This window comes from Nonomuraea sp. NPDC003804, assembly GCF_040610675.1.
GTDB lineage: Bacteria > Actinomycetota > Actinomycetes > Streptosporangiales > Streptosporangiaceae > Nonomuraea.
In genome coordinates this window covers 33,611-77,195 of sequence record NZ_JBEXMT010000042.1, presented here as the reverse complement: position 1 = coordinate 77,195, position 43,585 = coordinate 33,611, and the positions used below count along the sequence as shown (strand labels likewise).

The following is a 43,585-nucleotide window of genomic DNA, read 5'->3' as shown; positions in this document are numbered from 1 at the left end:
TAAAAACACCCCCCCCCCTCCCACATTTTCTGTTCTTTTGTGGTTATTTCTGGCTGGTCCTGCGCCCCGGGGGGGCCCCCCGGGGGCCCGCCCCCCCCGCCTCTCAGGTGGACCAGGGATCGTGATCCCTGGTCTCATGGGCGTCAGCCGTTGCCGATGTTGATGTCACCGCTGTTGTTGCTGCCGCCGTTGCCGCCAGGAGCGGAGCTGTCGTGGGCGCCGTTGGCGTTGCCGCCGTTGCCGTGGCCGAGGTTGCCGCCCTCGTTGTGGACTTCGACCCTCTTGCCGCCGTGATCGCCGTGGTCTCCCCCCATGACGTAGGAGGTGGCCGCGCTGGCGGGCTGGGCGGCCAGGGCCATCGGAACGACGAGTGCGGAAGCGGCGAGCGTGACGCCGGCGACGACCTTCTTGATGTCGACCATGAGATATCTCTTTCTGTTGGCTGCTCTGGAGAGCTGTGGTGGTGGTGGAGTGAAGCTCTGGTGAGCTATGTCCACATTTCTAGGCCCACTGACTTGCATGCCGGTTTCATGTCAATAGATGAGGGTTCGAGTTATATGTCGGAATCGCCGATGTGTCAGGGAAATCGGCGGTTCGTCAAGGTGGCGACGTACTCGGTGGTCGCCGATCGTCGGCGATCAGCGTTCGGGAGACGGGCTGGGCAGGGGATGGCTGTGCCGGCTGGCAGCCCTCAGTGCCAGGAGACGCTGGGCGACACGTGGTTCCACGCACCGAGCCGGTCGGGGGTACGGGTGCCGTGCAGTTCGAGGTCGAGCCGGCCATACAGGTGCGCCGGCGGTCCCAGGGACCCTCGATAATCTTCGGGTGCTGCGATTACTGGTGACGCTCCTGACCGTGACTGCGCTTGCCGGCGGCGACCACCTCCTTTCTCACCGGCTCACATTCGATGACTACGCCGTCCGCGCCGTCTGGACCTGGCGCACCAGCGGCGCGGCGGAGATCTGGCGCAACGGTTTCGTGCCGACGGAGGACCTGAGCCAGATGCGGCAGAACGTGGCGGAGCGGATCTCGAGTGATGAGGAGTACGGCTTCGCCGTGGCCGTCCCGCTCCCCGCGACTCCGAAGGAGGCATGGATCCGCTGGGACGACGGCTCCACCATGCGGGTTCCCGTGATCAGCGCACGCCAGGCACTGATCGAACTGTCGCCCTACGACATGGAGGCCTCCGCTCAGGACGATCGGGCATACAAGATGACGGCAGCTACCTTCACGACCATGCGCCTGCGGACCCTGCGCGGCATGGCCACCGTTCCGGCGTGGCGGTTGTCCTTCTCGAACCTGCCCGGCCCGGTCGACCACGCCGCGGTCGACCGGGCCACGCTCGGCACCGTCGAGGAGGCCGTCGGTGACCACCTGTCCTCCGACATCAGAGGCTTTGAGGTGCTCGACGAGCGCACGCTGCGGGTGAGCTACGACTACGGCGTCTGCCTCGGTGAGAAGACGCCGACTGTCCGCCTACGGGTCGACGAGCGGCCCGATGTCGTGGTCCTCGGAATCGAGGTCCACACGCACATCGGCACCGGGCTGTGTGTGGGCGTCGGCGCGTCCGGCGAGGGAGTCGTCCGGCTCCAGGAGCCGCTGGGCAGCCGGGTAGTGCTGGATGCGATGAGTCGGCTCCCCGTCTGCCTCCATTGGTCGGGCCCCTGCCGCGCCGGGTGATCGAGGGCGCTTCCTGGCGCTTACCGCCGCCATTCGGCACCACGGGGCCACCGCCCACCCGCCACCCGATCACGGTCCTGGCCTCGTGCTCTTCACACCCCAAACGTCCGGCGTTTGGCTCCGCCACGCCGCTCTTGCCCGCGGCGAGGAACAGCCGGCCATCCACCAGGGCCATGTCGATCAGAGACAGTCCGTGGCGACCCATGACGGTGAAGCCCTGGTTCGCCGATCCGCGCAGCACGCGCCCGCCCCGGGACTTGCCGCTGATCAGCACGTCGCCGCCCGGGAGGAACGCGATACCGGTGAGTGTGTCTTCGGTGGTCGCCCCGTCCGGATCCTCGAGCACACGCCACCGCTCTCCGTCGAAGTGCAGGATGGTGCTGCCGTACCCCACCGCGTACACGTCGTCGGCGGCCCGTCCGCGGATGCAGCCGATGGGTTTCCTGAGACCGGGATCGTGCTGGGTCCAGACCTCGCCGTCCCAGTGGTAGAGCACGCCGCCGAAGGTGCCGACATGCACGTCCTGCTCCGAACTCCCCCAGATCGCCATCGGGTTGGGGCGCGAGCCGTTGGATTCCTGCGCCGGCAACTCCCCATGCCGCCAGGGGAGATCGCCGTCAGGCACATCGAACTCGAGGTCGGCGATCTCCTCCCCGTCCGGCCAGACCACCGGCGCCGTGGTCCAGACCAGGCCGGTGGTGCTCGTCAGCCAGGGATTCCCCTGCGGCGAACACCACATCTCGCGCAGCGTGTCGTTCGTGGCCAGAACGTTCTCGGCGGGGCCGTCGCTGCCCGCCGGGCGCCGGAACACGTAACCGGCGGCATGGGCCTCGTGCCCGGGCTTGTGGACGATCAGCAGGAAGTAGACGGTGCCCTGGATCTCGTGGACGTACAGGATGTCTTCCTGTATGTCGTTGTCGTCAGCCATGACCTCTTCTTCTTCCAGGACCTCTTACCTCTTCGGCGGTAGTTCCTCCAGCGGGGTGACGGTGCGCCCACCGCGTACCACCGGCAGCCCCCGCACCAGCCGGTCGATCAAATGCTCGTAGCGCAGGCCCGCGTCGGCGAGGTAGAGGTCCTCCCCGGGGTCGTCGCCGTCGGCGATGAGGACTTCTGGCACCAGAAGATCGGACAGGCCGACGCGCGCCGCCGGATCCTCGACGGCCAGGCCACAGCCGTCGAGGTCGAGATAGTCGGGCACCAGAGCCCGCCCGCGCAGACGTCCGCCGATCTCGGGAAGGAACTCGTCCCACATGATCGCCAGAGTGGCACGCAGGTCGCCGAGCACGTCGACGTGCTGGTCGGTGGAGTTGCCGAGGAAGGTCTCGACGTCGATGTTGCCCTGGACCAGGAGGTGTGAGGTGCCGGTGAGGACCAGGTTGGCAGCTTTCAGGTCGCCGAGCACGATCAGCGACGGGCTGCCGTGGTCCAGGTTGAGGATGTTGCCGTCGACGTGGAGGTCGCCGTCGATGACGTATCCGGAGACCGCGCCGTCGATTCCCTCGTACTCGGGTCGGCCGCCTGCCTTGATCCAGGGATTCTGGTGCCGGTACTGGTGGTCGTCCAGCCAGAGCGAGCCGGGCAACGCCGCAGGCCCCGGGTGCAGGATGTACTCGTCCTCGTCCAGGTTGTCGTAGGACGCCTTCGGGAAGCCGCGACGCTCGAACAGAGCGACCGCCTCCGCCCATGTCTGGTAGATCGTCTCCATGGCCGGCACACTAGGCGCCTGCACTGACATCCCACCAACCCCGGCACACCCTCATCCCGCAAGTACGCAACCCGTTACGTACTTCTACTGACAATCACCAGCCCCGAAGTGGTGGCCGATCGGGCGCACCACGGCTCGACTGTGGGCCCCGGCTTGTCCGCGCGGGTTCTCAGAACCTGCTCGTCCAGGTGGTCCAAGCGGGGTCAGGCGGCAAGGCGGCCCAGATGGAAGTGACCGCCTGAGCGGGCGGGCCACTCTCCGGACAGGCACGAACAGCCGGAGAGCGCGATCGGCTGGGGACACGATCGGCCGGCAGGAACGGCGGGCCGCTCCTCGAGCAGGTGCGAAGGGTCAGAGGGCGCGGTCGGCGGGCCACTCGTCGGACAGGGCGGAGTGGACGATGGAGTCGCGCCACCCGTGCGGCGTGTGGACGTGGTGGCGGATGCGGCCTTCCTCGACCATTCCCGCCACCAGCATCGCGAGCTGGGCCGCGGTGTTGGCCGGAGCGCGGGCGCCCCAGATGCGGTGCAGGCCGAGGTGCTTGAAGCCGAAGGTCAGCACCAGCCGGAACAGGTCGGTGCCGATGCCGCGCCCCCACAGGTCGGGCCTGAGACCGAGGCCGATCTCGGCGCTGTGCGGGTGGTCGGCCTCGATGTGCAGGCGGGCCACGCCGATCACGTCGTGGCCGTCGGCCTCGGTGACGGCCAGCACGTACAGGCGGCGGGGGCTGGCGAGGGCCGCCGCGACCGCCTCGCTGACGATCTCGACGACCTCCGCGCGGGTCCGCGGGTCGAACGGCAGGTGCTGGGTCGCGGCGGGATCGCCGTAGACGGCATGCAGAGCGTCGACGTCCTCGGCCGAAATCTCGCGCAGCCCCAGCCGCTTGCCGGTGACGTGGACGCTGCGCATGCGCAGACGGTAACGCCTAGGGGACGATCTTCACAAGTGTTGTCAAGTCGCCAGTTGACTGCCGTAAGCTCGCGCGACAAGTTCGGCCACCGCGCCGTGCGCGCCGAGAGGGTCGGCGTAGCCCGCCTTGACGCTCGCGGCCGCCGACTCCAGCACAGAAGCGTCGGTCTCGTGGCCGATCAGGCAGGGGGAGATGGCCAGGCGCTCGGCCCCGGCGGCGCGCAGGCGCTCGGCGGCCACGGCCACGCCGGGTTCGCTGTCGAGCGAGGCGGCCACGACGGGCAGCGTCAGGCGGGAGGCCAGCAGGACGGCGGTGGCCTGCGCGGCGTGGACGGCCTGCTCCCCGCCCACGGTGCCGAGGATGACGGCGTCGACGGGGCTGGAGACGCTGAGCAGGCGCATGCGGTCGGCCCTGGCCAGCTCCTTCTCGGCGAGCTTGATGTGCAGGGCCTCGGCCAGCAGCGGGTGCGGGCCGAGTGCGTCGGTGACGGTCGCGTCGCTGCCGGTCGCGGCGATGATCTTGGTGGTCTCCTCGGTGACGCGAGGGTCGGACCAGAGCGTCAGGGGGACCACGATCGCGCCGCGATCCTGGGGGAGCTGGTCTGCCAGGTCATGGAGTGTGGCCAGCCGCACCTCGATGTGCGGGTTGTCGACCCGGACCAGCGCGGCGATCTCGGCGGCCGGCTCGCCGGCCTCGCCAGGATTGACGAGCAGCAGGACGGGGGCGTCCGGTGGCAGGGACGTGGGAACGGGCCGGCGGTGGCGACCGCCGCCGGGCCGGGGGGAACGTTCACGTACAGGCAGGCTCACGGCGCGGAGTTTATGGCTATTTGGAAAGCCGCGTGCCCGAAAACGGCGGCGATTGCATTACAACCTCACCAGTCTCACCGGCCAGTCGGGTGACTGAGGTCGCATCGTGACATCCCTGGAGTAAGGCGAGCGCTTGCTCGGGTCGGGTGGCCCGCCCCCATCACCACATCTCCCGAAATATCCGGTCAAATGTGATGCGGGTCACATCTTTTTGCCGTTTACTTCCATGTAATCGATTACCTAAGGTGATGTAATCGATTTCATGGAGGACGCATGGCACGCATCAAGGACGTGGCCGCACACGCGGGCGTCTCGGTGGCCACGGTGTCCCGCGTGCTGAACGACCACCCGTCGGTCACCCCGGAGACCCGCGACCGCGTCTACGCCGCCATGTCGGCGTTGCGGTACGTGCCGAACGCCGTCGCCCGGTCGCTGCGCACCGAGGCGACCAGGACGCTCGGCCTGATCATCGGCGACATCCTCAACCCGTTCTTCACCGAACTGGCCAGAGGGGTGGAGGACGAGGCCAGGCGCGCGGGCTACACCGTCATCATCGGCAACGCCGACGAGCGGGCCGAGGAGCAGGACCACTACGTGCGCACCCTGGTGGGACAGCGCGTCGACGGCCTGCTCATCTGCCCCACCGCCGAGGTGACCCCGCTGGTGCAGGAGCTCGTTTCCACCGCCAGGCCGCTGGTCTTCCTCGACCGCACGATCAGCGGCCTCGACGTGCCGTTCGTGCGCGCCGACGGAGCGCGCGCCATCGCCGGGCTGGTGGCGCATCTGAAGGAGATGGGTCACCGCAGGATCGCCTTCGCCTCCGGCCCGGCCACCCTGTCCACCGGCCGGGAGCGGACCGACGCGTTCGTCGCGGCGATGACCGGGGCCGGCCTCGAGGTCAGGCCGGACTACCTGGCCGCCGGCGACTTCCGCGAAGGCAGCGGGAGGGCGATCACCGCACGCCTGCTCGACCTGACCGAGCCGCCCGAGGCGATCTTCTTCGGCGACAACCTGATGACGCTGGGCGGGCTCGACGAGATCAGGGCGCGCGGCCTGCGCATCCCCGACGACGTGGCCGTCGCCTCCTTCGACGACGTGACGTGGTTCGTCCACGTCGACCCCCCGATCACCGCGATTGCCCAGCCGACCGCCGAACTCGGCCGCCGGGCCGTACGGCTGCTGCTCGACCGCGTCGCGGGACGGCCGGCGGAGTCGGTGGCGCTGCCCGCCGAGCTGGTCATCCGCAGGTCCTGCGAGAGGAAGGGTGCGTGAGATGAGCCAGGAGATCCTCAGGGTCGAGGGCCTGCGCAAGCGTTTCCCCGGTGTCCTCGCCCTCGACGGGGTCGATCTGGCCCTGCGCACGGGCGAGGTGCACGTGCTGCTCGGCGAGAACGGCGCGGGCAAGAGCACGCTGATCAAGATGCTGTCCGGCGCCTACCACCCGGACGAGGGGCGCATCCTGCTCGACGGGCGGCCGGTCGACATCCGTACGGCGGGCGACGCCCAGCGGCTCGGCATCGCCACCATCTACCAGGAGTTCAACCTGGTGCCCGACCTGACCGTCGGCGAGAACCTCTCGCTCGGCCGCCCGCCGCGCCGGTTCGGTTTCGTTGACGTCAAGGCCATGCACGACAAGGCCAGGGAACTGCTCGACCGGGTCGGCCTGGACGTCGACCCCCGCACCAGGATCGGCGCGCTCGGCATCGCCCGCATGCAGATGGTCGAGATCGCCAAGGCGCTGGCGCTGGACGCGCGCGTCCTCATCATGGACGAGCCGACCGCCGTGCTGACCACGAGCGAGGTCGACAGGCTGTTCGCCATCGTCAGGCAGCTGCGCGACAACGGCGTGGCCGTCGTGTTCATCACCCACCACCTCGAGGAGATCGCCCAGATCGGCGACACGGTGACGGTCCTGCGCGACGGGCGTTCGGTGGCCGAGGTGCCCGCCGACACGCCGCAGGACGAGCTGGTCCGGCTCATGGTCGGCAGGCCCATCGACCAGCAGTACCCGCGCGAGGCCGAGCCGCCCGGGCGGCCGCTGCTCAAGGTGGAGGGGCTGACCAGGCGTGGCGCGTTCGAGGACGTCTCCTTCGAGGTGCGGGCGGGCGAGGTCGTCGGGCTCGCGGGGCTGGTGGGCGCGGGCCGTACCGAGCTCGCCCGGGCGATCTTCGGCGCGGACCGTTACGACGAGGGCGAGGTCACGGTCGGCGACAGGCGGCTGCCGCGCGGCGACATCGACGCGGCCATGGAGGCGGGACTCGGCCTGGTGCCGGAGGACCGCAAGGGCCAGGGGCTGGTGCTCGGCGCCGACATCGCCGAGAACCTCGGCCTGGTCACCCTCGGCAGGGCCAGCCGCGCCGGGTTCGTCGACCGCACGGGCCAGCGCAAGGCGGCGGCCAAGGTCGCCGCGCAGCTCGGCGTCCGGATGAGCGGCCTGGAGCAGGAGGTCCGCACGCTCTCCGGCGGCAACCAGCAGAAGGTCGTCATCGGCAAGTGGCTGCTGGCCGACGTCCGCGTGCTCGTCCTCGACGAACCCACGCGCGGCATCGACGTGGGCGCCAAGGTCGAGATCTACCAACTGATCAACTCACTCACCGCCTCGGGCGACGCCGTCCTCATGATCTCCAGCGATCTCCCCGAGGTGATCGGCATGAGCGACAGGGTGCTGGTCATGGCCCGGGGCAGGCTCGTCGGCGAACTCCCCGCCGACGAGGCGACACAGGACGCGGTGATGGCGCTGGCCGTCACCGAGGTGGAGGGTACTCGTGTCCGATAAAGCGAGAGGCTGGCTCTCGGAGAACGGCGCGCTCGTCGCGCTCGTCGTCCTGGCGGTCGCGTTGTCGCTGCTGTCCAGCGACTTCCTCAGCGTGAGCAACCTGCTCAACGTGGGCGTGCAGGCGGCCGTGACCGCCATCCTCGCCTTCGGCGCCACATTCGTGATCATCACCGGCGGCATCGACCTGTCGGTCGGCTCGGTGGCGGCGCTGTCGGCGATCACGCTGGCCTACCTGTCCACCACCTCGGGCCTGCCGTGGCCGCTGGCCACGCTGCTCGGGCTGGCCGTCGGCGTGGCGTGCGGCCTGGCCAACGCCGCGCTCATCGCGTACGGCAAGCTTCCCCCGTTCATCGCCACCCTGGCCATGCTCGGCATCGCCAGAGGCCTCGCGCTCGTCATCTCCGAGGGCAGCCCGATCGCCATGCCGGACGCGGTCTCCCACGTGGGCGACACCGTCGCCGGCTACCTGCCGGTCCCCGTCCTGGTGATGCTCGTCATGGGCGTCATCGCGGCGGTCATCCTCAACCGCACCTACGCGGGCCGGGCGATGTACGCGATCGGCGGCAACGAGGAGGCCGCCAGGCTGTCCGGCATCAAGGTCAACCGGATGAAGCTCGTCACCTACGCCCTGTCGGGCGGCTTCGCCGCCGTGGCGGGCATCGTCCTGGCCAGCCGGCTGGCCTCCGCCCAGCCGCAGGCCGCGGCCGGGTACGAGCTGGACGCCATCGCCGCCGTCGTCATCGGAGGAGCCAGCCTGTCCGGCGGCAAGGGCCGGGCCTTCGGCACCTTCGTCGGCGCGCTCATCCTCGCCGTCCTGCGCAACGGCCTCAACCTCCTGTCCGTCTCCGCCTTCTGGCAGCAGGTCGTGATCGGCGTGGTGATCGCCCTGGCGGTCCTCGTCGACACCCTGCGCCGCAGATCAGCCAACTGAGGGGAAGCACCATCATGAAACTCGGCATCATCGCGGCAGGCGCCGCGCTCGCGCTCGGTCTCGCCGCCTGCGGTTCCGGCGGTTCCAGCGGTTCCGGCGGTTCCACTCCCGCCGGCGGCTCCGGCGACATCAAGATCGGTATGTCGATCTCCACCCTGAACAACCCCTACTTCGTGCAGCTGCGCGCCGGCGCGGAGGAGGAGGCCAAGAAGCTCGGCGTGGCGCTGACCGTCACCGACGCCCAGAACGACGCCTCCCAGCAGGTGAACCAGGTCCAGAACTTCACCAGCCAGAACATGAAGGCGATCGTCATCAACCCGGTCGACTCCGACGCCGCCGCGCCCGCCGTCAAGGCGGCCGACCGGGTCAGCGTCCCGGTGATCGCCGCCGACCGCGGCGTCAACGGCGCCGAGGTGGCGCAGACCGTCGCCTCCGACAACGTCGCGGGCGGCAAGCTGGCCGCGCAGGAGCTGGCCAAGCAGATGGGCGAGAAGGGCAAGGTCGTGGTGCTGCAGGGCGTGCCCGGCACCTCCGCCTCCCGCGACAGGGGCCAGGGCTTCACCGAGGGCATCAAGGCCTACCCGAACATCCAGGTGGTCGCCCAGCAGCCCGCGGACTTCGACCGCACCAAGGGCCTGGACGTCATGACCAACCTCCTGCAGTCGCACCCCGACATCACCGGCGTGTTCGCGGAGAACGACGAGATGGCACTCGGCGCCATCAAGGCGCTCGGCGCGAAGGCCGGCGCGGAGGTCAAGGTCGTCGGCTTCGACGGCACGCCCGACGGGCTGAAGGCCATCCAGGCCGGCACGCTCGCCGCCAGCATCGCCCAGCAGCCCAAGCTCCTCGGCCAGCAGGCCGTCGGCAACGCGGTCAAGGCGGCCAAGGGCGAGAGCCTGCAGAAGGTGGTCGCCGTTCCGGTGAAGGTCGCGACCAAGGACAACCTCTCCGAGTTCACGAGCTGAGCCATGGACGTGGTGGTCGTGGGGTCGGTCAACGCCGATCTCGTGGTGCGGGTCGACCGGCGGCCCGCACCAGGTGAGACGGTGCTGGGCTCCGACCTCGGCACCTTTCCCGGCGGCAAGGGCGCCAACCAGGCCGTCGCGGCCGCCAGGCTCGGCGCGCACGCGGCCCTGCTGGCCAGGACCGGATCCGACCAGTACGGCACGCGCTTGGCCGCGGGGCTGGCCGCCGAGGGCGTCGACACCGGGCACATCCTGTCCACCGACGGGCCCAGCGGGGTCGCGCTCATCACCGTCGGCGCCGACGGCGACAACAGCATCATCGTCTCGCCGGGCGCCAACGCGCGCCTCACACCGGCGGACGTGGCGGCCGCGGCGCCGCTGCTGGCGGAGGCGCCGGTGGTCTCGCTCGTGCTGGAGATCCCGCTCGGCACCGTGACGGCGGCGGCCCGCGCCGCCCGCCGGGCGGTGCTGAACGCCTCCCCGCCGAGGGAACTGCCCGCCGAGCTGCTGGCACTGGCCGACCCGCTGGTGGTCAACGAGCACGAGGCCGCCTTCCTGCTCGCCGTCGCGCCCGCGGACCCAGGCATGGCGGCCGGCGTTCCCGACGACCCCGTCCGGCCTGTCGCCGTGCCCGCTGCCGTGCCCGCTGCCGTGCCCGCTGCTGTGCCCGCTGGCGTGCCCGCTGCCGGGCGCTCCGCCGGGGCCTCGGCTCCGGCCCGCTCCGGGGACCTCTCCGAGGCCGCCGAGGGGGCCGCCGAGGGGGCCGCCGAGGGGGCCGCCGAGAGGGGCGCGGAGGGGGCCGCGCAGGGGGCCTCGGAGCGGGCCGCTGGGATGGCTCGGGCGCTGCTCGGGCTCGGGGCGCGGTCGGTGGTGGTGACGCTGGGCGCGGCGGGCGCCGTGGTGGCGGAGAAGGAGGGGGCCGCCGTCACCGCCGTGCCGAGCCCTCAGGTGGAGGCGGTCGACACCACCGGGGCGGGCGACGCCTTCACCGGAGCGCTCGCCTGGCGCCTGGCCCGCGGCGACAGCCTGACCGAGGCTGCCGCCTTCGCCGTGCGGGTGGGCGCGGCCGCCGTGCGCCGTGAAGGCGCGCAGAGCTCGTATCCACGGCTGGAGGAGTTGTGAAGCGCTCGGGGATTCTCAACGGCGCCCTGGCCGGGCAGCTCGCCAGGCTCGGCCATACCGACCAGGTGCTGGTCTGCGACAGCGGGATGCCGATCCCGCGTGAGGTCGAGACCGTCGACCTGGCGTTCGTGGCCGGCGTGCCGTCCTTCGCGGCCGTGCTGGACGGATTGCTGGCCGAGCTCGTCGTCGAGGGCGCGGTGGCCGCGGGAGAGGTGGCCGAGGCCAACCCCGCCTGCGCGGCCATGCTCGCCGACCGGCTGCCCGGCCTCGTGCACGTGCCGCACGAGGAGCTCAAACGCATGGCCGGGAAGGTCAGGCTCGCCGTGCGGACGGGTGAGGCGCGGCCGTACGCCAACGTCATCCTGCGCTGCGGCGTCTCCTTCTGACCCCGGCCGCCGCGACCGGCCGTGCCGTGACCTGGCGGCCCGCGGAATCGGGGCGCCGGGCCGCGGCGGGGCGGGGAGGGCTCTGGGCTGAGCCGGGTGCGGCGTAACGCGACCACGGCGGCGATGACGATCAGGGTGATTCTCGCGGGAGCCTCCCTGGTGGGCGGCGGTGGCAGCCGCCGCCCACGTCCCTTTCGCGGCTATCCGATGGTTTCGGGAACGGGCTTGTGCACGTCCTCGCTCCTGGGCGCGATGGCGAGGCCGAAGGCGGTGACGGCCAGGGCGATCACCACGTAGACGGAGACGGCGAGGGTCGTCTGGTAGGTGGCGTGGAGCTTGAGCGCGATGATCGGGGCGAGGGCGCCGCCGACGATGCCGGCCACCTGGTAGCCCATCGACGCGCCGCTGTAGCGCAGGCGGGTGCTGAACAGCTCGGCGATGAAGGCGGCCTGCGGGCCGTACATCGCCGCGTGGGTCACCAGCGCGACCACGGCCGCCAGCACGATGAGCGGGAAGGACCTGGTGTCGAGCAGCTGGAAGAAGACGAACACCCAGACGGCCGCGCCGATCACGCCCGCGAGGTAGACGGTGCGCCTGCCGTACCGGTCGGAGAGCGCGCCGAACAGCGGGATCAGCACGAGCTGGCAGGCCGAGCCGATGAGGACGGCGTTGAGGCCGACCGAGCGGTCCATGCCGAGCACGGTCGTGAGGTAGAGCAGGATGTAGATGGTGAAGGTGTAGAAGGCCACGTCGACGCCGATGCGGGCGGTGAAGGCCGACAGCAGCGCGCGGGGGTGCCTGCGCAGCACCTCGATCAGCGGCATCCTGGCCTTGACGCCCTTCCGCTCCACCTCCTGGAACAGCGGCGACTCGGTGATCTTCACCCGGACCCAGAGGCCGACCAGCACCAGCACGCCCGACAGCAGGAACGGCACCCGCCAGCCCCATGACAGGAAGGCCTGCTCGGACATGGTGGCGTCCAGGATGCCCAGCAGGGCGGTGGCCAGGATGAAGCCCGCGGGGACGCCGACCTGCGGCCAGCTGGCGTTGAAGCCGCGCCGCCGCGGGTCGCCGTGCTCGATGGACATGATGACCGCGCCGCCCCACTCGCCGCCCAGGCCGAGGCCCTGGACGAACCTGAGCGCGCCGAGGAGGACCGGCGCCGCCGCCCCGATGGCGTCGTAGGTCGGCAGCACGCCGATGAGGACGGTCGAGATGCCCATCACCAGCAGCGTGACCACGAGCACCGTCTTGCGGCCGACCTTGTCGCCGAAGTGGCCGAAGACGATGCCGCCGAGCGGGCGGGCCACGAAGGCGACGGCGTTGGTGACCAGGGCCAGCAGGGTCGCGTTGAGCGGGTCGAAGGTCGGGAAGAACAGCTTGCCGAACACCAGCGACGCCGCCGTGCTGTAGAGGAAGAAGTCGTACCACTCCAGCGACGTGCCGATCAGGCTGGCGAGGATCACTCGCCGCGTCTGGTGCATAGTCATCGCTCCTAGAGATGGGGGGTGTTCTTTTGAATCTAAGGATCGTTGAACAATTCGACAAGGGTTTTGTTCGATGATTCCCTGAGGGGTGTGGAGAACGTGGTCGCGGCGCTTGAACACGAACGGGTCCGTCTGGGGCGCAGCAGCACGGCCGAGCGAGTGGCCGACATCCTGCGCGAGCACATCATCGAGGGGCTGTTCGCCCCCGGCCAGCGGCTGTCGGAGGAGGCCATCGGCAACGCGCTCGGCGTCTCCCGCAACACCCTCCGCGAGGCCTTCCGGCTCCTCGGCCACGAGCGGCTGCTCGACCACAAGCTCAACCGCGGCGTCTTCGTCCGCGTGCTGTCGGCCGCCGACGTCGCCGACCTCTACCAGATGCGCCGGGTTCTCGAAGGGGCCGCGGTACGGCGCACCGCCTCGCCCGAGGCGCTGGCCCTGATCAAGGAGACGGTGGAGGAGGCCGAGCGGTCCGCGCTGGCCGACCGCTGGCAGGACGTCGGCACCGCCAACAGCCGCTTCCACCAGGCGCTGGTCGCGCTCCACCGCAGCCCGCGGCTGAACGAGGCGATGCGCCAGCTGCTGGCCGAGCTGCGCCTGGTCTTCCACGTCATGAGCAATCCGCGCGCGCTGCACGAGCCGTTCGTCGAGCGCAACCGGCAGCTGCTGGAGCTGCTGGCGGCGGGGCGGGCCGACGAGGCCGGCACCTTCCTCGAGAGCTACCTCGACGACGCCGAACGGCTGCTGCTGCACGCCTACGAGCCGCTGGACGCGTCCGGCACGCGATGACCGGCTGAGCCGTGTCCCAGCTGTGACCAACCTCTCCGCCTCGCCGGCAGTCCAACCCGGTGAAGGAGGAGAGGCACCATGCGAAGGACACTTCTGGGGGCGGCGGTGGTCGCGGTGGCGGCCGCGGGACTGCCCGCCCTGGCCCACGCCGACAGTGCGGGGACGGCCGGCGCCGCGTGGGTGGGCTCGTGCGTCAGCCCGGACGAGAGCAGCCGCGCCTGCGGGGCCTGGCGGTTACGGCTGCGCTCGGGCAAGCAGGTCACGGTCGCCGACGCGGCCGCCACCTCGGTCGACGCCGCAGGGCGCGCGACCGACGAGACCGGCGCGTTCGCCGTCAGCGCCGACGGCCGGTGGATCGTCTACGAGCGCGGGAGCGACCACCGCCTGGCCGTGCGCAGGGCGGCAGGCGGCCGCGTCACGCTGCTACCCAAGTCGCTGACCAGGCTCGGCACCGACGTCCTGACGGTCCGGCTGTCGCCCTCGGGCGACCGGGTCCTGCTGGAGTACGACGACACCGACGCCAAGGAGCCCGGCAAGATCGTCACGGTGGCCACGGGGAAGATCGTGGAGCTGTCGGCGGGGGACGATCTGGAGGGCTTCAGCGCCGACGGCGACGAGGTGCTCGCCCAGCGCTACAACAACGACAACACCACCACGCTGCTCGCCGTCGGGCTGGACGGCAGCAGGTTCGCGCAGGTCCCGCCGCAGGTGGTGATCAACGCCGCCGCGCGGGCGCTGGCGGCCGACGGCCGCACGGTGGCGGTACTCGCGGGGGAGAGGCCCAGGCTGCGGCTCTACGACCTGAGCACGGACCGGCTGGCCGCGGCGGTCGACGTGCCGCTGCCCAAGGGCAGCGAGGTCTACCACATCCAGTGGAGCGGCGCCGACCGGCTGACGGTCAAGACGCAGTCGGGCGGGGACGACAAGCCGACGGTGGTACGGGTGCTCACCGTCGACACGGCGACGGGCGCGGTCAAGCCCGTGGAGACCTTCACGTTCACCGCCAGGCAGCACGCCTGGATGACGGCGGGAGAGTGACGAGATGAAGCTCAGGATCCTGGCGGCCGTCGCCGTCGCCATGGCGGTGCTCGGCGTGCCGGGCCAGGTCGCGGTCGCCGACCCCGGTCAGGCGACGGGTCACGACCGGGGACATGACCACGCCCAGAGCAGGGGCGACGCCATCCGCTACGCCTCCGCCCAGGGCTGCCCGCAGAAGGACGGCACCGCCGTGCCCTGCGGCACCTGGCGGCTGGTCTCCCACAAGGGCGAGGTCACGCCGCTGAAGGACGCGCAGCTGCGCGCGTTGGGCGCGGACGGCAAGCCCGTCGACTACGCCGTCGCGCCCGTCGCGGTCTCCGGCGACGGCACCCGGGTCGCCTACTTCACCAAGGCCGGCCACCTGGCCGTCCGCACCGTGAAGGGCGGTGTCCGCGTGCTGCCGAAGGACGCGCTGCCACCCAGGACCAGCCAGTACGACGTGACGCTGCAGCTGTCCGACGACGGGGCCAGGCTCGCCGTCGTCGCCGGCAGGGCGCAGGTGTTCGACACCGCGACCGGCGCCAGGCTCGGGACGCTGCCCAGGAACAGCGTCTTCGTCGGCTTCAGCGGCGACGGGGAGAAGGTGCTGGCCACCATGGACGGCGCGGAGTCGGTGCTGGAGATGCACGTCTACGATCCGGCGGGCCGGCGGCTGCTGAGCGACACGCCGCCGCAGCTGGTGTCGGCCAACGGCCCGCACGCGCTGCACGCCGACGGCAGGACGATCGCGGTGCTGGTCGGGGGGACCAAGGTGAAGCTCTACGACCTGGCGGACGGCCAGGTCGTCGGAGGCCACGCGATCAAGCTGCCCAAGGAGGGCACGGTCCACAAGCTCGACTGGACCGGCGACAACCAGGTGACCCTGCACGTCTCCCAGTACCCCACGGGCAAGGCCACCAGGATGACCGTCCTGCAGCACGACGTGACCTCGGGCGCGACCAGGGTCCGCGACAGCTACTCGATGCTCAAGGACACGTTCGTCTTCGCCGCCTGCGGCGGCTGAGCGCGGCCCGCCCGCCGTACCCTCTTTGCCGGGTACGGCGGGCGGTCGGCACAATGCCCGCATGACCGACAGGACCGTGCGGATCTCCAAGTACTTGGCCAGGCACCTGCGCCACGACCCCGCCGCCATCGGGATCACGCTGGACGAGCACGGCTGGGTGCCGATCGACGAGCTGCTGGCGGCCGCGGCCAGGCACGGCTTCCCCATCACCAGGGATGAGCTCGACACGGTGGTGGCCGACAACGACAAGCGGCGCTACGCGATCAACGGCGACCGCATCAGGGCGAGCCAGGGCCACTCCGTGCCCGTCGACCTGGGACTGGCGCCGGTGGAGCCGCCGCACGTCCTCTACCACGGCACCGTCGGGCGCAACCTGGCCGCCATCAGGCGCTCGGGCCTGCTGCCGATGACCAGGAGGCACGTCCATCTGTCGGCCGACAGGCAGACGGCGGTGCGGGTCGGCTCCCGGCGCGGCGTCCCGGTGGTGCTGGTCGTCGACGCGCGGGCGATGCACGCGGCCGGGCACGAGTTCGTGGTCAGCGCCAACGGGGTGTGGCTCACCGACGCCGTGCCGGCTGCTTACCTGCGGTTCCCCGGCTGATCGGTGCAGACGGGGGGATGGACGAGGGTCCTGCGGGTGGCCGGAGGGCACGCGCGCTGAGACGGCGCCGTCGCGGCCTGGGGGAGCGTTCTGCGGGGGGAACGTTCTGCGGGGGGAACAGGGTGGCCGGTCCGAAGGGACCGGCCCGAGCCCGTGGGTGGCCCCCGTCACCGGAGCGGCGCGTGGCCGTCCTGGCGACAGGGCCGGGGGGAATGCGGGGGAAGGGGAAGCGTCAGCCGCCGTAGCTGGGGTAGCCGTAGCCGACGACCTGCGACTTCGGGCGGACTCGCTGCTCGACGGCGCCGTTGCCGGTGTTGCCCTCGATGGTGCTGATCGTGCCGTCGCCGTTGTCCTTCTCGACGAAGCCGACGTGGTCGATGGAGTCGAGGCGCTTGCTGCCGTCCCAGGCGAAGAAGACGACGGCGCCGGGCTTGGGCGCGGTGCCCCAGCGCTTGTTGGCCTTGAACCACTTGGCGTGGGTCACCGTGTAGGCGTCCCAGCCGACCTGCGTGCGGGCGCCGGTCATCTCACCGACCCACGAGACGAACATCGCGCACCACGGGGCGTTGGCGTACGCGCTGACGTCGCCGCCGTCCCTGACGACCGTCTCCCTGGCGCGCTGCGATCCGACGTACCAGTTCTGGAACTTGGTTCCGCCGCCCGCGGAGTTCTCCTTGACGCCGACCTGCTTCTTGGCCTCGGAGAGAACGACGGTGGCGGACGGGATGACCTTGGCCTCCGGCCTGGCGGCGGCGGGCTTGCCGGCCTCCTCCTTGGGCGCCTTGGCGAGGACGGCTACCCGCTGGCTCTCGGACAGCGGGAGCTTCTCGGCCTGGGCGGCGGTGGGAACGAACGAGCCGGCGATGACGACGGCGCCGAGCGCGGCATGCGCGTAGGTGAGCTTCGGGGCACGGCTACGGCTGTGCTTTGCCATGGGAAGGGGAACTCCTTGCTAGCTTCCTGCCGCTTACCGGGTTAGCTGACGGGTTCGGACGCGAAGCTGCCCTACGGCACGGTGTGCCGATTCACCCCAGAGGAAGTGGGTCCCCGGTTCCGCATGGTGCGGATTCAGCGGTCACAGGCGAACCTGTGATGATTGCAATGACAGGCAATGTCCGGAATGCCCGGTTTATGCCTTGAGTGAGCCTAAGGTAATACACGAGGCAAGTAGCTTACAAATTGATAAAGGTCCGGCGATCATTTACGGTCAGGTCATGTCGCCACAGGACCTGTTCAACAGGGGGCTGCGGGAAGACGGACACCGTCCGGACGAAGCCCGGCGATGGTATCTCCTGGCGATCGCATCGGGCCATCCGGCCGCCGTCCAGCGGGCGGCCTTCAACCTCGCGCTGATCGAGGACGAGAGCGGCCACCTCGACGCGGCCCGCCACTGGTACGGCAGGGCCGGCACGCCCAGGGCGATGTTCAACCTCGGCGTCCTGGAGGACTGCTGCGGCAACACCGACGCGGCCCGGCGCTGGTACGCCAGAGCCATCGAAACCGGCCACGAGGAGGCCGCGCCGCGTGCCATGTTCAACCTCGGCCTGCTGGAGGGCAGGGAGGGCCGCCCCGACCGGGCCCGCGCCCACTTCCGGGCGGCCGCGGGCTCCGGCCACGCCGAGGCGGCGGCCCGCGCTACCGAGCGCCTAGCCTGACCCTGGCGTCCTCCAGCATCCGCATCATCGCCAGGCTCTCGTCCAGCGGCATGACCGAGCTCTCCGTCCTGCCCTCGGCCAGCGCGGCGCGCACCTCGCGCACCTCCTCGGCGTAGCCGTTCATGGCGGGGTCCAGGACGAGCTCCTCCGGCTCCACGCCCGGCCCCGACAGCACGATGCGCCGCGGCGCCCAGAACGGCGCGGCGATGTCGGCCCGCAGCCCCGTCCCCACCACGGTCGCGGTGTTGGCCAGCGGGCTGAGCAGCGAGGTTTCGACCAGCGCCCTGGTGCCGCCCGCGTAGGTGAGCAGCGCCGCCACCTCGGCGTCCACGCCCGAGGGGCCGAGCGATCCGGTGAGATGCGTCTCAGCCGGCTCGCCGAGCAGCAGCTGCGCCAGCCCGAACGGGTAGATCCCCAGGTCGAGCAGCACCCCGCCGCCGAGCGCGGGGTTCCAGAGCCGGTGCTCGGCCGTGTAAGGCTGGACGAAGCCGAACGAGGCCTGCACCGAGCGCAGCTCCCCGAACCTCTCCTCCGTCAGCAGCGCCCTGATCAGCGGGTTGAAGCGCATCCACATCGCTTCCATCAGGAACACGCCCGCCTGCCTGGCCAGCTTCACCATCCGCTCGGCGTCGGCCACGCTCGCGGCGAGAGGTTTCTCACACAGCACGGCCTTGCCCGCCGCGATGGCCGCCTCGGCCACCTCCAGATGCTGGGCGTGCGGGGTGGCCACGTAGATCACGTCGACGGCGGGGTCCTGGCATAGCTGGGCGTAGGAGCCGTAGGCCGCGTCCGCGCCGAGCGCCGCCGCCAGCTCCGCGGCCCTGCCCTGGTCGCGGGAGCCGACCGCGGCCACCCGCATGCCGGGCTCCGCGGCGATCACCGCGCCGACCGTCCTGGCGATCCCGCCCGTGGCCGCGATGCCCCACGCTAACTCACGCATGACAAACCTCCCTTTCCGCGATCAATCCTCCCTTATCGCGGACATGCGAACGGCCCGCGCCGGCGGCGCGGGCCGTGCCCGTTCGCTCATGTCAGCCCATCCAGTTGAACGTGGCGGGGTCGGGACCGAGGCGCGTGCCGTTGTTCAGCGCGCCGATCGCCGCCATGTCCTCCGGGTCGAGGGTGAAGTCGAACACGTCGATGTTCTCCCTGATCCGCGAAGGGGTGACCGACTTGGGGATCACCACGTTGCCGAGCTGGACGTGCCAGCGCAGCACGACCTGCGCGGGCGACTTGCCGTGCTTGCGGCCCAGCGTGGCCAGCGCCGGATCGTCGAGCAGCCCCCTGCCCTGCCCGAGCGGGCTCCACGCCTCGGTCAGGATGCCGTTGGCCTCGTGGAAGGCGCGCAGCTCCGGCTGGGGGAAGCGGGGGTGCAGCTCGATCTGGTTGATCGAGGGGACGATCTCGGTCTCGTTCATGAGCCGCTCGAGGTGGGCGATCGTGAAGTTCGACACGCCGATCGCGCGCACCCTGCCGTCCTTGTAGAGCCGCTCCATCGACTTCCACGCCTGGACGTACTTGTCCTGCGCGGGGACGGGCCAGTGGATGAGGTAGAGGTCGAGCTGATCGAGACCCAGCCGGGACAGGCTCGCCTCGAAGGCCGCCTCGGCCCTGTCGTGGTCGTCGTTCCACAGCTTGGTGGTGATGAACAGCTTCTCGCGCGGAACGTCCGCGCGGGCGATCGCCCGGCCCACGCCCTCCTCGTTGAAGTAGAGCCTGGCGGTGTCGATGCTGGTGTAGCCGGCCTCGATGGCGAAGGACACGGCCCGCTCCGCCTCGTCGTCGGGAACCTGCCAGACGCCGAAGCCGAGTTGCGGTATCTGCACGCCGTCGGTGTTGAGCAGCAGCGAGTTCATGTTCATCTCTCCATTGTTAACGTCGCGTTGGCTGGCACTTCGAGTGGGCGTCCTACCGTGGCGCGTGTCGTGAACGAACAGGAATCCGTGGCCTGGGTGGAGTCGCCACTTCAGATGCTCTGCGCCGTCGAGGCCCACCACGCCGGGCTGCTGGGAGACCGGACGCTGGTGGTGCCGCGCGCCGGGCTGCGCCCGCTGGCCACCACCAGGCGGGAACTGCTGAGGCTCGACCTGCCGCGCGGGCTGGAGCTGGCCGAACCCAGCGAGCGCATGCCCCGCACGCTCAACGCCGTCGGCGACGCCTTCTCCGGCCGGGTCCAGCTGCGCTGGGTCATGATCCGCCCCGGCCGCGTCGTGATCGTCGACGACGGGCTCGCCACGATCCGGCTGCTGGAGCTGCTGTCGGCCCGCCCCGCCAGGCCACTGCTGCGGGCCCGCGCCGAGCCGAGCGCCTGGCGGACCACGCTCGGCCTGCTGGCGGCCGGACGGCTGCGCCGTACCGCCCGCAAGGGCGCGCTGTCGGTGTTCACGGCTCTTCCCGTGCCCGGCGAGCTGGCGGCGGCCGTCCGGCAGGCCGGCGTCGAGCTGACCGGCCACGACTTCGACTGGCTGCGCGCGCAGCCGATGAGCACGCCCGGCCCCTCCGAGCGGACGGTCGTGCTCGGCACCTCCCTGGTCAGGAACGGCCTGGTGCACCGCGAGCGCTACCTGCGCTGGCTGACGGAGCTGGCGGCCGAGGAGCCGCTGGCCTACTACCCGCACCGCCGCGAGGACCCCGTCGACCTGGCCCTCATCCGCGAGCGGCCCGGCATCACCGTCCACGCCCCCGGCGTTCCAGCCGAGCTGACCCTGCGCGGCCTGTCCGCCGAGCAGCGCGTGGTCAGCCTCCCCTCGACCGCCATCAGCTCGCTGCGGGTGCTGCTCACCCCGCGCGGCGTCGCGGTCGAGCCCGTGCACGTGCCCGACGACTGGTGGACCAGCCGCGCGGCGCCATCCCTCCGATCCCACCTGCAGATGTTCTCGGGAGTACCCAGTTGAAGGTCCTGGCTCTGGCCGATTCCGACTCGTACCTGAAGTGGGCGGCCAGTCTCCTGGACGACCTGCCCGCCGACTGCGTGACGGAGCTCGCGGTCGTGCGCACCCCGATCACCCCCTCACCGGAGCAGATCGCCGCCGCGGTCGCCGGGACGCGGTCCTCGGCCGTCCCCGTGCTGTCGGCGCGGGCGCTCAGGCGCGCGGCCGAACGGCTGCGGCCCGACGCGATCCTCGTGGCGTGCACGGGACCGGTCGTCGACGTGCTGGTCGCCGAGGTCCTCGACGGCCTGCGGCCGCGACCCGTCTTCGTCACGGGACTGCCCGGCATCTCGGTCCCCGCCACCGAGAAGGCATGGCTCTTCCGCAGTGGCTGCGACCTGTTCGTCGTGCACAGCGGCAGGGAGGTCGCCGAGTTCGGCGCGCTGGCCGCCCGGCTCGGCGGGGGCGGCGCGGTGGGGCTGGCCAGGCTGCCGTTCCTGCGTGACGTGCCCCCCGTCGAGGGCGGCAACCGGGTGGTGTTCGCCACCCAGGCCAAGGTGCCGCGGCGGCGCGAGGACCGCGAGACGATCCTGCGCGCGCTGGCCACGCTCGCCGCCGCCCGGCCTGACCTCGACGTCGTGGTCAAGCTGCGGGCGCTGGAGGACGAGCGGCAGACCCACAACGAGCGCTACCACTACCAGCGGCTGTGGCGGGAGCTCGGCCTCGACGGCGACGTCCGCTTCGCTGCCGGCCCGATGCACGAGCACCTCGCGCACGCCGCCGGGTTCGTCACCGTCAGCTCCACCGCGGCGCTGGAGGCGATCGCCCAGCGGGTGCCGCTGCTGGTGCTGTCGGACTTCGGGGTGAGCGCCGAGATGATCAACCTGGTGTTCGAGGGCAGCGACGTCCTCGGCACGCTCGACGAGGTCGCGGAGGGCGCCTTCCGCTCGCCGTCGCCCGCCTGGTGCGCGGAGAACTACTTCCACCCCGCCAACCGCAGCGACTGGGTGGCGCTGCTCACCGCGCTGGTCATCGGGCCGCGCACACCGGCCAGGTCGTTGCTGGACGGGCCGGAGCACGTGGCCGCGCGCCGCCGCGCCCGCCTGCGCGTGGAGGTGCCGCCTCAGGTGCTGCGCGCCGGCTACCGCGCCAAGCGCAGGGTCCGCAGGTACATCAAGTCGTTCACCTGAACGCCACGTGCCCCGAGGCAGGCGGCTCCCTCGGGGCACGGAACACCGGTGGCCCGGAGGGCCTGAGGCCTGGCAGGCGGCCTCATCCGAGCGTGCGGGACAGGCGGCGGCGGATGCGGCTCAGCGTGCCGGGCCGTTCTCCCTCCGGCAGCAGCCCCAGCGCCTTCAGCCGCTGCCTCTTGAAGTACCGGCCGGTGCCGTGCTCGGCGGCGAACGCCTCGGTGCCGGCGCGCAGCTCGGGATGGGCTTCGCTCTGCATGCAGTACCCCACCGCGCCCACCAGGCGCGAGATCTCCACCGGCGGCGCCGCGGCGAGCGTCCCGTCCGCGGCCAGCCGGGGCAGCAGCGCGTCGATGATCGTCACCGGGATCCTGTTGCTGTTCTCGTACGGCGACAGCCGCTCCAGCACCGTCGACGTCCCGTACGAGGCCGCATCGAGCCCGAAGAAGCGGGCGGCCGTGACCAGGCCGGTCGAGAAGCATCCGACGACCAGCGCGGGCCGCAGCGCCGCGAAGCACACCTCGGCCGGCACGCTCTCGCCCGCCACGACCAGCCGCACGCCCAGCTCGTCGGCGCCGGCCCGCAGCAGCTGCGTGTGCCGCCGGCCCGCGGCGGGATGCGGCTTGAACACCACGCTGTCGTGCCCGCGCGCGACGAGCCCGCGCAGCATCGCCATGTGCAGCTCGTGCTCCTCCTCGGGCGTGACGATGTCGAGCGACGACAGGTACTGACCCAGGATCATCGCCTCGCCGGCCATCATGTCGGGCGCGGTGCCCGCCACCTGACCGACCACCGAGAGGAACGCCTCCTGCGACAGGGTGGCGGCCGGCACGCCGTACTCCGACAGCAGCAGCGGCCGCAGCCCCGGGACCAGGTCCAGATGCAGGAGCCGGGTGACGCGCCGGAAGATCTCGGCCGGCAACGGGTCGCGGGTCGGGCCGTAGCTCATGAGCCCGTCGGAGTAGACGGTGATGGGGCAGTCGCGCACCAGCCCGGCGATCGTGCGCGCCGGCGGCACCGCGATCGACTCGAGCACCAGCTCCTCGACCGTGTCGAGGCCCAGCGACGCCCCGATCAGCCTGCTCATCATCGGCACCTCGATGACGCGAGCCTTCCAGTCGGACGGGTGCAGCGGCGCGATGAGCTCGTTCCACGAGCGCACCTCGTCGAAGCGGGAGCGCAGCGCGGCGAACCCCGGCATCTGGTCCAGCGGCGTGGACACCTCCGGGACGGCCGTGTTCGTGGAGACGATCAACAGCCGGCGCCCGCCCTCGCCGAAGTGGCCCGCGTCGATCGCCGCGGCCAGTGACATCGCCCCGAACAGGGTCGAGGCGTAGAAGACCCGCGTCACAGCTCCTCCCTCCGCACCCGCACGCCGGCGGGGATCTCAGGCAGCAGCGCGCGCAGCGTCTGCTCGCGCTCGACGGACATGCGCGGCACGGCGTCGGCGACCAGCTCGGCCGGCAGCGACCGCACCATCGCCACGCCCCGCGCCTCGAACCGCCGGCGCAGCTCGGGCGTGAACCTGTCGGCCAGCTCCAGGTGGTGGGCCAACAGCGCGCAGAAGTTGCGCACCGCCTTCGGCAGGAACTCCGGCTCCAGGTCCTCGAAGACCAGCTCGAAGGCGTCGAAGAAGTGCAGCTGCCGCTCGTCGCCGATCTGTGTCAGCGAGCCGGTCACTCCCCTGCGGTAGAACAGCCCGGCCAGCGACGCCACCGCGAACGAGGCGGCCTGCCGGTGCAGGCGCCAGATCCACGGCCGGTCCTCGGCCGTGTGCAGCGATCCAGGGAAGCGCAGCAGGTCGCCCAGCGTGCGCCGGTAGATCCCGGCCCAGGCGTAGGGATAGTCGACCATCGTCCTGACATCCGCCGGCAGGATCGCGTCGCGCGGGTCGAGCACCAGGCCCCGGCGCGCCTCCGGAGCCCGGTGCACCACCCGCTTGCGTCCCTCGGCCTGCACGTGGTCGACGCGGACGAAGTCGCAGCCGAGCCCGTCGATCGCGGCGACGAGGTCGGACAGGTAGCCGGGGGCGAGCCAGTCGTCGCCGTCCATGAACGTCACATAGGTGCCCGAGGCGAGCTTCAGCCCCGTGTTGCGCGCGTCGGCCAGCCCGACGGGCGCCGGGTTGCGCACCAGCGACAGGCCCGGCACCTCCGACTCGGCGACGATGGCGGCCGTGTCGTCCACCGAGCCGTCGTCCACGACGATGAACTCGAAGTCACGCCGGGTGTTGCGGGCCAGCGAGGCGAGCGCGTCGGGGATGAAGCGCTCGCCGTCGCGGACCGGTACGACGACGGAGAGGGTGATCACTCGCCGTCACACCGTGACCCTGCGGAGCCTGGCCTTCGGCGCCTCCTCGCCGGGGAAGACGCGCTTGACGCCGTCGCCCATGGCCTGCTCGATGATCCTGATGTCGCGCACCAGGTGCTCGAGGCCGGCCGGCTCCAGCGAGGCGGCGTGGTCGGAGCCCCACATCGTGCGGTCCAGCGTGATGTGGCGCTCGACGGTGACCGCGCCCAGCGTGACCGCGGCCAGCGAGATCTGCAGGCCGCGCTCGTGCCCCGAGTAGCCGACCGGCACGCCGTACCGCTCCTTGAGCGTGGTGATCGTGCGCAGGTTGGCCTCCTCGGGAGGCAACGGGTAGGTGGACGTGGCGTGCATCATGATCAGTTTGTCGGTGCCGAGGATGTCGACCGCCTGGTCGATCTCCTGCAGCGTGGACATGCCGGTCGACAGGATCAGCGGCTTGCCGGTCGCGGCCAGGGCGCGCAGCAGCTCGTGGTCGGCGACGCTGGCCGAGGCGATCTTGTGGACCAGGACGTCCATCTCTTCGAGGAACTCCACCGACGGCACGTCCCACGGCGAGGCGAACCAGTGCAGGCCACGCTCGTCGCAGTACTTGGCGATCTGGGTGTACTCCTCGCGGCCGAACTCGGTGCGCTCCTTGTACTCCAGGTAGGTCATCTCGCCCCACGGCGTCTGCCTCATCTGGGAGCGCTGCTCGACCGGCACGCAGATCTCGGGCGTGCGCTTCTGGAACTTCACCGCCTGGCAGCCGGCGTCGGCCGCCACGTCGATGAGCCGGCGGGCGATGTCGATGTCGCCGTTGTGGTTGATGCCGATCTCGCCGATCATGTAGACCGGCTCGCCGTCGCCGACCAGCAGGTCGCCGATGGCCACCGGCTTCGGCTGGCCGATCCGCAGCGAGGCCCTGCTGAGGGGCACGGGGGCCGGCGCCGGATCCTGGACGGCGGGCCGGGCGGCGAGCACGCGCTCGCACAGCTCCCTGACCGCGCCGTCGCCGCCGGACCTGGTCAGCACGACCCGCGCGGCGGCCTTGACGCTCGGGTGCGCGTCGGGCACCGTGACCGGCCAGCCGACCAGCGACATCGGGCCCAGGTCGTTGACGTCGTTGCCCACGTAGGCGACGCGCGCGGGGTCGAGGCCCTCGATCGTCAGCCAGTCGCGCAGCACGGTCCGCTTCTCGGCCAGGCCCTGCAGGACCGGCACACCCAGCTTGCGGGCGCGGGCGGCCACGACCGGGTTCTGCTCGGTGGACATCACCAGCAGCTTCACCCCCGAACGGCGCAGCAGCGAGATGCCCATGCCGTCGGAGCGGCTCACCAGGACCATCTCGCGGCCCTCGGAGTCGACGTAGGCGCGGTCGTCGGTGTGCACGCCGTCGAAGTCGGTGATGACCGCGTCGACGTCGATCGGCCCGGGCAGGTCGACGAGGGGCGCGAGCGCCCTGGCCGTCTCCAGGTCCTCGGGCTCGTCGATCTCGATGGCGTGGCGGGTGGGCACCGGCTGCACGGTGACCTCGCCGAAGAAGCGGTGGCCGTGCTCGCGCAGGCCCGCCGTCCGCATGACGTAGAAGGCGCCGGTCTCGCGGAACTCCGCGGGCCGGTCCTGGCGCATCTGCCGGGTGGAGCGGTCGTGGTTGATGCCCGCGCCGTCCGGCGTCCACAGGAAGGCGTGGCTCGGCGCGCCCGACAGGACCGCGTCGGCCTCGCCGTCCAGCACCCTGCGCACCGCCTGCGACAGGTCGGCGGGGTCGATGAAGGCGCTGGTGCACTGCACGAGCACGACGACCTCGGGGTCGCCGCCGAGCGCGTCGAGCGCGTGGAGGACCGCCGACTCGCTCGAGGCGGTGCCGCCGCTCAGCTCGGCGGGTCGCTCGACGACCGTGGCCCCCGCCTCGCAGGCCGCTGCCGCGATCCCCTCATGGTCGGTGCTGACCACCACCTGGTCGACCAGCTCTGCGCCCAGCGCGGCCTTGACGGCGCGCGTCACCAGCGGGACGCCGCCCACCTGGGCGAGGTTCTTCAGGGGAATGCCCGCCGAACCTCCGCGGGCGGGAATGACGGCGAGGACTCGCAACGTGGCTCCTTGGATTGCTTGAGGTGCCAAGGAAGCTAGCCAGGCCATCCGACCGCGCCGGGGATCGCAGCTGAACTCCCTGTTAACGTTGCGTGCGGATCCGGTAGAGGAGTTCGGGCCTGCCCACCCCGCCGTACTGCGGCACCCTGTCGGCCGCCCCGGTCTCCACCAGGTGTTCCAGATACCGCCGCGCGGTCACCCGTGACACGCCGATCGCGGCGCCCACCGCCTGCGCGGTCCTGGCCGCCTTGCGCAGCTCGGCGGCCACCGCGTCGAGCGTGTCCTGCGTCATCCCCTTGGGCAGGGCCGAGGCGCCGCCGCGCAGGGTCGCCAGGGCCCGGTCGACGTCACCTTGTCCCGTCACCTCGCCCTCGCTGGCCCTGAACGCGGCGTAGCGCGTCAGCTTCTCCCTGAGGGTGGCGAAGGTGAACGGCTTGAGCAGGTACTGCGCGACGCCCAGCGACACCGCGTTGCGCACCACCTGCAGGTCGCGGGCCGAGGTCACCGCGATCACGTCGCACGACAGGCCCGCGGCCCTGACCGCCCGGCACACCTCCAGCCCGTGCATGTCGGGCAGGTAGAGGTCGAGCAGGATCAGGTCGACGGGCGTGGACCCGAGGAAGCGCAGCGCGTCCCGTCCCGACCTGGCCACGCCCGCCACGGTGAAGCCGGGCACCCGCTCCACGTAGACGCGGTTGGCCTCGGCGGTGATCTCCTCGTCCTCGACGACCAGCACCGTGATCGTCATCGCGGCACCCGCACCGTGAACACCGAACCGGCCACCTCGATGGTGCCGCCGAGCTGCCGCACCGCCTGGCCGACCAGGGCCAGGCCCAGGCCGCGGCCGTCGCCCTTGGACGTCCAGCCCTTGCTGAAGGCCGCTGTGTCGGCCAGGCCGGGGCCGTCGTCGGCCACCCTGATGACGAAGCTCTCCGCGTCGGCGTGCAGGTGCACCTCCACCCTGCCCGCCGCGTCGATCGCGTTGTCGATGAGGTTGCCCACGATCGTCACCACCTGCCGGGGGTCGAGGCCCAGGTCGTCCAGTTCGCTGTCGGGGGTGATGACCAGCTCGGCGCCGCGCTCGGCGGCTTCGGCCGACTTGCCGAGCAGGAGGGCGGCCAGCACGGGCTCGCGCACCGCGCCGACCACCCTGTCGGTCAGCTCCTGGGCGGCCTTCAGCTCGGCGGTGCCGAACGCGACGGCCTGCTCGGTCCTGCCCAGCTCCACCAGGGTGACGACGGTGTGCAGCCGGTTGGCCGACTCGTGCGCGGCGGCCCTGAGGGAGTCGGCGAAGCCGCGCTCGGCGTCGAGCTGGCCGGCCAGGGACTGCAGCTCGGTGTGGTCGCGGAGGGTCACGACGGTGCCGAGCCTGCTGGGGGCGACGTTGACGACGAGCACCCGCTCGCCGACCAGGTGCACCCGGTCCTCCATGGGGTCCGGGACGCCCGCCTCGGGTGCGGGTCGCGGCTCCTCGGGGTGGGGGAGCGCGGGCGGGCAGGCCGCCCCCGTCCCCTGGAGAGGGGCGGAGCCCGCGGGAACGGGGTGGGGGGCGCGGGGGAGGGGGGCGACGATGTCGGCGATCCCCAGGTCGGCGACGTGGCGGCCCTCGGCGTCGGGCGGCAGGTCCAGCAGCGTGCGGGCGCCGTCGTTGCACAGCGTCAGCGTGCCGTCCCTGGCCACCAGCAGTAGCCCCTCCCGCACCGCGTGCAGGATCGCGTCGTGGTGCTCGTGGATGCGGCCCAGCTCGACCGGGCCGAGCCCGTGCGTCTGGCGGCGCAGCCGGTCACCCACCAGCCACGTGCCGCCCGCGCCCACACCCAGCCCCAGCGCGCCGACCAGGCCGGCCCACGAGAGCTGCTCGCGCAGCCGCGCGTCGATCCGCTCGACCGTGATCCCCGCGCTGACCAGCGCCTTGACCGCGCCGGCCGCGTCCCGCACCGGCACGACCGCGCGCACCGAAGGGCCGAGCGTGCCGGTGTAGGTCTCGGTGAACGTCTCGCCGCGCAGCGCGCGGTCGATGTGGCCGAGGAACAGCCCGCCGATCTGGGCGGGGTTCGGGTGGGTGTACCGCCTGCCGCTCGTGTCCATGATCGTGACGAAGTCGACGCCGGTGGCGGTCCGCACGCGTTCGGCGTATGGCTGCAGCCGTACGGAAGGGGAGGCGTCCCGCAGCGCCGACAGCACGTCGGGTGACGTGGCCACGCTCACGGCGACGGCCCGCGCCCTGCCCTCGGCCTCCTCGTCGAGCAGCTCGCGGGTCTGGACCAGCGCCAGCGCCGCCGCCCCCGTCAGGGTCACCACCACCACCGCCAGCTGGAGGACCAGCATCTGCCTGGCCAGACTCCAGTTCTTCACAGACGCCTCCTCTCGTCGGTGAACGAAACTTACGTAATAGTGACCTGTGTCACTCCTGGGCGCATATTCGCACAACCAGCAGCCAAGCGTTCAAGGAGTGTCCCCATGCGTGACCGCACACGGTACCTGTACCTTGCGGTGATCCTCGCCGTGGTGGCCGGAGTCGTCGTCGGGTTCGTCGCACCCGAGGTCGGCAAGGAGCTCAAGCCACTCGGCACCGCCTTCGTCGCGCTGATCAAGATGATGATCAGCCCCATCATCTTCTGCACGATCGTGCTCGGTGTCGGCTCGGTCAGCAGGGCGGCCAAGGTCGGCAGGGTGGGCGGGCTCGCGCTCGGCTACTTCCTGCTCATGTCGACGGTCGCGCTCGCCATCGGCCTGGTCGTGGGCAACCTGCTCGACCCTGGTGCCGGGTTGCAGCTGACCGACGCCGCCAAGCAGGCCGCGGAGGCGGAGGCGGCCAAGGGCGGCGAGTCGAGCACCGTCGACTTCCTGCTCGGCGTCATCCCCACCACACTGGTGTCGGCCTTCACCGAGGGCCAGGTGCTCCAGACGCTGCTCGTCGCCCTCCTGGTCGGCTTCGCCCTGCAGGCCATGGGGAGCAGGGGCGCGCCGATCCTCCAGGGCATCGAGCACATCCAGCGGCTCGTCTTCCGCGTTCTCGCCATGATCATGTGGGCGGCGCCGGTGGGCGCCTTCGGCGCGATCGCCGCGGTCGTCGGCTCCACCGGCATCAAGGCGCTGCAGTCGCTGGCGGTCATCATGGTCGGCTTCTACGCCACCTGCCTGCTGTTCGTCGCCCTCGTGCTGGGCCCGCTGCTGTGGGTGGTGGCCCGGGTCAACCTGTGGTCGCTGCTTCGCTACCTGGGCAGGGAGTTCCTGCTCATCCTGTCGACGTCGTCGTCGGAGTCGGCGCTGCCCAGGCTCATCGCCAAGATGGAGCACCTCGGCGTCTCCCGTCCGGTGGTGGGCATCACGGTGCCCACCGGCTACTCCTTCAACCTGGACGGCACCGCCATCTACCTGACCATGGCCACGCTCTTCGTCGCCTCGGCCACCGGGTCGCCGCTGATGCTCGGCGAGCAGGTCTCGCTGCTGCTCTTCATGATCATCGCGTCCAAGGGCGCGGCGGGGGTCACCGGCGCGGGACTGGCCACGCTCGCCGGCGGCCTGCAGTCCCACCGGCCCGACCTGGTGGACGGCGTCGGCCTCATCGTGGGCATCGACCGCTTCATGTCGGAGGCCAGGGCGCTGACCAACTTCGCCGGCAACGCGGTCGCGACGGTGCTGGTCGGCACGTGGACGGGCGAGTTCGACAGGGAGCGGGCCGCCGAGGTCCTGGCCGGTCGCGCCCCCTTCGACGAGGCGACGCTGCTCGACGAGCACGAGCCGGAGCAGCCGCCCGCCGCCGAGCGGGAGATGACGGCGGTCTGACCTCATGCCGTGCCCCTCACGCCAGGGGCAGTCTCAGCACGAAGAGCGCGCCGCGGGGACTGTCGTCCACCTTGATGTCCCCGCGGTGCGCGATCGCCACGTCCCGCACGATCGCCAGGCCGAGTCCGGTGCCCCCGGCGTCCCTGCTGCGGGCGGCGTCCAGCCGGGTGAAGCGCTCGAAGACGCGCTCCCGTTCCTCGGGCGAGATCCCCGCCCCGTCGTCCTGGACGGCCAGCACGGCGAACCCGTCCTCCTTGCGCACCGACACCGCCACCGAGCTGTCGGCGTGGCGCTGGGCGTTGTCCAGCAGGTTGGTCAGCGCGCGGCGCAACTGCATCAGCACGCCCTCGACCACGACGTCCTCGGTCGTCTCCAGCCGGACGGGGATCTTGTCCAGGCGGCAGGCCAGCTCCTCCCGCACCAGTTCCGACAGGTCGATCCGCTCCTTGACCACGTCCACCCGCGACCCGATCCTGGCCAGCAGCAGGAGGTCCGACATGATCGCTTCGAGCCGGTCGGTGTCGTGCAGGGCGCTGTCCACCAGCGCGTCCATGTCGGTGTCCTCGGGGTAGAGCTGGGCGCTCTCCAGCTGCGCCCGCAGCCCCGCGATCGGGGTGCGCAGCTCGTGGGAGGCGTCGGAGGCGAACTGCCGTTGCTGCTCGGCCGAGCGTTCGAGCCGGTCGAGGGTGCTGTTGATCGACCTGGCCAGCTGCGCCACCTCGTGCTCGCCGGACGGCACGCTCACGCGCCTGCTGAGGTCGGTGGCGTTGACCATGTCCAGCTCGGTGAGCATCGTGGTCACCGGGCGCAGCGTGCGGCCGGTCACCATCCACGTCACCCATCCCACGAGCGCGACGACCAGGGCCACCTGGGCGGCGATGGCGATCTCGAGGGTGCGGGTGGCCAGCAGGCCGGGCGTCGGCCGTGCCGCGTAGACCACCACGGAGTCGGGGGCCGTCGACAGCCTGACCGCGGTCATGTGCAGGCAGCTGCTCGCGCCGCAGGTGGTGAGGTTGACGACGCGCCTGTCGGGCGAGGGCAGGAGGTTGGTGAGCGGGGGCATGCCCGCGGCGGCGCTGCTCGAGGCCACCACCCGGCCGCCGCTGGTGACGACCTGCAGCAGGTTCACCTCGTCGATCGTGACGGGGATCGTGCCCGTGACCAGATGCCCTTCGCGTAGCGAGGCGGCGACGGCGGCGGCGGCGTCCCTGGTGTTCTTCCACGCGCCGGCGTTCACCAGCGATCGTGTCACCAGCACACCGCCGGCTCCGGCTGGAATCAGCACGAAGGTCGCGACGGCCACGGCGATGAGCGTGATCCGTCCGCGGAGGGAGCTCGCCCACATGCGTGACACGCCACGAGGTTACTGAGCCACAACTTTCACAAAAGCCCTAAAGAGGGAAAAATTAGGTCATCCTTCCGCGTGGCTGGCCATACCTTGCGGGGCCCGTGATGCGGCTGGTGTCAGGACCGCGGCGCGTGGGCCGCCAGCGCGTAGCCGGCCGGAGCCGTGCCCCGCCCCGTGACGAGGGCCGTGAGGTAGTGGCCGACCAGCGGGACGAACTTGAAGCCCTGCCCGCAGAACCCCGTCGCCACGCTGATGGGGCCCTTCCTGTCGATCACGAAGGTGTCGCGCGGGGTGTTGTCGTACAGGCAGCTGATCGGCGTCGAGCCGGCGGGGTCGAGGCCGGGCAGCCAGGTGCTGACGTACTCGAGCAGCTCCCGGTCGGCCCGCGCCTCGGGCGTGAAGTCGCGCAGGTCCGGGTCGACCACGGGACCCGTCCCGTGCAGCCCGACCTTGACGCCGGACCCCTGCTCGAACACCCCGTACGCGCCGGCGGTCGTGAACCGGTCGTCGCCCTCCCGCCAGTGCACGAAGCTCGGCCAGCCGTGCGCCGGGCCCCGCGGCACGAAGAACCTGGGCTGTTCCTGGGTCGCCACGATGGCCGGCAGGCCGAGGTGGCCGCCCAGCAGCCGGGGCGCCCACGCCCCCGCGGTCACCACGACCTGGCGGGCACGCAGCGCCCCGTCGGGCGTGTCCACCTCCACCAGCCCGCCGTCCGGGCCGTCGCCGTGGGTCAGGACGCGCAGCGCCGTCGCCGGGCATCCGGGCCTGAACTCGGCGCCCCGCCGGCCGGCCAGCCGCTGGAGCACGGCGACGGCGCGGTCGGCCAGCAGCCTGCCCGACCCAGGCTGGTACAGCACGGGGGTCTCGAAACGCATGCCCGGCCAGCGCTCGGCGGCCTCGCGGGGGTCGAGGACCTCGTGCGCGACGCCGTGGCGGGTGAACAGGGAGCGGAACCTCTCGACCGCCCGCTCGCCGACGCCGTGGTCGAGGCCGCCGGTGAGCTCCAGCAGCCGCTCGCCCGACTCCTCCTCGAGCTCGGCCCACATCCGGCCCGCCCGCCGCACCTCGAGCAGGTAGTGCTCGTCGTCGACGGCCGCCCTGAACAGCCTCGTCCCGCCGTGCGAGCCGCCCCGGTCATGGCCGAGCCCGTACTTCTCGAGTGTCACGACCTCGCGACCGGCGGCGGCCAGGGACCGGCTCGCCGCCGACCCCATGGCGCCCGCGCCGATCACGACGACGTCATGCGTCCGCATGGTCCGGCCCCCTTCGCTCGCGTACCCGCCCGACGGGCAGTATCGCGCAGCGGGCGGAGGGGGGCGCTCGCGGGGCGCGCCGCTCAGTTCTCGCCGGTGGCCACCCAGACGGCGGTGTCGGCGGGCACCGACCCGTCGGCGGTCAGCGGCCCGCTCGACAGCAGCACCCGGCCGGTGACCTGGACGGGCTCGTCGCCGAAGTTGACCAGCACCAGCAGGCCGGGCTCGCGCCGGAACGCCAGCACGTCCTCGGCCGAGTCGAGCCAGGTCAGCTCGCCGCCGCCGAGCGCCGGATGCTCCTTGCGCAGCCGCAGCGCGGCCCGGTAGAAGGCCAGCGTCGAGTCAGGGTCGCCCTCCTGCGCCGCATGGCTGAGCGGACCCCACGTCGAGGGGATCGGCAGCCACGGGTCGCGCCAGCCGAAGCCGTCGGCGGCGGTCCACGGCAGCGGCACCCGGCAGCCGTCGCGGCTCTCGCCGGTGCGCAGGAAGGCGGGATCCTGCTTGAGCTCGTCGGGCAGGTCGAGCACCTCGGGCAGGCCGAGCTCCTCGCCGTTGTAGAGGTAGGCCGAGCCGGGCAGCGACAGCATGAGCTGGGTGGCGGCGCGGGCGCGGGCCAGGCCGCCGTGCCTGGTGACGTGGCGCGGCTTGTCGTGGTTGGACAGCACCCACGTCGTCGGCGCGCCCACCAGCTCGGCCTCCGCCAGCGCCTTGTCGATGACCTCGCGGAAGGACTTGGCCCCGTAGGCGGCCATCATGAACTCGAAGTTGAACGCCTGGTGCAGCTCGTCGGGCCCGACGTACCGGGCCAGCCGGGCAGGGGAGGACACCCACGCCTCGGCGACCGCCATCCGGCCGCCGGGGTAGGAGTCGAGGATGGGCCGCCACTCCCGGTAGATCTCGTGCACGCCGTCCTGGTCGAAGTACGGCACGCTCTCGTCGCCGAGCATCTCGGCCTGGCGCCCCTCCTTGGGCCCCACGGACGGCAGCCCGGGCGCCTTGACCATGCCGTGCGCCACGTCGATCCGGAACCCGTCGACGCCGCGGTCGAGCCAGAAGCGCAGGATCGAGCGGAACTCCTCGCGGACGGCGGGGTGCTCCCAGTTCAGGTCGGGCTGGGTGGGGTCGAACAGGTGCAGGTACCACTGGCCGTCCTCGACCTGCGTCCAGGCCGGGCCGCCGAAGATCGACTCCCAGTCGTTGGGCTCGTCGCGGAAGATGTAGCGCTCGCGCAGCCCGGCCTTGAACCACGGGTGCTCGGAGGAGGTGTGGTTGGGCACGATGTCGACGATCACCCTGAGGCCCAGCGCGTGGGCGTCGGCGATCATCGCGTCGAAGTCGGCGAGCGTGCCGAAGCGGGGGTCGACGTCGCGGTAGTCGGCCACGTCGTAGCCGCCGTCGTTGAGCGGGGAGGTGTAGAAGGGGCTCAGCCAGACGGCGTCCACGCCCAGGTCCGCCAGGTAGCCCAGACGCTCGCGAAGCCCGATCAGATCGCCGGTCCCGTCTCCGTTGCCGTCGGCGAAGCTGCGGGGGTACACCTGGTACACGACGGCGTCGCGCCACCAGTCGTCGTTGCCGTGCATGAAGCCGTCCTTCCCCGATGTCCACGATGTCGGCAAGAAGGATCCCGTGTGAAGATGGTCAAGCGCAAGTTTCGGAAAGTTGCAGTCATGTCGATCGTCCGCACGGTTGTTCAAAGACGCTTCATGGCAGGTAGCGGTGAGGTAACTCTCCTCCGCAAGTTCTTCCAATTCTTGCAAAGACTCGCTAACGTCCCCGAAACATAAGCCGCAAAGGCGGCTGTTTCAGGATCTTTCAGCGGCGCTCCCCCACATGCGCCGCTTGACCTCAGGAGGGTCCCATGCGCATCCGGGCACTGGGTGTGGCCGCCCTGACGACCGTGGCGTTCGGCGCCACGGCATGCGGTGGTTCGGAGCCGGCGCCGTCAGCGGCGCCGAGCTCGGCCGCGCCGTCCGCCACGGCGTCGGCTTCCGCCGACAAGGGCAGCGGCAAGCTCGTGATCTGGGCCGACCCCAACCGCACCAAGGCGCTCAAGCCCTTCGCCGACCAGTTCGGCACCGAGAACGGTGTCACGGTGGAGGTGAAGGAGATCAGCAAGGACAACCAGCAGACCTTCCTCACCGCCTCCCAGCAGGGCAGCGGCCCCGACGTGATGATCGGCGCGCACGACTGGATCGGCAACCTCGTGCAGAACGGCGCCATCGACCCGGTCAACCTGACCGAGGAGCAGAAGGCGAGCTTCTCGCCGATCGCGCTCAAGGCCGTCACCTTCAACGGCCAGGTGTACGGCGCGCCGTACGCCGTGGAGAACGTCGCGCTCATCCGCAACACCAAGCTCGCCCCCGACGCCCCCGCCACCTTCGACGACGTGCTCGCCAAGGGCAAGGAACTCAAGAAGGCCGGCAAGGTCGACGAGGTGCTCTGCCTGCCCGTCACCGCCAAGGGCGACGCCTACCACGTCTACCCGCTCTTCTCCTCCGCCGGCGGCGCCATCTTCGGCACCACCTCCAGCGGCGACCCCGACCCCAAGCAGGTACTGGTCGGCTCCAAGGACTCGCAGGCCGCCTTCAAGAAGCTGGCCGAGCTCGGCGAGAAGGGCGACGCGGCGCTGAAGACCTCGCTCACCAACGAGAACAGCATCCCGACCTTCGCCGGCGGCAAGTGCGCCTTCCTCGTCTCCGGTCCGTGGGCGATGGCCGACGTGAAGAAGAGCGGCCTGTCCTACGACATCAGCCCCGTCCCCGGCTTCAAGGACGGCAAGCCCGCCACGCCGTTCGTGGGCGTGCAGAGCTTCTTCGTCGCCGCCAAGGGCGCCAGCAAGACCCTCGCCCAGGAGTTCGTCACCAACTACGTGACCAACGCCGACGTCGCCAAGGCCCTCTACGACGCCGACCCGCGCCCGCCGGCCCTGACCTCCGCCCTGGAGGCCGTCAAGGCGAGCGACCCCGACGCAGGCAAGTTCCTGGAGGCGGGCGCCGGCGGCATCCCCATGCCCGCCATCCCCGAGATGTCGGCCATCTGGGAGCCGTTCGGCATCGCCGAGGCCGCCGCCGTCAAGGGCAGCGACCCGGTGAAGGCCGCCGAGTCGGCGCAGAAGACCATCGACGGCTCGCTGAAGAACTAGCCGATGTCCCTGGACGTGCGTGAGGCCGCGGAGGTCAGGTCCACTCCGCGGCCCCGTCGCGAACTGACCACCGCGTACGTGGTGAGCAGGATCGCCGTGCTGGCCGTGGCCGCCGCGATCCTGCTCTACGCCGTGCCGCCGCTGGTCGCCGCCGAGTCATGGGTCTCGCTGACCGTGCTCGGCCTGGCCAGCGCGATCATCGGATACCTCTACCTGACCCGGCGCTTCGTGCCCGCGAAGTATCTCGTCCCCGGCACCGTCTTCCTCATCGCCTTCCAGGTGTTCCCGGTCCTCTACACCGTGAGCACCGCCTTCACCAACTTCGGTGACGGCCACCGCGGTGACAAGGCCGCCGCGATCACCGCGATCGAGACCGGGTCGGTACGGCAGGCGCCGGGCTCGCCCGAGTACGGCCTGAGCGCCGCCCTCAAGGGGGACACGCTGGTGTTCCTGCTGGTCGACCCCAAGACCAAGCAGGTCCAGGAGGGCACGGCCGCGGGGCTCGCCCCCGTCCAGGGCGCCCGGCTGGGCGTGACCGGCAAGGTCATCGAGGCGCCCGGCTACACCGTGCTCAAGGCGCCGGAGGCGGCCGCCCGCGCCGGCCAGATCGCCGGGCTGGCGGTCCCCACGCGGGGCGGCCTGATCAAGGCCAACGGCCTGAGCCGCGCGGTGGAGGGCAGGGCGGCCCTCGCCTACGACGCCGGCTGCGACTGCGTGCGCGGCGAAGGCGACACCTGGACGGCCGACGAGTCGCAGGGCTACTTCGTCAACGCCAAGGGCGAGCACCTCGCGCAGGGCTGGCAGGTCAACGTGGGCCTGGCCAACTTCGCCCGCGTCGTCACCGACCCCACGCTCTCGGCCCACTTCCTCGGCATGTTCACCTGGAACGTCGCCTTCGCGCTGCTGTCGGTGCTGGGCACGTTCGCGCTCGGCATGTCCGTGGCGCTGGCCCTGCACCACCCGAAGATGCGCGGCACCAGGATCTACCGGATCGCCCTGATCCTCCCCTACGCCATGCCCGCGTTCGCGATGCTGCTGGTCTGGCGCGACATGTTCAACCGCGACTTCGGCCTGATCAACAACCTGTTCGGGCTCGACGTCGACTGGCTGGGCGGGGCGGTGTCGGCCAAGGCCGCCGTGCTCCTGGTCAACCTGTGGCTGGGCTTCCCCTACATGTTCCTGGTCACCACCGGCGCGCTGCAGGCGATCCCGCGGGAGCTGAACGAGGCGGCCTCGATCGACGGCGCGCCGCCGTCCTACGCCTTCCGCAAGGTCACGCTGCCGCTGCTGCTGGTGTCGCTCAGCCCGCTGCTGATCTCCTCGTTCGCCTTCAACTTCAACAACTACAACGCGATCGCGCTGACCACCGACGGCGGGCCGTTCCCCGCCGACAGCCCGACGGTCGGCGCCACCGACCTGCTGATCAGCTACACGGTCAGGCTCGCCTTCGGCCAGGGGGCGGCGCAGTTCGGCCTGGCGGCCACCATGTCGGTGTTCATCTTCGCGATCGTGGCGACCATCTCGGCGATCACGTTCAGGCGGACCCGCAAGCTGGAGGACGTCTACGCATGAAGCTGCTGCTGCGGCACGCCTACGTGCTGCTGGTGTGCGCGTTCGCGCTGTTCCCGATCCTGTTCGTGGTCTCGGCGGCGATCAACCCGCTGGGCACGCTGGCCTCCTCCGACCTGCTGCCCACGGGCGCGAGCCTCGACAACTTCGCCAAGTTGTTCAGCTCGGACGTCTACCCGTTCGGCCGTTGGTTCTTCAACTCGGTGTTCATCGCGCTGGCCTCCTCGTCGGCGAGCCTGCTGCTGTCGATGTTCGCCGCCTACGCCTTCAGCCGCATGCGCTTCGCCGGCCGCCGGGTCGGCCTGCTGTCGCTGCTGCTGATCCAGATGTTCCCGCAGTTCCTGGCCATCGTGACGATCTTCATGATCTTCACCAGGGTCACCGAGCTCTACCCCGCCTTCGGCTTCAACACCACGTGGGGCATCCTGCTGCTCTACCTGGGCGGCGCGCTCGGCGTGAACACCTGGCTGATGAAGGGTTTCCTCGACACCATCCCGAAGGAGCTCGACGAGTCGGCCACCGTCGACGGCGCCACCCACGCGCAGATCTTCTGGAAGATCATCCTGCCGCTGGTCACGCCGATCCTCGCGGTCACCGCGCTGCTGGCCTTCATCGGCACGATGAGCGAGTTCCTCATGGCCAACATTTTCCTTCGCGACCCGGAGAGCAAGACGCTCGCCGTGGGCATGTACGGCATGATCGCCGGCGACGGCCGCAACGCCAACTTCGGCATGTTCGCCGCGGCCACGCTGCTCACCGCGATCCCCACGGTCAGCGTGTTCCTCTGGCTGCAGAAGTTCATCGTTTCCGGTCTGACCGCGGGCGCGGTCAAGGGCTGAGGAAGGCAGACGGCACGTGCACCACCTCGACCAGCCGCACCACGACGGCTCGTCCCTCTACATCTCCACCCCCGCTCCCGCGCTGGGGGAGGAGGTGACCGTGTGGCTGCGCGTCCCGCCCGCCTTCGCGCTGGACGCGGTCCATGTGCGCGCCGTCCACGACGGCGAGCCGCGCTACATGCCGGCCGCGCAGGACCCGTCGAGGCGGGGCGCGGGCGGGTACGGCGCCGCCGACACCTGGTGGAAGGCGACGGTCACGGCGGTCAACCCGGTCGTGCCGTACCGCTTCCTGCTGCTGACGCCGGGCGGGCAGCAATGGCTGACCGCCCGGGGCCTGGTCGGGCACGACGTGACCGACGCCACCGACTTCCGGCTCGTCGCCCACGAGCCGCCGCCGGACTGGATGGCCGACGCGATCGTCTACCAGATCTTCCCCGACCGGTTCGCCCGCTCGGGCGCCGGCGGCGAGCCGCCCGCGTGGGCGCTGCCGGCCGAGTGGGACACCGACGAGGTCATCGGCGAGGGGCCGGGCACGCCCGAGCAGTTCTACGGCGGCGACCTCGACGGCATCGTCGAGCACCTCGACCACATCCAGGAGCTCGGCGCCGACACCGTCTACCTGACGCCGATCTTCCCCGGCCGGTCCAACCACCGCTACGACGCCGCCCGGTTCGACGCCGTCGACCCGCTGCTGGGCGGTGACGAGGCGCTGGAGCGGCTGTCGGCGGCGGTGCACGCACGCGGGATGCGGCTGCTCGGTGACATCACCACCAACCACACCGGCGACTCGCACGAGTGGTTCACCGCCGCCGTCTCCGACGTCCACGCGCCGGAGCGGGAGATGTACTACTTCGACGACGACACCGGCGACTACGAGTCGTGGTGGGGCGTGAAGACGCTGCCCAAGCTCAACTGGGGCAGCCCGCTGGTCCGCACCAGGATGGCGGAGGCCATCACCAGGTGGCTCGGCCGGCTGGACGGCTGGCGCGTCGACGTGGCCAACATGACCGGCAGGCGCGGCGGCGACGACCACAACCACGAGGTGGCCAGGCTGCTCAGGCCGCGGGGCGCCGCCTTCATCGCCGAGCACAACCACGACGCCTCCGCCGACCTCGACGCCGGCGGCTGGCACGGCACCATGAACTACGGCGGCTTCACCCGGCCCGTGTGGGCGTGGCTGCGCGGCGAGTCGCTCGAGCTCGCCCACTTCCTCGGCGTGCCGGGCGGCGTGCCCTCCCGCGACGGCGCCGCCACGGTCGCCACCTTCAAGGAGTTCGCCGCGCACATGTCGTGGCGCTCGCTGGTCCACTCCTGGCAGCTGCTCGACTCCCACGACTCGCCGCGCATCCGCACCGTCACCGGCTCGCGCGAGCGGCACCTGGTCGCGCTCGGCCTGCAGGCCACGCTGCCCGGCACGCCGATGGTGTTCGCCGGCAGCGAGTTCGGGCTGACCGGCGACAACGGCGAGTACTCCCGCACCCCGATGCCGTGGAACCGGCCCGAGGACCGCGACGAGGAGACCCACGCCGCCTACCGGCGGCTGCTGGGCCTGCGCAGGGCCGAGCCGGCGCTGCGCAGGGGCGGCCTGCGCTGGGTGCACGCCTCGGCCGACTGCCTGGTGTTCCTGCGGGAGAGCGCGAGCGAGTCGCTGCTGGTGTGCGCGCGCAGGGCGCCGGGAGAGCCGCTGGCGCTGCCCCTGGACGGCACGCTGACCGGCGTCCACGACGCCGACGATCTTGACTCGCCGGTCCTACCGGGAGAAGGGCCGTCGTTCAAGGTTTGGCGTCTCGCCGCACGCGGCTGATCACGCTACGGTATGCACCTGACGATTCGTTCTTCAACTAGATGAGTGGTGCGCCGATGAAGTCGCTGGTCGTGGCCGTTCTGCTGTTGCCCGCCGGACATCTGGAGAGCAACGTGGCGGGGACGACGTACTACGTCGACTCCAAAGCGGGCGACGACGCGGCGGCCGGCACCAGCGCCGCCACGGCGTGGAAGAGCCTGGCGACGGTCAACGCCGCCACGCTGCGGCCCGGCGACACGGTCAACCTCAAGCGTGGCAGCAGCTGGAGCGAGACGCTGACCCTCGCCGCCAAGGGCAGCGCCGCCAGGCCGATCGTGGTCCAGCCGTACGGCACGGGCGCCGCGCCCAAGCTGAGCGGCCAGGACCAGCCCTGCGTCGTGATCACCGGCAACCACTGGCGCGTCTCGGGCATCAGGGCGAGCAACTGCCAGTGGTCGGGCTTCGAGATCAGCGGTGACGGCAACGAGCTGACCGGCGTGACGGCCGACGGCAACATCGCCGGCGTCCACGTCGGCACCGACGGCAGCCGCAACACCATCAGGAACAGCACGCTGACCGGCAACAACCGGATGAGCGTCAACGACGACGGCGGTGACAACGACTCCGGCGCCTTCGGCGTCCTGCTCAACGGCGACGACAACCTCGTCACCGGCAACACGATCACCGGCAGCTTCGCCACCAGCAAGGACTACGGTTTCGACGGCGCGGCCGTCGAGATCTTCAACGGCGACCGCAACAGGATCACGCACAACCGCTCCCACGACAACGTCACCTTCACCGAACTGGGCGCGCAGAAGGGCAAGACGGCGACCGGCAACGTCTTCGCCTTCAACGTCGTGACCTCCGGCCGCAAGCTCGCCTCGTTCCTCGTCACCCGCGGGCCCCGGCACGTCGTCGGGCCGGTGAAGGGGACACTCGCCGTGCACAACTCGGTGTACCTGCCCGCCGCCAAGACCATCGGCTGGTCCTGCCACGACGGGTGCGCTCCCGACATCCTCAAGCTGCGCAACAACGTGATCGCGGTCGGCGGCGAGATGGGCTGGGAGGACGGCAAGGGCGCCGACGAGGCCGGCAGCGTCTACATGGGCCGCAAGAAGCGCTTCACGCTCGGTCCCGGATCGGTGATCGCCGACCCGCGCTTCGTCTCCAGGACCGACCTGCGCCTGCGGCCCGGCTCGCCGGCGCTGGGGCGCGGCGCCGTGCTGAGCCCCGTGTGGTTCGGCGGCTCGGCCGCCACCAAGGACTTCACGGGCAAGCCCCTCGGCGCCGCGCGCGACGCCGGGGCCTACCAGCGCTGAGCGAGAGCGGCCTCGACCACGGCGCCGGTGACCGGGGCCCCGACGAGCTGAGCCCCGGCACGGCGGCGCCTTACGGGATCCGCTCCAGCACGGTCGCGTTGGCCAGGCCGCCCGCCTCGCACATCGTCTGCAGCGCGTAGCGGGCACCCCGCTGCCGCATGGCGTTGACCAGGGTGGTCATGATGCGGACGCCGCTGGCGCCGAGCGGATGGCCGAGCGCGACGGCGCCGCCGTTGACGTTGACCTTCGCCGGGTCGGCCCCGGTCTCCCGCAGCCAGGCCAGCACCACGCTGGCGAAGGCCTCGTTGACCTCGAACAGGTCGATGTCGGCCAGGCTCAGCCCCGCCTTCCGCAGTACCTTCTCCGTGGCGGGGATGACGCCCGTCAGCATGAGCAGCGGGTCGGAGCCCGTCACGGCGAAGGAGTGCAGCCTGGCCAGCGGGCGCAGGCCGAGCCTGGCCGCCGTGTCGGCGCCGGCGATCAGCACGGCCGCGGCGCCGTCGTTGGTGGGGCTCGCGTTGCCCGCCGTGACCGACCAGTCGATCTGCGGGAAGCGCTCGGCGTAGCCGGGGTCGGCGAAGGCGGGCTTCAACCCCGCGAGCACCTCCATCGTCGTGCCGGGCCGTACGGACTCGTCCCTGTCGAGCCCGGCGATCGGGGCGAGCTCGGCGGAGAAGTCGGCGGCGGCCGCCTTGTGGTGCGAGCCCATCGCGAAGGCGTCCATCTCCTCGCGGCTCAGGCTCCACTTGGCGGCGATCAGCTCCGCGCTGACTCCCTGCGGGACCAGGCCCTCGGGGAAGCGGGCGGCGACGCCGGGACCGAAGGGGTCGGCGCCGGGCGGCACGTTCGACCACATGGGCACCCTGCTCATCGACTCGACCCCGCAGGCCACGACCAGGTCGTAGGCGCCCGACATGACGCCCTGGGCCGCGAAGTGCACCGCCTGCTGCGAGGAGCCGCACTGCCGGTCCACGGTCACGGCCGGCACCTCGTCGGGGAAGCCCGCCGACAGCCACGCGTAACGGGTGGTGTTCATCGCCTGCTCGCCGACCTGGTCGACGCAGCCGCCGATCACGTCGTCCACGAGCGCGGGGTCCACGCCGCTGCGCTCGATCAGCGCGCGCAGGGTGTGCGCGAGCAGTTCCACCGGGTGGACCTGGGCCAGCGCGCCGCTGGGCTTGCCCTTGCCGATGGGGGTTCGTACGGCCTGCACGATCACGGCGTCGCGCATCGCGCCTCCTGGTTCGTTGGAAAACTGGACTGTCTTCACGCTACAACGTCCGGTTTTCCAACGCGCTACGGGTGGGGGGTAGGGGTCATCGACAAATGCCCTATCGGGCATCATTCTGGACATAGCCCGGAAACGCGCGCGAAATCTCCCTGCGGCACTGTTTGGAGCCTTCGGAAGGGGGAGATGCGATGTTGCTGAGACTCAGGGTCTCGTTGCCGGACCGCCCCGGCGGTCTGGGTCAGGTCGCCCGGGTGCTGGGTGTGCTCGGGGCCGACATCTTGCAGGTCACCGTGCTCGAACGCGAGGCGGGCAGGGCCGTGGACGACTTCGTCATCTCGTGGCCGGGCGCCACCACTCCCGCCTCGGTCCGCGACAGGCTGTCGGCGGTCCCGGGCGTCAAGGTCGAAGGCGTCTGGCCCACCCGTGAGGTCCCAGGCTCCGCGCCCGACTACGATCTCCTCCTGCACGTCGCCGCCGACCCCGCACGCGGCCTCGCCACACTGGTCGACGCGCTGCCCTCGCTGTGCGGGGGAGAGTGGGCGCTCGCTCTGGGCGAGGGCGTCGTACGGCACGCCAGCCCCGCCGCCCCACCCACCTTCCAACTGCTCGAGCTGCCGCCCAGGGCGCTGTCCCACGAGGCCGGCGAACACCGCCTGATGGTGCTCCCCGTGACCAGCCCGGCCGTGCACGTCATCGTCGCCCGCGCCGAGGGCCCGCCCTTCCACCGGGCCGAGCTGGAGCGCGCGGCCCGCATCGTCGAGATCGTCTCCCGCATGGCCACCCGCTTCGAGCCGGTCGCCGACTGACCGTCAGCCGCCCGCGCGGGTCCCAGGGCAGCGACCACCACCCGCGCGGGCCCCATCGACCGTCCCGTCTCGCGCGGGCCCCATCGACCGTCCCTCTCGCGTGGCCCGTCTCAGCGTGGCCCGTCTCAGCGTGGCCCGTCTCAGCGTGGCCCGTCTCAGCGTGGCCCGTCTCAGCGTGGCCCGTCTCAGCGTGGCCCGTCTCAGCGTGG

At 71.3% G+C, this 43,585-nt stretch carries 40 protein-coding genes and 1 riboswitch; of the genes, 22 read left to right on the top strand and 18 right to left on the bottom strand.

Annotated elements, in window-relative coordinates:
• Positions 1 to 143: 143 nt before the first annotated feature.
• A complete protein-coding gene (locus ABZX22_RS40140) occupies positions 144 to 422 on the bottom strand; it encodes a hypothetical protein (protein ID WP_354920754.1) in 279 nt (92 codons plus the stop codon).
• A 403-nt stretch (positions 423 to 825) separates the two neighbouring features.
• On the opposite strand from ABZX22_RS40140, the gene ABZX22_RS40135 reads away from it, so the two are divergent.
• Both ABZX22_RS40135 and ABZX22_RS40130 read left to right on the top strand, forming a co-directional pair.
• The gene (locus ABZX22_RS40135) at positions 826 to 1,680 is read left to right on the top strand and encodes a hypothetical protein (protein WP_354920751.1); all 855 of its coding nucleotides are present in this window, start codon (positions 826 to 828) and stop codon (positions 1,678 to 1,680) included.
• 85 nt (positions 1,681 to 1,765) lie between these two features.
• Positions 1,766 to 2,650: a hypothetical protein gene (locus tag ABZX22_RS40130; RefSeq protein WP_354920748.1), complete on the top strand. Its 885-nt coding sequence runs from the start codon at positions 1,766 to 1,768 to the stop codon at positions 2,648 to 2,650.
• Here ABZX22_RS40130 and ABZX22_RS40125 read toward each other — a convergent pair.
• From ABZX22_RS40125 to ABZX22_RS40115, 3 genes are all read right to left on the bottom strand, one after another.
• A complete protein-coding gene (locus ABZX22_RS40125) occupies positions 2,633 to 3,388 on the bottom strand; it encodes a hypothetical protein (protein ID WP_354920745.1) in 756 nt (251 codons plus the stop codon). The genes ABZX22_RS40130 and ABZX22_RS40125 overlap by 18 nt on opposite strands.
• A gap of 351 nt (positions 3,389 to 3,739) precedes the next feature.
• A complete protein-coding gene (locus tag ABZX22_RS40120) occupies positions 3,740 to 4,297 on the bottom strand; it encodes a GNAT family protein (RefSeq protein WP_354920742.1) in 558 nt (185 codons plus the stop codon).
• Positions 4,298 to 4,339: 42 nt separating this feature from the next.
• The gene (locus ABZX22_RS40115) at positions 4,340 to 5,107 is read right to left on the bottom strand and encodes a hypothetical protein (RefSeq protein WP_354920739.1); all 768 of its coding nucleotides are present in this window, start codon (positions 5,105 to 5,107) and stop codon (positions 4,340 to 4,342) included.
• Between the two features lie 273 nt (positions 5,108 to 5,380).
• Here ABZX22_RS40115 and ABZX22_RS40110 point away from each other — a divergent pair, with 273 nt between their 5' ends.
• The 6 genes from ABZX22_RS40110 to rbsD are packed head-to-tail and all read left to right on the top strand — an operon-like array spanning position 5,381 to position 11,287.
• Positions 5,381 to 6,379 (top strand): LacI family DNA-binding transcriptional regulator, encoded by a 999-nt coding sequence (locus ABZX22_RS40110; RefSeq protein WP_354920736.1) that lies wholly within the window; start codon positions 5,381 to 5,383, stop codon positions 6,377 to 6,379.
• 1 nt (position 6,380) lies between these two features.
• Positions 6,381 to 7,883, top strand: a complete 1,503-nt coding sequence (locus ABZX22_RS40105) for a sugar ABC transporter ATP-binding protein (RefSeq protein WP_354920733.1) — start codon at positions 6,381 to 6,383, stop codon at positions 7,881 to 7,883.
• Positions 7,873 to 8,814 carry an ABC transporter permease gene (locus ABZX22_RS40100; protein ID WP_354920730.1) on the top strand — a complete coding sequence of 314 codons (942 nt, stop codon included), beginning with the start codon at positions 7,873 to 7,875 and terminating at the stop codon, positions 8,812 to 8,814. The genes ABZX22_RS40105 and ABZX22_RS40100 overlap by 11 nt, the downstream gene beginning before the upstream one ends.
• A gap of 14 nt (positions 8,815 to 8,828) precedes the next feature.
• On the top strand, positions 8,829 to 9,779 hold the full coding sequence (locus tag ABZX22_RS40095) for a substrate-binding domain-containing protein (protein ID WP_354920728.1): 951 nt from the start codon (positions 8,829 to 8,831) through the stop codon (positions 9,777 to 9,779).
• Positions 9,780 to 9,782: 3 nt separating this feature from the next.
• Positions 9,783 to 10,901, top strand: coding sequence for a ribokinase (locus tag ABZX22_RS40090; RefSeq protein WP_354920725.1), 1,119 nt, complete (start codon positions 9,783 to 9,785; stop codon positions 10,899 to 10,901).
• Entirely contained in the window at positions 10,898 to 11,287 is a 390-nt protein-coding gene (gene rbsD / locus ABZX22_RS40085; protein ID WP_354920722.1) for a D-ribose pyranase, read from the top strand. Before ABZX22_RS40090 ends, rbsD begins: the two co-directional genes overlap by 4 nt.
• A gap of 200 nt (positions 11,288 to 11,487) precedes the next feature.
• On the opposite strand, the gene ABZX22_RS40080 is transcribed toward rbsD, so the two are convergent.
• Positions 11,488 to 12,777, bottom strand: a complete 1,290-nt coding sequence (locus ABZX22_RS40080) for an MFS transporter (RefSeq protein ID WP_354920719.1) — start codon at positions 12,775 to 12,777, stop codon at positions 11,488 to 11,490.
• An 87-nt stretch (positions 12,778 to 12,864) separates the two neighbouring features.
• Here ABZX22_RS40080 and ABZX22_RS40075 point away from each other — a divergent pair, with 87 nt between their 5' ends.
• From ABZX22_RS40075 to ABZX22_RS40060, 4 genes are all read left to right on the top strand, one after another.
• Positions 12,865 to 13,560, top strand: coding sequence for a GntR family transcriptional regulator (locus ABZX22_RS40075; RefSeq protein WP_354920716.1), 696 nt, complete (start codon positions 12,865 to 12,867; stop codon positions 13,558 to 13,560).
• Between the two features lie 78 nt (positions 13,561 to 13,638).
• Positions 13,639 to 14,598, top strand: a complete 960-nt coding sequence (locus ABZX22_RS40070) for a hypothetical protein (protein WP_354920713.1) — start codon at positions 13,639 to 13,641, stop codon at positions 14,596 to 14,598.
• A gap of 4 nt (positions 14,599 to 14,602) precedes the next feature.
• On the top strand, positions 14,603 to 15,601 hold the full coding sequence (locus ABZX22_RS40065; protein ID WP_354920710.1) for a hypothetical protein: 999 nt from the start codon (positions 14,603 to 14,605) through the stop codon (positions 15,599 to 15,601).
• A gap of 61 nt (positions 15,602 to 15,662) precedes the next feature.
• Positions 15,663 to 16,202 carry an RNA 2'-phosphotransferase gene (locus tag ABZX22_RS40060; RefSeq protein WP_354920707.1) on the top strand — a complete coding sequence of 180 codons (540 nt, stop codon included), beginning with the start codon at positions 15,663 to 15,665 and terminating at the stop codon, positions 16,200 to 16,202.
• A 232-nt stretch (positions 16,203 to 16,434) separates the two neighbouring features.
• Here ABZX22_RS40060 and ABZX22_RS40055 read toward each other — a convergent pair whose 3' ends face one another.
• Positions 16,435 to 17,136, bottom strand: coding sequence for a CHAP domain-containing protein (locus tag ABZX22_RS40055; protein WP_354920704.1), 702 nt, complete (start codon positions 17,134 to 17,136; stop codon positions 16,435 to 16,437).
• A gap of 15 nt (positions 17,137 to 17,151) precedes the next feature.
• A riboswitch (cyclic di-AMP (ydaO/yuaA leader) is annotated at positions 17,152 to 17,286 on the bottom strand.
• A 130-nt stretch (positions 17,287 to 17,416) separates the two neighbouring features.
• Here ABZX22_RS40055 and ABZX22_RS40050 point away from each other — a divergent pair.
• Entirely contained in the window at positions 17,417 to 17,857 is a 441-nt protein-coding gene (locus tag ABZX22_RS40050) for a hypothetical protein (RefSeq protein ID WP_354920701.1), read from the top strand.
• Here ABZX22_RS40050 and ABZX22_RS40045 read toward each other — a convergent pair.
• Positions 17,838 to 18,797, bottom strand: a complete 960-nt coding sequence (locus ABZX22_RS40045) for a Gfo/Idh/MocA family oxidoreductase (RefSeq protein WP_354920698.1) — start codon at positions 18,795 to 18,797, stop codon at positions 17,838 to 17,840. The two genes, ABZX22_RS40050 and ABZX22_RS40045, sit on opposite strands and share 20 nt — an antisense overlap.
• A gap of 91 nt (positions 18,798 to 18,888) precedes the next feature.
• Positions 18,889 to 19,713 (bottom strand): aldo/keto reductase, encoded by an 825-nt coding sequence (locus tag ABZX22_RS40040; RefSeq protein WP_354920766.1) that lies wholly within the window; start codon positions 19,711 to 19,713, stop codon positions 18,889 to 18,891.
• A gap of 69 nt (positions 19,714 to 19,782) precedes the next feature.
• Between ABZX22_RS40040 and ABZX22_RS40035 the strand changes: the two genes are divergently transcribed.
• Positions 19,783 to 20,751, top strand: a complete 969-nt coding sequence (locus ABZX22_RS40035; RefSeq protein WP_354920695.1) for a hypothetical protein — start codon at positions 19,783 to 19,785, stop codon at positions 20,749 to 20,751.
• Entirely contained in the window at positions 20,748 to 21,917 is a 1,170-nt protein-coding gene (locus ABZX22_RS40030; protein ID WP_354920692.1) for a DUF6716 putative glycosyltransferase, read from the top strand. The genes ABZX22_RS40035 and ABZX22_RS40030 overlap by 4 nt, the downstream gene beginning before the upstream one ends.
• A gap of 82 nt (positions 21,918 to 21,999) precedes the next feature.
• On the opposite strand, the gene ABZX22_RS40025 is transcribed toward ABZX22_RS40030, so the two are convergent.
• The 5 genes from ABZX22_RS40025 to ABZX22_RS40005 all read right to left on the bottom strand — a co-directional run bounded on the left by ABZX22_RS40025 (position 22,000) and on the right by ABZX22_RS40005 (position 28,652).
• On the bottom strand, positions 22,000 to 23,268 hold the full coding sequence (locus ABZX22_RS40025; RefSeq protein WP_354920689.1) for an alpha-2,8-polysialyltransferase family protein: 1,269 nt from the start codon (positions 23,266 to 23,268) through the stop codon (positions 22,000 to 22,002).
• On the bottom strand, positions 23,265 to 24,227 hold the full coding sequence (locus tag ABZX22_RS40020; RefSeq protein WP_354920686.1) for a glycosyltransferase family 2 protein: 963 nt from the start codon (positions 24,225 to 24,227) through the stop codon (positions 23,265 to 23,267). The genes ABZX22_RS40025 and ABZX22_RS40020 overlap by 4 nt, the downstream gene beginning before the upstream one ends.
• 6 nt (positions 24,228 to 24,233) lie before the next feature.
• Positions 24,234 to 26,297: an N-acetylneuraminate synthase family protein gene (locus ABZX22_RS40015; RefSeq protein ID WP_354920683.1), complete on the bottom strand. Its 2,064-nt coding sequence runs from the start codon at positions 26,295 to 26,297 to the stop codon at positions 24,234 to 24,236.
• 82 nt (positions 26,298 to 26,379) lie between these two features.
• The gene (locus ABZX22_RS40010; RefSeq protein WP_354920680.1) at positions 26,380 to 27,045 is read right to left on the bottom strand and encodes a response regulator; all 666 of its coding nucleotides are present in this window, start codon (positions 27,043 to 27,045) and stop codon (positions 26,380 to 26,382) included.
• Positions 27,042 to 28,652, bottom strand: a complete 1,611-nt coding sequence (locus ABZX22_RS40005) for a sensor histidine kinase (protein WP_354920677.1) — start codon at positions 28,650 to 28,652, stop codon at positions 27,042 to 27,044. Before ABZX22_RS40005 ends, ABZX22_RS40010 begins: the two co-directional genes overlap by 4 nt.
• Positions 28,653 to 28,757: 105 nt before the next feature.
• On the opposite strand from ABZX22_RS40005, the gene ABZX22_RS40000 reads away from it, so the two are divergent.
• Positions 28,758 to 30,086, top strand: a complete 1,329-nt coding sequence (locus ABZX22_RS40000) for a cation:dicarboxylase symporter family transporter (protein WP_354920674.1) — start codon at positions 28,758 to 28,760, stop codon at positions 30,084 to 30,086.
• A 16-nt stretch (positions 30,087 to 30,102) separates the two neighbouring features.
• Here ABZX22_RS40000 and ABZX22_RS39995 read toward each other — a convergent pair whose 3' ends face one another.
• The 3 genes from ABZX22_RS39995 to ABZX22_RS39985 all read right to left on the bottom strand — a co-directional run bounded on the left by ABZX22_RS39995 (position 30,103) and on the right by ABZX22_RS39985 (position 34,267).
• On the bottom strand, positions 30,103 to 31,431 hold the full coding sequence (locus ABZX22_RS39995; protein WP_354920763.1) for a HAMP domain-containing sensor histidine kinase: 1,329 nt from the start codon (positions 31,429 to 31,431) through the stop codon (positions 30,103 to 30,105).
• A gap of 119 nt (positions 31,432 to 31,550) precedes the next feature.
• A complete protein-coding gene (locus ABZX22_RS39990) occupies positions 31,551 to 32,687 on the bottom strand; it encodes an FAD-dependent oxidoreductase (protein ID WP_354920671.1) in 1,137 nt (378 codons plus the stop codon).
• Between the two features lie 83 nt (positions 32,688 to 32,770).
• Positions 32,771 to 34,267: a glycoside hydrolase family 13 protein gene (locus ABZX22_RS39985; protein WP_354920668.1), complete on the bottom strand. Its 1,497-nt coding sequence runs from the start codon at positions 34,265 to 34,267 to the stop codon at positions 32,771 to 32,773.
• Between the two features lie 278 nt (positions 34,268 to 34,545).
• Here ABZX22_RS39985 and ABZX22_RS39980 point away from each other — a divergent pair, with 278 nt between their 5' ends.
• Genes ABZX22_RS39980 through ABZX22_RS39960 form a run of 5 tightly spaced genes read left to right on the top strand, consistent with a single transcriptional unit; the run spans position 34,546 to position 41,339 of the window.
• Positions 34,546 to 35,829, top strand: coding sequence for a maltose ABC transporter substrate-binding protein (locus ABZX22_RS39980; protein WP_354920665.1), 1,284 nt, complete (start codon positions 34,546 to 34,548; stop codon positions 35,827 to 35,829).
• 3 nt (positions 35,830 to 35,832) lie between these two features.
• Entirely contained in the window at positions 35,833 to 37,401 is a 1,569-nt protein-coding gene (locus ABZX22_RS39975; RefSeq protein WP_354920663.1) for an ABC transporter permease subunit, read from the top strand.
• On the top strand, positions 37,398 to 38,237 hold the full coding sequence (locus tag ABZX22_RS39970; RefSeq protein WP_354920660.1) for a sugar ABC transporter permease: 840 nt from the start codon (positions 37,398 to 37,400) through the stop codon (positions 38,235 to 38,237). The genes ABZX22_RS39975 and ABZX22_RS39970 overlap by 4 nt, the downstream gene beginning before the upstream one ends.
• 16 nt (positions 38,238 to 38,253) lie before the next feature.
• Positions 38,254 to 40,041 carry a glycoside hydrolase family 13 protein gene (locus tag ABZX22_RS39965; RefSeq protein ID WP_354920657.1) on the top strand — a complete coding sequence of 596 codons (1,788 nt, stop codon included), beginning with the start codon at positions 38,254 to 38,256 and terminating at the stop codon, positions 40,039 to 40,041.
• Between the two features lie 56 nt (positions 40,042 to 40,097).
• The gene (locus ABZX22_RS39960; protein WP_354920654.1) at positions 40,098 to 41,339 is read left to right on the top strand and encodes a hypothetical protein; all 1,242 of its coding nucleotides are present in this window, start codon (positions 40,098 to 40,100) and stop codon (positions 41,337 to 41,339) included.
• Positions 41,340 to 41,409: 70 nt separating this feature from the next.
• Here ABZX22_RS39960 and ABZX22_RS39955 read toward each other — a convergent pair whose 3' ends face one another.
• Positions 41,410 to 42,570: a thiolase family protein gene (locus ABZX22_RS39955; RefSeq protein WP_354920651.1), complete on the bottom strand. Its 1,161-nt coding sequence runs from the start codon at positions 42,568 to 42,570 to the stop codon at positions 41,410 to 41,412.
• A gap of 188 nt (positions 42,571 to 42,758) precedes the next feature.
• Here ABZX22_RS39955 and ABZX22_RS39950 point away from each other — a divergent pair, with 188 nt between their 5' ends.
• Entirely contained in the window at positions 42,759 to 43,376 is a 618-nt protein-coding gene (locus ABZX22_RS39950; RefSeq protein ID WP_354920648.1) for an amino acid-binding protein, read from the top strand.
• 3 nt (positions 43,377 to 43,379) lie between these two features.
• Here the strand turns inward: ABZX22_RS39950 and ABZX22_RS39945 are convergent, their stop codons facing one another.
• On the bottom strand, positions 43,380 to 43,580 hold the full coding sequence (locus ABZX22_RS39945) for a pentapeptide repeat-containing protein (RefSeq protein ID WP_354920760.1): 201 nt from the start codon (positions 43,578 to 43,580) through the stop codon (positions 43,380 to 43,382).
• Positions 43,581 to 43,585 lie beyond the last annotated feature (5 nt).

Coding starts and splice junctions, on each gene's coding strand:
- ABZX22_RS40125 (WP_354920745.1), bottom strand. CDS start 3,388: ATGGAGACGATCTACCAGACATGGGCGGAGGCGGTCGCTCTGTTCGAG.
- ABZX22_RS39975 (WP_354920663.1), top strand. CDS start 35,833: ATGTCCCTGGACGTGCGTGAGGCCGCGGAGGTCAGGTCCACTCCGCGG.
- ABZX22_RS40095 (WP_354920728.1), top strand. CDS start 8,829: ATGAAACTCGGCATCATCGCGGCAGGCGCCGCGCTCGCGCTCGGTCTC.
- ABZX22_RS40070 (WP_354920713.1), top strand. CDS start 13,639: ATGCGAAGGACACTTCTGGGGGCGGCGGTGGTCGCGGTGGCGGCCGCG.
- ABZX22_RS40055 (WP_354920704.1), bottom strand. CDS start 17,136: ATGGCAAAGCACAGCCGTAGCCGTGCCCCGAAGCTCACCTACGCGCAT.
- ABZX22_RS39995 (WP_354920763.1), bottom strand. CDS start 31,431: ATGTGGGCGAGCTCCCTCCGCGGACGGATCACGCTCATCGCCGTGGCC.
- ABZX22_RS40050 (WP_354920701.1), top strand. CDS start 17,417: ATGTCGCCACAGGACCTGTTCAACAGGGGGCTGCGGGAAGACGGACAC.
- ABZX22_RS40090 (WP_354920725.1), top strand. CDS start 9,783: ATGGACGTGGTGGTCGTGGGGTCGGTCAACGCCGATCTCGTGGTGCGG.
- ABZX22_RS40010 (WP_354920680.1), bottom strand. CDS start 27,045: ATGACGATCACGGTGCTGGTCGTCGAGGACGAGGAGATCACCGCCGAG.
- ABZX22_RS40060 (WP_354920707.1), top strand. CDS start 15,663: ATGACCGACAGGACCGTGCGGATCTCCAAGTACTTGGCCAGGCACCTG.
- ABZX22_RS40000 (WP_354920674.1), top strand. CDS start 28,758: ATGCGTGACCGCACACGGTACCTGTACCTTGCGGTGATCCTCGCCGTG.
- ABZX22_RS40065 (WP_354920710.1), top strand. CDS start 14,603: ATGAAGCTCAGGATCCTGGCGGCCGTCGCCGTCGCCATGGCGGTGCTC.
- ABZX22_RS39960 (WP_354920654.1), top strand. CDS start 40,098: ATGAAGTCGCTGGTCGTGGCCGTTCTGCTGTTGCCCGCCGGACATCTG.
- ABZX22_RS40140 (WP_354920754.1), bottom strand. CDS start 422: ATGGTCGACATCAAGAAGGTCGTCGCCGGCGTCACGCTCGCCGCTTCC.
- ABZX22_RS39955 (WP_354920651.1), bottom strand. CDS start 42,570: ATGCGCGACGCCGTGATCGTGCAGGCCGTACGAACCCCCATCGGCAAG.
- ABZX22_RS39980 (WP_354920665.1), top strand. CDS start 34,546: ATGCGCATCCGGGCACTGGGTGTGGCCGCCCTGACGACCGTGGCGTTC.
- ABZX22_RS40105 (WP_354920733.1), top strand. CDS start 6,381: ATGAGCCAGGAGATCCTCAGGGTCGAGGGCCTGCGCAAGCGTTTCCCC.
- ABZX22_RS40080 (WP_354920719.1), bottom strand. CDS start 12,777: ATGACTATGCACCAGACGCGGCGAGTGATCCTCGCCAGCCTGATCGGC.
- ABZX22_RS40040 (WP_354920766.1), bottom strand. CDS start 19,713: ATGAACTCGCTGCTGCTCAACACCGACGGCGTGCAGATACCGCAACTC.
- ABZX22_RS39985 (WP_354920668.1), bottom strand. CDS start 34,267: ATGCACGGCAACGACGACTGGTGGCGCGACGCCGTCGTGTACCAGGTG.
- ABZX22_RS39970 (WP_354920660.1), top strand. CDS start 37,398: ATGAAGCTGCTGCTGCGGCACGCCTACGTGCTGCTGGTGTGCGCGTTC.
- ABZX22_RS40110 (WP_354920736.1), top strand. CDS start 5,381: ATGGCACGCATCAAGGACGTGGCCGCACACGCGGGCGTCTCGGTGGCC.
- ABZX22_RS40120 (WP_354920742.1), bottom strand. CDS start 4,297: ATGCGCAGCGTCCACGTCACCGGCAAGCGGCTGGGGCTGCGCGAGATT.
- ABZX22_RS39990 (WP_354920671.1), bottom strand. CDS start 32,687: ATGCGGACGCATGACGTCGTCGTGATCGGCGCGGGCGCCATGGGGTCG.
- ABZX22_RS40045 (WP_354920698.1), bottom strand. CDS start 18,797: ATGCGTGAGTTAGCGTGGGGCATCGCGGCCACGGGCGGGATCGCCAGG.
- ABZX22_RS39950 (WP_354920648.1), top strand. CDS start 42,759: ATGTTGCTGAGACTCAGGGTCTCGTTGCCGGACCGCCCCGGCGGTCTG.